The following is a 57,671-nucleotide window of genomic DNA, read 5'->3' as shown; positions in this document are numbered from 1 at the left end:
GATCCTTGGCCGAACCGAACTGCGGTGCATAGGCCAGCTCGAGGTCCATCAACCGCGAGGCCGCAATACCTCCCGCCATCGCAGTGGCCAGCACGTCGATGCGCTTGTCGACACCTTCCCCACCTACCGCCTGCGCGCCGAGTATCGCATCCGTATCCGGATCGACGAGCAGCTTCACCGACATCGCGCGCGCATCCGGGTAGTACCCGGCGTGGGCGAGCGGATGGGAATGCAGCACACGGAACGAGCGGTCGGCGGCTCGCAGTCGCTTCTCACTCCATCCGGTCATCGCCACGGTCAGGTCGAAGACGCCGACGATCGCGGTGCCCTGGGCGGGCGGATCCGTGACCGGCAGTCCGGCGATCGCATCCGCGACCAGCCGCCCCTGCCGATTCGCGGCATTGGCCAGCGGAACGAGCGCCGACTGCCCGGTGACCGCGTCCCGTTTCTCCACCACATCACCGACCGCGTGGATATGCGGTGCCGATGTACGCATGCGATCGTCGACCACGATGCCGCCACCCGGGCCGACCGCCAATCCGGCCGCGCGGGCCAGCGCGCTCTCCGGGCGCACCCCGATCGCCATGACCACCAGCTCGGCCGCGACCACCCGCCCATCCGAAAGCGTCACCGTATCGCCGTCTACGCGGATCAACTCCGTACCCAACTCCAATCGGATTCCGTGATCGCGCATTTCGACGGCGACCGGCGCGGCCATCTCGATGTCCAGTGGTGCGAGCACTTGCGGAGCACGCTCGACCACCGTAGTCGAAATACCGCGCCGCACAAGATTTTCGGCCATCTCCACACCGATGAACCCGGCCCCTACCACCACCGCGGACCGCACCCCGGCCACCGCTTCCACCAGGCGGTCCACATCGGCGACATCACGCAGTACCAGTGCGCGCTCGACACCGGGCAGCGGCGGCACAATCGCCGCGGCACCGGTGCTCAGCACCAATTCGTCGAAGGCTTCGACATATTCACGGCCCGAGTCCAGCGCACGCACCGTGACCGTGCGCCCCTCCGGGTCGATGGCCACCACTTCGTGCCGGACTCGCACGTCCAGTCGGAACCTCGCCGCTAGCGACTCGGGCGTCTGCAACAGCAGAGATTCGCGCTTCGGGATCACCCCGCCGACGTAATAGGGCAGACCGCAATTCGCGAACGACACATGATCGCCGCGCTCCAGTACGACGATTTCCGCCGATTCGTACAGTCGCCGCAGACGGGTGGCGGCCGACATACCACCGGCCACTCCACCGACGATCACAACCTTCATCTCGCTCCTCCCAGCAGGCCATGGCACTGCCCGTGCCGTATGCCACTCTTCACAATCAAATACCCCTGGGGGTATATTTTCCTTCGAGGCCAATATACCCGTGGGGGTATGGAAGGAGAATTGTGATGACCGACTCGTTGGCGGTTTCCCCAGCTCGCGACACCTCGCCACCGCACCGATCCAGCGGCGCGCTGAGCCGACTCGGGGCAGCGATGGCCGGTCGCGCCCGGATCGTGTTCGGTATCTGGTTAGTGGTGCTGATCGCGCTCGGCGCCGCCGCTCCGAGCGTCTTCACCGCATTGGCCGGGGCGGGCTGGCAGGCCAACGGCTCGGAATCGGTGCGTGTGCGTGAGCTTGCACAGCAACATTTCGGCGGAAACTCCTCTGCAGCGGTGCAGGTGGTCGTCCATTCGGACACCGCGACAATCGAGAGCCCACAGGTGGCCCAACTGCTCAGCGAGATCACCGGCGTTTTCAGTGGCGATGGCCGCTTCGGCGAAGTGATCGCGCCGCAGCCGGGCATGTCGATCAGTCCGGACGGGCACACCGGCATCCTCATCGCGGGCGCGAATGCCACCACCGACGAGATGGTCAAGGCCGTCGATGAGCACAAGGCAGCGCTGACCGCCTTGTCCGGCAACGGCATCGAGGTCTACCCCACCGGCGCTTCGGCGCTGTGGAGCGACTTCAACGAGGCCAATCACAACGCCATGATCAAGGCCGAAATGTTCTCCTGGCCGCTCACCTTGGCGATCATGGTGCTGGCCTTCGGATCGCTGGTCGCCGCCGGACTGCCGCTCCTGCTCACCTTGGCCGGGCTGGTGACCTCGGCCGGTGGCCTGGTGCTGCTCAACCATTTCACGCCGATCTCGGTGTGGGCCATGAACTTCGCGATGATGTTCGCCCTCGCACTGGGTATCGACTACGCGCTGTTCATCGTCGCCCGCTTTCGCGACGCGCTCACCACCACGTCGAATACCAGGGTCGCGGTCGCCGAAACAATGAACACCGCCGGCAAAGCCGTTGTGCTGTCCGGACTTACGGTTCTGGTCAGCCTGTCGGCCGTACTGATCGTGCCCGCACCCGCCGTGCGGACCATGGCGGTCGGAATCATGTTCGCGGTGGCCTTCGTACTCGCGGCGACCATAACCCTGCTACCGGCGGCGTTGGGCGCATTGGGCGACAAGGTCAATGCCGGTGCACTGCCGCACGCCAAACGACAACAGCACCATTCTCCGCGGTTCGCCGCTTGGGGCCGGCTGCTCCACGATAAGCCGTGGCCGTTCGCGATCGGCGCGGGCATCCTGCTGATCGCCTTATCGACTCCGGTATTCGGCCTGCAGGTGGCCATGCCGTCCATCCAGGTCGTGCCATCGGACGCACCCGTACGTCAGGGCTACGAACTGGTGCAGGCCCAGATGGGCAAGGGGACTCCGGGCATGCTGCAGATCATCGCCCCTGCCGACGAGTCCGCGCAGGTCGCGGCGTCCGCGAAGGCGGTCGATGGGATCAGCATGGTTACCCCGGCCCAACCCGCCCGCGACGACAGCGGCCTGGTGATGATGCAGGCCATCCCCGACGTCGATCCGTCCGACGAGCACATGGGCGAAATCCTCGACCGGTTGCGCGACGAATTGCCTTCGGCCGCATTGGTCGGCGGCGCACCCGCAGAGAACTTGGACCTGCAGCAGGCGCTCAATGACTATCTGCCGATCATCGTCGGGATCATCCTGACACTGGGATTCGCGCTGCTACTGATCGCACTGCAGGCACCGTTGATCGCGGCCCTCGGCACCATGGTCAGCCTGCTGTCCACGGCCGCAGCCTTCGGCGTCGCGAAACTGATCTTCCAGGACGGACACGGCGCCAGCCTGCTCGGGTTCACCCCGCAGGGCTTCCTGGACGGCTGGGGACCGGTGTTCTTCTTCGCGATGATCTTCGCCATCGCCATGGACTACACCGTGTTCCTGTTGGCCACCGCCAAGGAGCACTACGAGCATTCCGGCGACCCTAAGGCCGCACAGGTCGACGGCCTGTCGCATTCCGGACGAGTGATCTTCGCCGCTGCGGCGGTCATGGTCGCAGTGTTCTTCACCTTCGCGCTCGCGGACCCGCTGCCGCCGAAGGAAATGGGCATCATCCTCGGGGTTGCGGTACTGCTGGACGCGTTCGCGGTGCGCCTGGTGCTGCTGCCGGTGCTGCTGCGCCTCACCGGACACGCCGCCTGGTGGTCCCCGGCCTGGCTGCGCAGGCTACTGCCCTCGATCAGCTTCGCCCACCACTGAAATCATCGCCAGGGGCTCGGCACACAACGGGATTCCTTGATACCCCCAGGGGTATGATTGGTGGTCTACTCGATGAAAGGAATATCCCATGGTCGGCAACGAAGAGACCATCGCCCTGGTGCTCAACCGGCTGCGCCGTGCGCACGGCCAGCTCGCCGGGGTGATCTCCATGATCGAGCAGGGCCGCGACTGCAAGGATGTGGTCACCCAACTTGCCGCCGTCTCCCGCGCACTGGACCGCGCTGGCTTCAAGATCGTCGCGACCGGACTGCGCGAATGCCTCGCTGGAGACACCGCCGACGGTTCCGAACCGATGACCGAAGCCGAACTCGAGAAGCTCTTCCTCGCCCTGGCCTGACCGCGGAAAGCACAGGAACGCAACAGATCTCGGTCACCGAACCGCACACCACCCGCGACTCGCGAGGAGGATCCTATTGTCGGGCCCCCTTCGCGAGGCGGGGAAACAGCTCGAGAGCGTTTCCTCGGTTGATCGCGGCGCGGCCGGTTTCATCGAGACCGGGATAGGCATCGAACTGGCCGGTAAAGTACGCGACGCCGAGTTCGGGCGCGAACGGCCAGTCGCTGCCGAAGAACACATGGCCGGGGCGGGCGAAGGCGAGCAGACTCGGCAGCGCCGCCGGGCTGCCCGACAGCGCGGTATCGAAGTAGAAGCCGCTGAGCTCTTCCAGGATTTCGAGGGCGTTGCGGCCGGTTTCGGCCGTGATCGCGGCAGCGATGCGATGCGATGCATAGGGTACGAACCCGCCCGCATGCGACAGGATGAACCGAATGTTCGGATAGCGCCGCAGCACGCCGCGCAGCACCAAATTCGTTGCGGCGCGCGAGGTGTCGAGCAGGAAGTCGGCCGCGAACGGCGGAATCCCCGCCACCGCCGGACCCGGCAGTTCCGAGGGGTGCACCAGAACCACGGCGGCCCGCCGATCCAGCTCGGCCATGACCGGATCGAATGCCTCGTCACCGAGGTAGCGGCCATGTGCGTTTGCCAGCAGCACGACACCATCGGCGTTCAGTTCGTCATATGCGTGCGCGATCTCCTCGACCGACCCCGCCACATCGGGCAGCGGCACGGTGGCGAACAGCCCGAACCGATCGGGGTGAGCGCGCACCAGATCCGCGCCGGTCTCATTGACCCGGCGCGCCCACCCCCGCGCCTCGGCAGCATCGCCGAGATGAGTGCCGGGCGTGGACAGCGACAGGATCGCCGTGGCGATCGAATACCGATCCATCAGCGCGAGCGCGCTGTCCGGACTCCAGTCGGGCAGCTCGCGGCCACCGGCAGCGACGACGCCTTTCGCGCGCAGCCAGTCGGCATAGTCACGCGGAACGAGGTGCTGGTGCACATCGATGCGGGCGGCGGTCATCGGACTTCTCCTCCGGCTCGGGCTGCACAAACCACACCATCAAGGTGAGACTATTCGCGCTACTGATGTAATCATCAGTTATCTAGAGCCGGTCGGTCAAGGGGTGCCGACCAGGGTAACCGGGCAAACCTACCGGCAGCACTCCGGATCGAGCACGAAACACAAGGCGGACAACGCATCTCGACGTGCGGCATGCTGGACGGTCATGCCCCGACGCACCGATTCCACCAGCCCGGCGGCGCGCAGCTGGCCCAGGTGATGACTGACCGTCGATTCCGCGAGCACTACCGCCGCGGCCAGATCACGGGTGTTGACCGTGCCGCCGGGCTCGGCGAGCAGCAATGACATCAATCTGACCCGCACCGGATCCGCAAGCGCCTTCAACCGCAATGCCACCTCGAGGGCGACCCGGTCATCGACCGGCGCCGCCGCCACTGGCATACAACGGATCGGCGCGGAAACATCGATCACGGGCAGCGCCTTAGGCATATCCCATCTTGGCATATACCGAAAGTCTTGCCCCGAGGAACCGAAATCACCACTGCCTCAACTACATCCACCCGAACGACACCCGCGACCGCCGCGTACGGCGACCGCCGCGGGCGATCGAAGACCTCAGGCCTTGGCGAGCTTCTTCGCATCCCGGCGGACACCGAACGCCGTAATGATCTCGATGATCCCCAGGATGATCAGCCACCAGCCCGCGACCAATGCCAGCGTCGCCACCGACCGGACCGGCCACGCGATCAGCACCACACCACCGATCGCGGTGATGACACCGAAGATGCCCTCCCAAACCCGGCCGGGCATCGCTGGCTCGGAGATCGCCGCCACCAGCACCGCGATACCGCGGAACAGCCAGCCGATACCGATCCACAGACCGAGCAACAGAATCGAGGCCAACTCGTCACGGAAACAGAAGACACCGATGATGATCGACAACACGCCACTGATGAACGCCAGCACCCGAATTCCGGTACTGGCAAATGTGCCGAACGCGGCCATCAACTGCAGAAAGCCGCTCACGACCAGATAGATACCGAAGATGATGCCCGCGGCCGCCAGCGTCACATCCGGCCACACCAGGATCATCACACCGAGGATCACCGCCAGGATGCCGGTGACCAGAACCGTCTGCCACGCACTGCGCGCAAGCGACTGCAGAGGACCCTCTAGCACGCTGTTTGTCGTCATAACGAAATGCTATGCCTTGCGTCAGCGGTTTTCTGCGCATTTGCTAGACAACGCGGTGAGCGGCCGACGCTAGGCTGGGACGCTGATGTTGACCATCCACGCGATACCGAATCGGTCCATGCACATCCCGAACTCGTCACCCCACATCTGCTTCTCCAATGGCACGGTTATGGTGCCACCGGCAGTGAGCTCGTCCCAGTAGCCGCGCAGCTCATCGGCGTCGTCACCGCTGAGACTGATCGAAATGCTGCTGCCAGGTTTGTATTCCATGCCGGGTGGGGTATCCGAAGCCATCAGTGTGAAACCGCTCGGCGTCTCCAGCATGCCGTGCATGACCAGATCCGCACCGGGCGCGTCCTTATCCCCCATATCCCCGAAGGTTTGAATGGACAGCGTGCCGTCGAACACGTCTCGATAGAACTCGAGCGCGGCGCGCGCCGTGTCTCCGAAACTGATGTACGGGTTGAGCCTGGAGGCCATCTGGAACGCTCCTCGGTGTAGGTGCCGCCGTCGCCGAGGTTAGTCCTCCGGCCCGGACAGCGGACTCGGTAACGGGCTACTCACTCACGTTTATCGCCGATCAGGCTCGGGTAGTCATCCCTAAGTGGCTCTCGTCGTGTGCACCCATGCGGTGAAGCGGGTGGGTCGGGTTCGCGATCTCAGGTGGCTAGGAGAAGAGGGTGGCCGTTGTTCTCGTCCTGCAGGCACGTGGCCTCGGTGATCTACTCACCGCGGTTCCCGCGTTGCGCGCGTTGCGACGGGCGAAGCCGCATGATCAGATCGTTCTGGCGGCCCCGCACCGCTTGAAACCGATCGTCGATCTCATCGCTTCCGTCGACACCATGGTGCCGACGGCAGAACTCAGTGACCTGCGCTGGGGTGCCACCCCACCCGCACTCGCGGTAAATCTGCACGGTGCGAGCGCCGAGAGCATCGTCGCGCTCACCAAGACCGATCCCGGCCGCATCCTCTCCTACCGCAATCTGGCCTTTCCCGAATTGGAAGGCCCGGAGTGGCACACGGATATGCATCACGTCGAGCGCTGGTGTCATCTGCTCGAATCCGACGGCATCGTCGCCGACCGGCGCAATCTCGGACTGGTCCCGCCGGTCGCCACCACCAGCCATCGCGATTGCGTCGTCGTACATGTCGGCGCGGGCGCGCCGGCGCGCCGCTGGCCGCCCGACCGGTTCGCCGCCGTCGTGCGCCATCTGCTCGTGCTCGGTCGCGAGGTGGTACTCACCGGTGACGAATACGAGCGCGATATCGCACTGAATGTCGCCGCGCGCGCGGGCCTACCGATGGGCCGGGTGCTGGCGGGCGAGCAGAACCTCATCGAGCTCGCAGCCACGGTCGCCGAGGCCGCACTGGTCATCTCCGGTGATACCGGCGTCGCGCATCTGGCTACCGCCTTCGGGACCCGCACCGTATTGCTATTCGGTCCGACGACGCCGCGCTGGGGTGGGCCACCGCCACATCTGCTCGGCAGGCATGCGGTGCTGTGGGCCGGTCAGATCGGCGACCCGATGGCCGATACGCCCGATCCTGGACTGCTGCGGATCGGCGTTACCGAGGTGGTCACCGCCGTCGACAAGCAACTCGCCAAGCGCGCGTGGCCCGGCAGCGGAAGCAATCGCGGGCGAACGGCGTATCGCCGCGTGGGCTGATCGCCGACTCCGCGCCAGGGGCGCAAGGAACGCGGTTCCGGACAGGGGCGCGCCAGGCGATTCCGGAGGCAGGTGCCGCAGTTGGCGGGGCAGACCTGCCGCTGTAGACAGTCAGCCGCTGGGGCCTCGAGCATTCGTTTCGGGCGCAGTCTCGGCGCGAGCGCTGCTCAGCGCGGCGGCATAGGCCGCGAGCGCGCTGGGCCAGAACTGCTCCAGGTAGTCACGCGCATCGCCGAGTCCGCGTGGGTCGAGGAAATACAGGTGCCGGTTGCCGTCCGGGCGCATCATGACCAGCCTGGCCTCGCGCAGCACACGCAGATGCTGGGAGACCGCGGAGCTGGTCACCCCGACGAGCTTCGCCAGGTCGCCGACGGCCAGCGGCGCGGTCGGCAATGCCTCGAAGATGGCCCTGCGGGTGGGGTCGGCCAGTGCCTCGAGCGCGCGAACTCCTTTAGTCGGCACTGAAATAGTGTGATCGACCGGCATCCTTCTGGTCAATTCTGCGCACTACGGACTTTCACCAGGTAGACATAACTTCCACGCAGTGCCGTTACACAGCTGTTACATATCAACAGGGTTTTTGTTGACCTGTGATGGTTGCCACACGATTGCGGTCCTCGAATGGCAGTCCCGTACGTTCAAGCCATGTTCGTGACCGTACCGTTATCTTTCCGTCGCGGCGCGACCCGTTCACGCCGCAACCGCACCACCACCCGGGCGGTCGCCGTTGCCGCGGTCGTCAGCGCCTCGCTCGGCGTGCTGGCCGCCGCGGACCCCAACGCAGCGCCCGGCGTCAGCACCGGAAAGACCGACCAGTCGACCACCGATTCGGCCAGCGCCGCCGTCGCCTTCACCGCCTTCACCCTGCCTGATGTGCAGATGCCGCAGACCGTCCCCGATGCCGTCGTCTGGGAGCCGAACCGCCTGGCCGCCGAGGCCCGGCCACGCACCGTTCGCCCCATCGCGGGCGTGCTGACATCCAATTTCGGGATGCGGTGGGGCGCACTGCATGCGGGCCTCGACTTCGCCGACCCCATCGGCACCCCGATCGCCGCGGTCACCGACGGCACCGTGATCGAGGCGGGCCCGGCCTCGGGCTTCGGCCTGTGGGTGCGGGTGCAGCAGGACGATGGCACCATCGGCATCTACGGCCACGTCAACGACATCATCGCCACCGTCGGCCAGCAGGTGCGCGCGGGCGACGTCATCGCGACCGTGGGCAACCGCGGCTTCTCCACCGGCCCACACCTGCACTACGAGGTTCACCAGGGCGACGGCGCGCCGATCGATCCGATGCCCTGGCTCGGCTCGCGCGGTATCGCCGTCGGTATCGCCACGGAGTAGGCGGACTCTCCGGCCGGCAACACATGCCCACCGATTCGAGGTCCCGCCTCGGATTCGGGCGGGATCGGACTCGGCCATCGCGGTATTCACGATTCGATGAGGGGATCGCGGATATCGCGATGGCCGATTTCTAGTACCCCGGTACTACCCGCGAATGGCGCCGCAGCGGGACGTGGTCGCGTGCCATCGGTTCCTACCGTCGGATCATGCCGACGATCGATACCCTTTCTGCCCCTGGTCATTCCACGCTGCCTCGGCACCGTCGCCGCACCGCACTCGATCTGCCACGCGGAGGTCGCCTGCATCGCCCGCTGCTGTGGATGGTGGCCGTGATGGGCACCCTCGTGCTGTTCTGCGTGGGCGGCATGGCATTCGACGATCGGATGCTGCTCGGTGAATCCGTCTGGCTCAAACCGTTCAAGTTCGGGCTCGCGTTCGTACTCTACGGATTCACGCTGGCCTGGTTGCTGTCGTTGCCGCACAAGGGAAGTCGGGTCAGCTGGTGGATGGGGACGGTGTTCGCGATCACCGGATTCATCGACGTCGGATTCATTGTGGTGCAGGCCGCACGCGGCACCTACAGCCATTTCAATCATGAAACCGATGCGGTGAATTCGATCGGGCAGCTGGTGTTCGCCGCCGGTGTGCCCGGGCTGTTCTTCGCGAATCTGATTATCGTGCTGATCCTTTCGTGGCAGCGGCTGGTGGACCGGCCTACCGCGCGGGCCATTCACGCCGGACTCGGACTCGCCGTCGTCGGAATGGCACTCGGCTATCTGATGGGGTTCACCGGCAAGCAGTTGGTGCGGAACGCCGACGGCAATGTGGTGGAGTTGGTTGCGGGACATACGGTGCTGAACAATCCGTCTCTGGACGCACGCGACGGAGTCGGCGGTATGCCGATCACACACTGGAGCACCATCGGCGGCGACCTGCGGATCCCGCATTTCCTGGGGCTGCACGCCATCCAGGTGCTGCTGCTCGCGGTAGTGGCGCTGGCCTGGTTGGCGCCGCGCTATCCATGGTTGCGCGCCGAACGTACCCGCGCCGGGCTGATCGGGGTGCTCGCTCTCGGCTATGCCGGGCTGCTCGCGATCGTGTTCTGGCAGGCGATGCGGGCGCAGTCACTGGTGCATCCGGATGGCAACACGCTGCTGGCGTTCGGTGGGTTGCTGTGGGTGGTCGGCCTGCTGACCTTCGCCGTGTACTGGCGGGCCCGGGCCGCAGTGCACAACACCTCGAGCGCCGCGCGGTTGTCCACGGCGGGCGCCCGGCCCCGCGGGTGATCCGATGGGGCTCGCCGCAGGGTACGCGCGCCGGGGTCGTTTAAGCTCCTGCTCCTATGGCCCTCAGCGCAACACTGCACAACTTCACCGTCCATCTGGCCGACGTCGACCGCGGTGTCTATCAGGAGTTGGAGTTGCGGGTGGCGCGCCACCCATCCGAAACGGCCGAGTTCATGCTGACGCGGCTACTCGCCTACTGCCTCGAATACGAGGAGGGCATCACCTTCAGCGACGGCGGAGTATCCGCCACCGACGAACCCGCGGTGTTGGTGCGCGATCTCACCGGACGCCTCACCGCCTGGATCGAAGTCGGCGCCCCCGACGCCGAGCGCGTGCACCGCGGCAGCAAAATGGCTGAGCGCGTTGCCATCTACACCCATCGCGATCCGGTCAAGGTGCTGGCGCAGCTCACCGGCAAGCGGATCCATCGCGCAGAAGCGATTCGGCTCTACAGCTTCGATCGGGGCTTCATCGATGCGGGCGTCGCCGCGATCGAACGCCGCAACACCATCACCGTATCCATCACCGAACGACTGCTGTACCTGGATCTCAACGGTACGGACCTGAGCACACCGGTCGCAGAGCACCGGTTGGCCTAGCCTGCGACTCGGTCTGCGCTCACCGCAAGCGTTCGGCCTCGCGGGTCAGTGTCAGCAACGTGGCGCTCAATGCCCTCAGCTCTTCGGTGTCCGCACCCTCGCCGATGGCGGTGGCGACGTCCTCGGCAGCGCATCGGGCGGCGAACCAGCGGTCGGCCAGATCGGCCGCCTCCTGTGCGCTCAGTACCACCGAATCATCGGGAATCCCGGTTCCCTTCAAGCTGTTGCGGTGTTCGTAGGCGCGTTGGCGGCAGGACTGACGGCAGTACCGGCGACGGCGACCGGCCTCCGATTCGACGATCTCCCGCCCACACCACAGGCAGCAGGACAGCAAGCGGCGCGACATGACGCAGAACATTAACGGTTCCGGCCGCCGGATGGGGCTCGTGGCCCCGGATTGCCGCCGCGGCGCGGTCGTGGCGGATCGCATCCGTGTCACGCACTACAATGGAACAGTTCACGGCCGCTAGGGACGGCGCGCGGCGCACTCGAAAGGGTCAGCGGGCGTCGGGAACTATTGGCGCAGGCACGGTCGTTACACCTAAGGTCCAGCGAGCGTCAGGCGCTCGTCCGGCTGAGTCCGCCGAACGGACGCGGCCGCAGCGCAACAAGACTCGAGCACACAGGGAGAGGCACACCATGGCAGATCGCGTACTCCGGGGCAGTCGGCTCGGAGCGGTGAGCTACGAAACCGATCGCGACCACGACCTGGCCCCGCGACGGATCGCTCGGTACCGGACCGATAACGGCGAGGAATTCGACGTCCCGTTCGCCGACGATGCCGAAATCCCCCCGACCTGGCTCTGCCGCAACGGCCAGGAGGGCACCCTCATGGAGGGCACCACTCAGGAGACCAAGAAGGTCAAGCCGCCCCGCACCCACTGGGACATGCTGCTCGAGCGTCGCAGCAAGGAGGAGCTGGAGGAGCTGCTGAAGGAGCGCCTCGATCTGCTCAAGACGCGGCGCCGGGTCTAGGTTTCTTCTCGGGTGTAGGGCTTCGAGCCGGACAATGTTCGAACCAGCGGCCCTGCGCACGGAAGCCTTTCGAGACAAAAGGAAGGCCGCTTGCGTCAAGCGATGCAAGCGGCCTTTCTCGTGCCCATGAACGCTGGCTGAGTGCCGAACCGTCGACAGCGACCGGGTCAGCGCCGTCCCGCCGATCCGGACGCGCTCAGCGTCGCCTCGGCAGCGGGTGGGCGGTACTACTTGCTGGCGACCTTGCGGTAGCGGATCAGGGCCAGGGGTACGACCACGATGAGGATGGCGAGAGAGCAGGCTACGGCGTATGCGATGCAGTGCTCGGCGGGCCAACCGGTGGGCGTGCCGAAGCTGGGGGGTGCGCCATTGTCGAACAGTTTGCGGCCCGCGGCGGATACCGCGGTGATGGGGTTCCATTCGGCAACCGCGCGCATGGGCCCGGGGAGGGACTCGGCGGAAACGAAGGCCGAGGAGATGAACGTCAGCGGGAACAACCAGATCAGGCCCGCGCTCTGAGCCACTTCGACGGTGGGCGAGAGCAGGCCGGTGAGCGCGCCGACCCAGGACATGGCGAAGGCGAACAGCAGGATCACCGCGAACGCCAATAAGGCGTCGGCGATGCCGCCATTGATCCGCCAGCCGACCACATAGCCGCAGCCGACCATGACGGCCAGACTCAGGATGTTCACCACCAGATCCGACAGCGTGCGCCCCATCAGCACCGCCAGCCGCGACATGGGCAGGGTGCGCATGCGGTCGATAATCCCCTTCTCCAGATCGCCCGCCAGACCGACGGTAGTGAATGCGGCATTGAAAGCAACTGTCTGGGTGAAGATTCCGGCCAGCAGGAATTCCCGATATTGGCCGCCGCCGAGTGAGGCGCCGAAGATGTAGGCGAACAGGAATACGAACATCAACGGCTGAATCGTCGCGGTCACCAGCAGGGTCGGGACGCGCAGGATGGTCAGCAGATTGCGGTAGGCGACGATCGCGCTGTCCCGGATGATCCGGGCGTGCGGCGGCGGAATCTCCTGGGGGGATTCGGTTTTCACGGTCGGTTCTGCTTCGGCGCGCGCGACTGCGGTGCTTATCAAGACAAGATCTCCTCTTGTACATCGTCGGTTTCCGGCTCGGGTTCGCGCGCGGCGGTGCCGGTGAGGGACAGGAATACGTCGTCGAGACTGGGCCGACGCACGCTGGCGTCGACCACACACACCCCGGCGTCGTCGAGCCTGCGCAGCGCCTCGACCATGGTGCGCGAGCCATCGCCGACCATGATGGAGGCTTCGTCCGCGCCTGGATCGTGGGTCGGCTCACCGATGCCGACCTGCGCCAGGATTGTCAACGCTGGCTTCACCTCTTGACCCGCGGCCAAGGTGACGGTGAGCCGGTCGCCGCCGATGGAGGTTTTCAGCTCGTCGGCCGACCCCTTGGCGATGACGCGGCCGCGATCGATGACCGTGATGCGGTCGGCCAGCAGATCGGCCTCTTCCAGGTACTGGGTGGTGAGCAGCACCGTGGTGCCGTCGTCGACGAGATCACCGATGACGCGCCACATATCCAGTCGCCCACGCGGATCCAGTCCGGTGGTCGGCTCGTCCAGCACCACGACCGCGGGCCGGGCGACCAATGCCCCGGCCAGGTCGAGGCGCCGCGCCATCCCGCCGGAGTAGGTGCCAGCGCGGCGATGCGCCGCGTGGTCCAGACCGAAGGCGCTCAACAATTCCGACGCGCGCGAGGTGGCCTGCCGCTGCGACATTCCGTACAGCCGCGCCACCATGCGCAGATTCTCATATCCGGTCAGATTGGCGTCGACCGCCGCGTACTGACCGGACAATCCGATCCGCCGCCGCGCCGCTGCCGGATCACGCAAGACGTCGACCCCCGCGACCCGCACCGAACCGGCACACGGCCGCAGCAGGGTGGTCACGATGCGCACCGTCGTCGTCTTGCCAGCACCGTTGGGACCCAGCAGACCCATTACCGTCCCCGCCGGTATCTGCAGGTCGATCTCGTCCAGCACCCGCACCCGACCGTAATTCTTGACCAGGCCCAGCACCTCGACCGCAAGGCTCACGACTCCGCCTCGCTCGCGCTCGGCTCCGTCGTAGGCCATGGCGCGCTGTGCTCACGATTCACTCGCTGTCGCTCGCTCATGCCTCTCCCTCGATGTTCGACACCGGCATCTCCACCAGCGCCGCCCTGACCGTGGGCTGCTCGCCACGGCCTATGGATTGCTCACCTCGCTCACTCACAGCTGTCTCCTTCTCCGACCCCGGGCGCCGGTGTCGAAGGCCGCACGTTGCTGGCGATATCTCGCACGAATCTGCCTCGGTAACACCGGGTTCCGTCCGAGCATCCGGACGCTCGGAGGATCGATTTTGTTCGAAACCCGCCGCACACGGCCACAGCCTCTGACGCGCGACGCCGCCATGACCGGCGCTGCCGTACGTGCCGACGCCGGTCCCGGTGCGCGGGACCGACTCGCGTCTTTTCCCGACGCCACCGAACCCGCACCCGGTACCACCCGGTACCGAGCGGGCTGTTGCGCGCTCGACAGTCACTGTCGCGCCTCACGCGCTCGTGCCGCCGCGGCTTCGAGGTGTTCGTTGAGCACCGGCCCGATGACGGCAAGTGATTCCGGTGTCGTCATGGCCGAATGCTTGCAGCGCAGGTCGTGATTCTGGATGGTGCCGGTGATGAAGGGCTGCCAGGCAGCGGCGCGCCGGGTGGGATCGGTGCGGTTGATTTCATCATCGCCCGCGGTGAAGAACAGGAGGTCGCCGTTGAAGGTGCGGGGGCGGAAGCCGTGGGCGAGAACGGTGCCATTGGCGTAGCCCGCATAGAGGCGCTCCAGGTGTTCGACGGTCAGCGCGGCGAACGGGCCGGGGCGAGAACGCAGCAGTTCCGCGGCGTCGCGCAGGCTCATACTCTGGTCGAACTCGACGTCGTCGCCCAATGCGTCGCTGCCGAATTCGCCGATGATCTCGGCGACGGTCGGGATCGCATGTTCGAGCCATTCATCGCTGAGCTGGTAGCTGTCCATCATCGACAGCAGCGCGACCTCGTCACCGGCCTGCTGCAACTGGATCGCGACCTCGTGCGCGATCAGGCCGCCCAGCGACCAGCCGAGCAGGTGGTAGGGCCCCTGCGGCTGGATCGACTTGATATGCGCCACATAGCTTTCCGCGGCCTCGCCGATCGAATCGAACCCTTCCGCACCCGCGACATGCGGCGCCTGTAGTCCGTACACCGGACGGTTCGGTGCGAGGTGCGCCAGCAGACCCGAGTAGCACCAGGCCAGCCCGATCGCGGGATGGATGCAGAACAGCGGAGCCCGGCTAGCAGCGGTGCGGGCACGGATGGGCAGTATCGGCTCGAGTGTCGCGGCAATCGCCGCACCCGTGGTGCCGGTTCCATCCAGCCGGGCCGCGATGGCGGCCGGAGTGGAGTCGCCGAACATCAGCTGCACCGGGAGATCGATCCCGTTGGCGCGCAGCTGTGCCACGACCTTCGTGGCCAGCAGTGAGTTGCCGCCGAGTTCGAAGAACCCATCGTCGACACCCACCGTTTCGACACCGAGCACCGTCGCGAAGGCGGCACACAGCTGCGCTTCGGTCGGGGTGGTCGGTGCCCGATAGCCCTGTGTCGCGCTGAAGACCGGTTCCGGCAATGCGTTTCGGTCGAGTTTGCCGACCGGACTGAGCGGGATCTCGTCGATCAGCATGATCGATTGCGGCACCATGTAATTCGGCACCCGGGCGGCGACATGCTGTGTGAGCTCTGCGGTACTCGGCGTGATTCCGTTGCGCGCCTTCACATACGACACCAACGCCGTTGCACCGGCGGGCGTCCGGTACCCGATCGTGGTCGAGAACTCCACCGCGTGATGCTGGGCGAGCGCGGCGTCGATCTCGCCGAGTTCGATGCGGAAGCCGCGGATCTTCACCTGATGGTCGGTCCGGCCGACGTATTCGATCTCGCGGACCCCGTCGGGGCTGCGGCCGAACCAGCGCGCGAGATCACCGGTGCGGTACATCCGCTCACCCGGTTTGCCGTACGGATTCGCGATGAAGCGCTGCGCCGTCAGGCCGGGCCGGTTCAGGTAGCCCCGTGCCAGGGCGCTACCCGCCAGATGCAATTCACCGGTCACCCCGACCGGCGCCGGATGCAGACGCGCGTCGAGAATGGTCGCGTTGACACCGCGGATCGGGCCACCAATGGTTATCGGCCCGCCCGGCGTCATGGGCTGCGAGATCACCGTGACGATGGTGGTCTCGGTCGGCCCGTACACGTTGTACAGGTTGCGCCCTGGCGCCCAGCGACTGACCAGCTCGGGCGGCAACGCCTCGCCGCCGACCAGCACGTGCGAAAACTCGGTGACCCCGGTCGGATCGACCGTGCCCAGCGCCGAGGTGGTGATGAACGCGTGTGTGATCCCCTCGTCGATGAGCACCTTGCCCAGTTCGGCCCCGCCGACCACACCGGGTGGCGTGATCACCAGCGTCGCCGCGCCACCCAGTGCGAGCAGCAGGTCGAGCATGGCGGCATCGAAGCTCGGCGTGGCGAAATGCAGGACCCGGCAACCGGGGTGGACGTCGAAGCGCTGCGCGGTCTCCGCGGCGAAGTTCGACAACCCACCGTGAGTGACCACCACACCCTTGGGTGTGCCGGTCGAACCGGAGGTGTAGATGACGTACGCCGGATTGTCCAACCGCAGCAGGGCGGTCCGCTCTCCCGACCCGACACGCTCATCGGATGCGTCCAGTACCCGGCGGCGGAATTCGACGTCGTCGAGCACGAGCCACTCGGCGTCGCCGGGCATCCGATCGCGGTGCTCGGACAGCGTGATTCCCAGCGCCGCACCGGAATCGGTGAGCATATGACTGATCCGCTGTGCGGGGTACATCGGATCGACCGGTACGAACGCCGCACCCGCCTTGGCCACCGCGAGCATGGTCGCGACCGATTCGACCGAACGCGGAATCCCCAGCGCCACCAGCGTTTCCGGACCGACGCCACGTTCGATGAGCACCCGCGCCAGCCGGTTGGTCCACCGGTCGAGCGCGTCGTAGCTCACCTGGGTGTCGTCCGAGCGCAACGCGATGGCCTTGCGGTCGACATTCACCGCGACCTCGAACAGCTCCGGGAAGGTGACCGGCCGGTCCGCCCGCGCCCCACGTACCGGCGCGAGCCCGGACCATTCGGCGGGATCGAGCAGTTCCAGATCCCCCACCGCGGTGGTCGGATTCGCGGCGATGGCGGCGAGCAGGCGGACCAGTCGGGTGCCGAGCCACTCGGCGGTCTGCTCGTCGAACAGATCGCTCGCGTAATTGACCGCCAGCGTGATCCCGGCCGGTTCCCTTGTGTCGGTGTGGGATTCGGTCAGGGTGAACTGCAGATCGAACTTCGCGATACCAGTATCGACATCCTCCGCCTCGATCCACAGCCCGGGCAGATCTACCACCCGCACCGGATGATTCTGCACCGACAGCATCACCTGGAACATCGGGTGATGCGCCTGCGAGCGAACCGGATTCAGCACCTCGACGAGGCGTTCGAACGGCAGGTCGGCGTGCGCGAACGCGTCCAGATCGGTATCGCGCACGGTGTGCAGCAGATCGGTGAAGCTGGCGTCGGGATCTATCCGGGTGCGCAGCACCAGCGTGTTCACGAACATGCCGACCATCCGATCCAGCGCGGGATGGCCGCGCCCGGCGATCGGGGTGCCGACGACGATGTCATCGGTCGCGGTCATCCGGTGTAGCAGCACCGCGAGCGCGGCGTGCAGCACCATGAACATGCTGACGTTATTGCCGATGGCGATCTTGTGCAGTTCGCGATGGGCGAACGGATCGATGGCACATTCGACCGTGCCGCCGCGGTAGGTCGGTGCGGGCGGACGCGACCGGTCCGCGGGCAGGCTCAGCAGCTCCGGAATCCCGTCGAGGGTGCGCCGCCAGTAGTCGAGCTGGCGGTTCACCACCGAATCCGGCTCGTCCTCGCTGCCGAGCGTGTCCTGGTGCCACAGTGCGTAATCCGCGTACTGGACCTCGGATTCCGGCCAGTCGGGGGTCTTTTCCTCGCATGCCGCTCGGTATGCGACGGCCACGTCGGCGGCCAGGGGTTCCAGCGACCAGCCGTCGATGGCGATGTGGTGCACGACCAGTACCAGGATGTGCTCGGCCGACGCCGCTGGCGGCGCGTCGATGGCGCCGGCCGTATCGACCGTGATCAACGCGGCGCGGATCGGCACGGTCGTCGCCAGGTCGAATCCCGGCGTCGCGAAATCCTGTACAGCGCTGGGAACTTCCGCGGGCGGCATGGTCACGGCGAACACCGCGACCTCGGCGTCGGCGGGATCGAGCACTTGCTGTACGGGCGCCCCATCGATCTCGGGGAACACTGTGCGCAACGTTTCGTGCCGCCGTTGCACCGCGTGCAGCGCCCGCACCAGCGCATCGACATCGAGTTCGCCGTGCAGGCGCAGCACGACCGGAACGTTGTACGCACCAGCGGTAGTGCCCGCATCGGCGCCGATCTCGTTGAACCGGTTCAGGAACCACAGCCGGTACTGGGCAGCCGACAACGGAATCCGCTCCGGCCGCTCGCGGCGCGCCAGCTCCAGCCCGGTGTCCGCACCGGCTCCGGAGTCGAGCAGCGCCGCGAGTTCGGCGACCGTCGGCGCCGTGAAGACGGTCCGCACCTCGAGCCGAGTACTCGTCGCCGCGGCCAGGCGGGTCACGAGTTGCGTTGCCAGCAGCGAATTTCCGCCGATATCGAAGAAGCTGTCGTCGGCGCTCACGGTTTCGAGGCCGAGCAATTCGCCCATCACCTCGGCGACCATTCGCTCGGCGGCGGTCTCGGGTGCGCGCAGCGCGGCGCGCACCGTCAACTGTGGTTCCGGCAGTGCGGCGATATCCAACTTGCCGGTCGGGGTCAGCGGAATCCCTTCCAACACAGTGATACTGGCCGGAACCATATGCGCGGGCAGTTTTTCGGCAACATGGGCACGCACCGCGTCGATATCCAGCGTGCGCGTTTCGTCGGTGGGCTGAATGAACGAGACGATCCGGTCCGCACCCGCGATGTGGCGCACCTCGGTGTGCGCGAACCGCACATCTCGATGGTCGACGAGCACATTGGTGATCTCGCCGAGTTCGATGCGGAAGCCGCGCACCTTCACCTGATGGTCACTACGTCCGAGGTAGACGATTTCGCCCGCGGCATTCCAGCGCACCACGTCACCGCTGCGGTACATCCGCGAACCCGCGGGACCGTAGGGGTCGGCGACGAACCGTGTCGCGGTGAGCTCGAACCGGTCGAGATACCCACGCGTGACACCGAATCCGCCGAGGTACAGGTCGCCGGGCACACCGACCGGAACCGGGCGCATCCGCTCGTCGAGTACCAGCGCCCGCGCACCGCGCACCGGGGTGCCGATGGTGTTCGGCCCACCGACCGCCAGCGGATCCGAGATCGTGATGACGATGGTGGTTTCGGTCGGCCCATATACGTTGTGCATCTGCCGTCCCGGCGCCCAGCGGGCCACCAACTCGGCACCGACGGCCTCACCACCCACCAGCAGTGCACGCAGGTTCGGCAATGACCACCGCTGCCGATCAATAGTGGCCAGCGCGGCCGGGGTGATGAACGCGTGGGTGACGCATTCGCGCTCCAGCAGCGCGGCCAGTTCGTCGCCACCATAGATATCGGTTGGGCAGATCACCATGGTCGCGCCGGATCCGATCGCGAGCAGCAAGTCCAAGATGGCCGCGTCGAAACTCGGTGAGGAGAAGTGCAGCGTGTGCGAATCCTGGTCGATTCGCATGCGGTCGCGGACCTCGTCGCCGAAATTCGACAGGCCGCTGTGGGTGACGGCCACGCCCTTGGGTTTTCCGGTCGAGCCCGAGGTGTAGATCACATACGCCAGATCGGCGATGTCGATGGTGCCCAGGCGGTCGTGGTCCTCGACCAGGCTGTCATCGAGTTCGGCCAGCTCATCGGCGAATTCGGGATCATCAATCAGCAACCAGTCGGTGACCGGTCCGTCCGCCGGGCACAGCCGATCAGCATGCACGGACATGGTAATGCCGACCTGGCAGCCGGAGTCCACCAGCATGTGCCGCACCCGGTCGACCGGGTAGTTCGGATCGACCGGCACGAACGCCGCACCGGATTTGGCGACGGCGAGCATCGTGACCACCGATTCGATCGAGCGGGTCAGGCCGAGCGCTACCCGGTCCCCCGCACCGAAACCGCGTTCGATCAGCGCCCGCGCCAAGCGATTCGAGCGCCGGTCGACCTCGGCGTAGGTCAGCGAGATGCTGCCCGCTCGAACGGCCGTGCGGTGCAGATTCCGATGCGCGGTCGCGGTGAAGTACTCGGCCAGCGTGCACTGCGGCGTGGACGGCGCGCCGATGGCCGGGGTGAGCACACGTCGCTCGAATTCGGTGCGCGCGTCGATATCTCGAACCAGCGCCCGTGGCGTACCGCTAATGGCCGCCAGCACCGCCAGGAGCCGATCGGCCAGCGTCTTGATCGTCGCGGCGTCGAAAAGCTCTGCGGCGTAGATGAATTCGAACGCGCGCCAAGACTCGCCCGAACCGGTGTCGCGGGACACCGTCGCCACCCGCAACTCCAGGTCGAATTTCGCCAGCGCGATATCCAGTTCCTCGGCGCGCAGTGCCAGGCCGGGCAGTTCGAGCGACGGCATCGGCCCGTCCTGCACCGTCAGCGCCACCTGGAACAGCGGATGGCGACTGCCACTATGGGCGCCGCGGCCCAGTTCCTTGACGATGCGCTCGAACGGAATATCGCCGTGCGCCATGGCGGCCAGCTCGGTATCCCGATCCGCGCGCAACAGCGTCGCGAACGAAATGTCCGGGTCGACGTCCGAACGCAATACCAGCGTATTGACGAACATGCCGACCAACTCGTCGAGCTTGGTGTCGTTGCGGCCCGCGACCGGCGTGCCGATCACGATATCGCGACCGCCGGTAACGAAACGCAGCAATACCGCGAGCGCCGAACGCAGCACCATGAACGTACTGACGCCTTGTTTGCGCGCAAGTTCGGCGAGGGCATGCTGCACCGGCTCGGGCACACTGAAGCGCACGGTGCCCGCCTGCTGTGTCGGCTGGGCGGGACGCGGCCGATCGTAGGGCAACGGCAGTTCCTCGGGCAGGTCCGCCAGCGCGGTGCGCCAGTACGCGAGCTGTTCGCTCGCGAGGCTCTGCGGATCGGCCTCATCGCCGAGGTAGGCCCGCTGCCACAGCCCGAAGTCCGCGTACTGCACCGGAAGTGGCGTCCAGGCGGGTACACCGCCCTCGTGCCTGGCCATGTAGGCGGCCGCCAGATCTTTGGTCAATGGCCCGAGCGACCAGCCGTCGGCGGCGATGTGGTGCAGCACGATGCCGAGCAGGTGCCGCCGAGTTTCGGTGCGTAGCAAGGTGATCCGCAGCGGAATGTCCCTGGTGAGATCGAATCCGGTACGCGCGAATGCCCGCAACGTCTGTTCGGCGGCGCCCTCGTCGGTCGGCACCACATCGAGTACCGGCACGGCCCGGACGGTGGGCAGTACCGATTGCTGTGCGCCCGCACCGTCCTCGGGGAAGACGGTGCGCAACACCTCATGTCGGTCCACCAGGTCGGTCAGTGCCGCGCGCAGAGCGGGTATATCCAGATCGCCGTCGATTCGAATGACGAATGCGATGTTGTACGCACTCGATTCGGGTGAAAATCGATTGAGGAACCACAGTCGCTGCTGGGGCAGCGACAATGGAATGCGTCCCGGACGTGGGATATGCACAGCCAGCGCCATCCGTTGCGTCCGGGGCGCTTCCGTTATGCGTGCCGCGATCCCGGCCACCGTCGGTGTCTCGAAGATCAGCCGCACCGGCAGGTCGACACCGAACTGCTCGTACAGCGCGGTCGCGAGCCGGGTGGCGAGCAGCGAATTGCCGCCCACGTCGAAGAAGCTGTCCTCGGCGCCGGTCACCGGGTGGCCGAGAATATCGCCGAACACTGTGGCGACCTGCCGCTCCAGTTCGGTGCGCGGTGCGCGCGAGGTACCGGCTGCCGCGAAAACCGGTGCGGGCAAGGCCTTTCGGTCGAGTTTGCCGGACGGGGTCACCGGCATCTCGTCGAGTACGGTGATCGCGGCGGGCACCATGTAGCCGGGCAGCCGCTGCCGCGCGGTCTCGGTGATATCGGCGGCATCGATCGCCTCGTCCGCGGTCACGTAGGCGATCAGGCGGGTCTCGCCCTCATCGTCGGTGTGGACGACCGTGAGCGCGCGCGCCACTCCCGGGTGCGCGCGAAGTACATGGTCGATCTCGCGCAGTTCGATACGGAAGCCGCGGATCTTGATCTGGTCGTCGGCGCGGCCGAGGAAGCGCAGCTGTCCGATCGGATCGGAGACCACGAGATCGCCGGTGCGGTACATCCGCTCCCCGCGCCTACCGAGCGGGTTGGCCGGGAAGCTCTGTGCGGTAAGGCTGTAGCGGCCGAGATAGCCGCGCGCCAGACCGGGACCGGACAGGTAGAGCTCTCCCGGCGTGCCCGGCGGGACCGGATGCAGTCGGCCATCGAGTACGAACAGCCGCATGCCGCGCACCGGCATGCCGAGCGGTACGGCACGGCCCGCGTGCATCGGACCACTGGCGGTAGCGGCGACGGTCGCCTCCGATGGTCCGTACATGTTGTGCATGCGGTGCCCGCGCGTCCAGCGCTCGACCAGTTCCTCCGAGCACGCCTCACCGCCGACGATGACGGCCTCGAGTTCGTCGAGTCCCTCGTTCGGCACGGTGGCCAGCGCGGCCGGGGTGATGAAGGCATGCGTGACACGCTCCGTGCGCAGCAATTCGGCAAGTTCGGCACCGCCGTACATGCCAGCGGGTGCGACGACGATGGTCGCGCCCGCCGCGAAGCCGAGCAGCATCTCCAGCACCGACGCATCGAAACTGGGCGAGGAGAAGTGCAATGTCCGTGCCGAATCCGTCACGCCGAACAGATGCATCTGCTCATTCGCCAGCGAGGCGATACCGGCGTGGGCGACGATTACCGCCTTCGGCTTTCCGGTGGAGCCGGAAGTGTAGATCAGGTAGGCCGGATGTCCGGTGCGCAGCGGGTAATGCCGATCCGCGTCGGTGACGGGATCGGTACCGTGTCGGGCGGATTCGGTGGCCAGCTCGTCGGATCCGAGCACCAGCCAGTCGACGTAATGCTTGCGGTGTTTGCCGCGCGCGGCGGGCCAGGCGGGCATGGCAACCAGGCAATCCGGCACGGTGAGTCCGAGCATGGCGCCGGAATCGGCGATCATATGCCCGATCCGCTCGGCCGGGTAGCTCGGATCGATCGGCACATATGCCGCACCGGTCTTCGCGACCGCCCAGATGGCCGCGATCGAGTCGAGACTGCGCGGCAGCGCGATCGCCACCACGACCTCGGGTCCGGCGCCGTGTTCGATCAGGGTGCGCGCCAGGCGATTCGACATCTCATCGAGTTCGCGGTAGCTGGTATCGGTGTCGTTATAACGCACGGCGATGGCATCGGGTACCCGCTCGGCGGTGTCGGTGAGCAACCGCGCCAGTGTGATCGACGGTTCGCCGGGTGCGCCCGCGATCGGCACCAGCTTCGCGGTCTCGCGCGTATCCAGGATGTCCAGATCACCGACCGGCATATTCGGCGCGGCGACAACGGCACCGAGTACGGCGATGAAGCGGTGGGCGAACGATTCGATCGTGCGCTGGTCGAAAACATCAGTGGCATAGCCGAATTCGGCGTGCAGCGGGCCATCGGACAGGCCGTCGTGCACCTCCAGCTGCAGATCGAATTTAGCGATATCGGCGGCGATCGGCAGCACCCGCGACTGCACACCGGGCAGATTGATGCTCAGATCGGGTGCGTGATCGTAGGACAACATCACCTGGAACAGCGGGTGCCTGGCGGCGGAGCGCTCCGGGTTGACGAGCTCGACCAGCCGCTCGAACGGCACATCAGCGTTGGCGAAGGCGTTGAGATCGGTTTCGCGGACAACGTCGAGCATCTGGTCGAATCCGGCTGTCGGATCGACCTCGGTCCGCAGTACCAGAGTATTGACGAACATGCCTACGAGGTCATCGAGCGCCGGATCGGAGCGACCGGCGATCGGGGTGCCGATGGTGACATCGGTGCTCGCGCACAGCCGGGCGAGCAGGGTGGCCAGTGTCGCGTGCAGCACCATGAACATGCTGACGCCCCGGCTGGCCGCGAGTTCGCCCGCGGCGCGGCGGATCTCGGGGGCGATGGTGAACTCGACTCGGCCGCCGGTGGTCGAGCGGCGCAGTGCACGCGGACGATCCAGCGGCAGGTCGAGCTGGTCGGGCAGACCGCGCAGGGCCGAGCGCCAGTAGGCGAGCTGACGGCTCAGTGCACTGGCCGGGTCGGCTTCGTCACCCAGCAGTTCCCGTTGCCACAGTGCGAAATCGGCGTACTGCACCGGCAGCGGCTTCCAGTGCGGTGTGGTGCCCTCCGCGCGCGCGGTGACGGCGGTCATCAGGTCCCTGGCCATTGGCGCCACCGACCAGCCGTCACCGCAGATGTGGTGCAGCACAATGAGGAAAACGTGCCGATCCGGTGCGGTGGTCCACAGTGCGACCCGAATCGGGGCCTGGCTGCGCAGGTCGAAGCCGTAGCCGGCGAACTCTTCGGCGAGTTCGCGTATATCGGCGCCGATGGCGTCGATCGGATCCAGGGTCAGCGGGATCTCGGTAGCAGGATGTATCAGCTGGCAGGGTCCGTCCGCCCCGTCCGGAAAAGTGGTGCGCAGGGATTCGTGGCGTTCGATCACATCGACGAGACCGGCTCGCAGCGCCACGAGATCGATCGGCCCGTCGATTTCGACGGCCAGCGGCATGTTGTATGCGGCGGCGTGTTCGGCGAAACGGTTGAGGATCCACAGCCGCTGCTGGGCCAGCGACAGCGGAATCCGTCGCGGCCGTTCGGCCGGGACCAGTTTCGGGGAGGACGCGTCCGGGTTGTGTGTGGCGAAACGCTCACTGAGCGCGGCGATGGTCGACGCCTCGAACAGGTCACGGATGGTCAGCCCGGCGCCGAGCGTGGCGTTTATCCGCGCCACCGCGCGTGCGGCGATGAGCGAATTGCCGCCCAGGTCGAAAAAGCCGTCCCCGACACCGATTTCGTCGATGCACAGGACTTCGCTGAAGATGCCGGCGAGTACCCGCTCCACCTCACTGCGCGGTTCGGCGGTGACCGGCCCGACCGGGCGGGCGATGACGGGTTCGGGCAGGGCCTTGCGGTCGATCTTGCCGTTGGCACTGAGCGGTAGTTCATCGAGAACCATCAGCGAGGCGGGCACCATGTAGTTGGGCAGGGTACGGCGCAACGCATTCTGCAGTGTGGTGGTGTCCAGGTCCGCCGTAAATGCCGGGGCGGCAACGACATAGGCGGCGAGCTCGTCGCCGGTTCGGCTGGTGTGGGCCACGCACACCGCGCGCGCGACCCGCTCGTCGGCCAGCAATGCCGCCTCGATCTCACCGAGTTCCATACGCAGGCCACGAATCTTGACCTGGAAATCGCTGCGGCCCAGGTATTCCAGCACGCCGCGATCCGAATCGTCCTCGTGCCGACCGAGATCCGGATCGCCCTGCCAGCGGGCCAAGTCGCCGGTGCGGTACATCCGAGCGCCGGGAGTGAACGGGTTGGCCACAAAACGGTCCGCGGTGAGCTGGGATTGGCCGAGATACCCGCGCGCCAGCTGGACGCCCGCAAGATACAGCTCCCCCGCTGCCCCCGGCGGCACCGGCCGCAGGAGCGAGTCGAGGACGTAGGTCTGGGTGTTCCACACCGGAGATCCGATGGGCACGGTGGCCGGTTCGGCCGAGCACGGCCAGTAGGTGACGTCGACGGCGGCTTCGGTCGGTCCGTACAGATTGTGCAGTTCCGGCCCGTGCAGGGCGGCGCGGAAATCGCGAACGGTGGCCGCGGGCAATGCTTCACCGCTGCAGAACACTCGGCGCAGACCGGCGCAATCGCGCACATCGGTGTCGGTGACGAACACCGACAGCATGGATGGCACGAAATGCGCCGTGGTGATGGACTTTTCGCTGATGATCCGAGCCAGGTAGGCGGGATCACGGTGCCCGTCGGGTTCGGCGATGACCAATCGCGCGCCGATCTGCAAGGGCCAGAAGAATTCCCAGACCGAGACGTCGAAGGTGGCCGGGGTCTTCTGCAGGACGGCGTCGGTGCCGTCGAGGGGGTATTCGTGCTGCATCCAGCGCAGCCGGTTGACGATCGCGGTGTGGGTTACACCGACGCCCTTGGGTTTTCCGGTCGAGCCGGAGGTGAAGATGACGTAGGCGAGATGGTCGGCGCGGAGCGGAGTGCGGCGGTCGCTGTCGGTGATCGGAGCGGCGTCGATATTCGACATGTCGACGGTGTCGATGGCCAGCACGGCCGCGCGCTCCGGGAGCGTGAGTTCGTCGCGGGCCGCGATCAATACGCACACGGGTTCGGCCTGCTCCAGGATCTGATCGATCCGCTCGGCGGGGTTCTCCGTATCAAGGGGCAGGTAGGCCGCACCCGCCTTGATGACCGCGTACATGCCGACGACGAGTTCGATGCTGCGCCGCAGGCACAAGGCGACCACCGTCTCCGGGCCCGCGCCGCGGGCGATCAGCAGGCGGGCCAGGCGGTTGGCCCGCTCGTCGAGTTCGCGGTAAGTCAGTGTCTCGTCGGCGAATTCGAGCGCGACCGCATCCGGGCAGATCATCGCGCGATCGGCGAACAGACCGGACAGGGTGCCCGGACGCAGTGCCGTCCCGGTGGCGTTCCAGGTGCGTAGCACGCGCTCGCGCTCGTCGTCGGTGATCGCGGCGAGGCTTTCGGCGTGGGTGTCGAGGTCGGCGGCGAGGAATCGGGTCAGGAAGTCCAGGAACCGGGCGTGGTGCGCCGTGACCTCGGTATCGGTGTAGAGCCCCGGGTTGGCCTCGAAGTCGATGTGGATGCGGCCGCCCTCGCCGTTGTACACATTGATGGAAAGGTCCTCGACCGGGCCGGTGGCGAGCACGTGCAGCGAGCCGAGCAGACTGCCGAACTTCAGCTCGTCATGGAACAGCATGATGTTGACCATCGGGCCGAAGAAGCCACGCGCGTCGCGGGAGTAGCCGCAGTCGCGGCGGATGTCGTCGTGTCGGTAGAGCTGATGCCGCAGCGCGCCGGTGATCTGCAATTCCGCGCCGCGCACCACGTCGCGGACGGTGGTGTCGGCGTCGAAGTGCAGCCGGATCGGCACCACATTGGAGACCACACCCGCGGAACGGCGCAGCGCGACCGTGGTCCGCGCGGAAACCGGCAGGCTCAGCACCACATCCGGATTGCCGGTCACCGAACGCACATAGCAGGCCAGTGCCGCGACGAACATGGTCGAGCTGTGGGTCTCGAATGCGGCCGTCGCCGCGTTCATGGCCGTCTCGGCGCGTTCGTCGAGGACCGCGCAAGCACGCCGCCGCCCCGCGTCGGGGGCGGCGGTCAGGCCGATCACATTGGACAGCGTCATCGGTCCACCAGCGCCCGCCAATTGCTCGAGCCAGTAGTCGCGGTCGGTGCGGAACCGGCCGGAATCCCGGTAGGTGGATTCGTCCGCATAGATTTTCGCCAGCGGCGTCGCGCGCGAGACGGCCGGTTCGGTGTGGTTTTCCAGCGCCGTATAGATCTCCGCGGTGCGGGTGAGCGCGTTCATCGCACCGTAGCCGTCGATCACGATGTGATGGCCGCGTGCGTACCAGATGTAGTCGGATTCGCCGGTTCGCAGCATTACGTTCGTGGTCAGCGGATCGCTCTCGAAATCGATCGGCGAGCTGGCGTGCTCGTTCATCCAGCGCAGCGCGGCAGCGTGTGGATCAGGCTCGTCGCGCAGATCGATCCGGTCCCAGCCCGGGCGGAAGGTGTGGTCGATCACCTGATGCGGGACGCCGTCGATCTCTACCAGGCGTACATGTCCAACCTGTGTTTCGGCGCCGAAGCGTTCGATCGAGTAGAGCAGGCGGCCGACATCCAGGTCGCCGTGGATCTCGACATACTGGGCGATGGTGAGCGGAACGTCGGGGCGAATCCGTTGGGCGTACCACAAGGCTGTTTGCGCAGGCGACAGTGCGAATGGTTGTGCCGAGAATTCACCAGAAGAGCATTGGTCGACGCGATCCGTGGCCAATGAACTCATCAATCACTCCTTCTGCCGCTGTTGATGCGCATCTCCCCGAGCACCGCCACCGCAGGCGCGCATGCGCCAGCCGTAGGACGTGATCCACGCCCATTGATTCGGAGCACCGGATGTAGCGGATGGCCAGCGTTGCTGATTTGTTTCACTTCCAACGCCGTCGGCGGCAGCACACTTTCGTGGGCTATCTTTCCGCAAATGTGACATTTTGCTGGGCCTATGCCGTAAAACGAGGAAGGGAAGGCGTGATGACCACACGCCGCGGCCTTGGTTACGGCTCAGCAAACGGCAGGCTAGCGCCCAGGGCTTGCCGACCGTCGGTAACACCAGCCCCGGAACAAACCGATTGTTCGGTTAGAGGGAATACTCGCTCGCTGTGTTCAGCAGATCCGATGCGCTCAACCGACCGACTGGTCCGTGGTGGCTTCTCGGTCGGTTGAGTTACTGCCACGCGCATTTAGCTGACGAATAGCTGTCACCACTACAGCAGCAGCGGTCATAATAACCGACAGCAGTTCCGGCGCGGCGCCGAATCGGGTCGCGAGTGTTGTGGTGCTGCGCAGCGGCAGCTCGGCGACCAGTGCGGCTGGGACGAATTTCGGGGTCTGCTGCTGGACCGCGCCGTCCGCGGTGATGATGGCGCTGACGCCCGAGGTGGCGGCGACCACCAGGGCACGGCCGTGTTCGACGGCGCGGACCCGGGACATGGCCAGCTGCTGGTAGGTCATCTCGCTGTCGCCGAAGGTGGCGTTATTGGTGGGTACGGTCAGCAATTGCGCGCCCGCATGCATGGAATCACGGAAGGCGCGGTCGAAGGCGACCTCGTAGCAGGTTGCGACGCCGATATCGATGCCGTCCGCGTGGACCGTGCCGTCGCCGTGGCCCGGCACGAAGTATCCTGCGCGGTCGGCGTATTCGGAGAACAGCCGGAAGAAGCCGCGCATGGGCAGGTATTCGCCGAACGGCTGGATGATCTTCTTGTCGTGGCGCTCCCCCGGCCCGGCCGCACCGTTCCAGACGATCACCGAGTTCGACGTCGTGCGATCGCTGTTCACCAGTACCGCGCCGACGAGTATGGGCGCGCCGATCTGCTCGGCGGCCTCGGTGATCTCGGCGGCCGCGTCGGCATTGCGCAGCGGATCGATATCGGAGGAGTTCTCCGGCCAGATCACCACATCGGGCTTGCGCACCCGGCCCTGCGCGACGTCGCGAGCCAATTCCTCGGTGCGCCGGACATGGTTGTCCAGCACGGCGCGCCGCTGCGCATTGAAATCCAAACCCAGCCGGGGCACGCTGCCCTGGATAGCGGCGACGGTGATCGTGCGGTCGCCCTCCTCCGGGCCGGGCAGCGCCGCCCGGAGGATCAGTGCGGTCATCGGGACAACAACCAGGGTCGCCGCCGCGGCGACAACTCCGAGGCGTGTCGCGGCGGCGAGGCGGGTGAGTTTTCCACCTGTCGTCGACGCGGTCGTCATTCGAGCCCACAGGCGTACGAGCAGAGCCGCCGCTGTAGTTCCGGTGAGCGCCACCGCGAATCCGATGAGCGGCGCACCGCCCACCATGGCGAGCGACAGGTACCACCCGTCGGCCTGCCCGAATGCCAGTCGCCCCCACGGGAATCCGCCGAACGGAAAACTCGACCGCAGCCACTCGGTCGCCGTCCAGGCCAACGCCACCCACAGCGGCCACCCGGGTAGTGCAGACAGCAACCGAGCCGTGAGCCCGAAAAGTCCTATATATAAGGAACACACCGTCGACAGTGCGAGCCACGGCACCGGCCCCACATAGATCCCGGTCCACGGCAACAGCGGCACGAAGAATCCGAGCCCCGCCAGCATGCCGTATCCGAACCCACTCCGCAGCCGCCCGGCACCACGCACGGTCAGCGTCAATACCGCGATTCCGATCGGCGCCAGGAACCACAGCGGACGCGGCGGAAAGCTCCCGAAGATCAGCAACCCGGCGATCACCGCCGCCACGGCACGACTCAGCACCGGATACCGATCGAGCGCCGCGGCTATCCGGGTAAGCACCGTCGTGATAGATCCGTCACTCATCGGCGCTCCCCACCGCACGGCCGAGTATGGCCATTTTCGGCGCTTTCGTCGCGAATTCGGCTTTGCAGCACCAGGATTGCGGGTGTGGGCCGGGAATCCGGGGTGTTTCAGGCCTCATGGATGGTTACTCCGCGGTGCACGGTGCGCAGGCAGGTGGGCAGCTTCGCCTCGGGGTCGAGCGACGGCAGGCCGGGTACCCGGGAGCGGGGGTCGGTCGACCAGCGTTGGACGGTGTCGGCGGCCGCGGCGACGACGAGGTCGCCGGCGTCCCAGATCGCGTAGCAGGCGGGGGCTCCCGGAACCAGCGTGCCAGCCAGGCCGTCGCGGATACCACCCGCGCGCCAGGCGCCTCGGGTGGCGGCAGCGAAGGCGGCGCGGGGTGAGAGGCCGTGGCCGGGGGTGCGGTGGTTGACCGCGGCGCGGATCGCGGACCAGGGGTCGAGGGCGGTAACGGGGGCATCCGAGCCGATGGCCAGGGCAATACCCGCGGCGGCCATGGCCGCGAAGGGATTCAGGGCGGCGGCGCGCTCGGAGCCCAAGCGGGTGGCGTACATACCGTCCGGACCGCCCCAGCTCGCGTCGAAACCCGGTTGGACACTGGCTATTACACCCCAGGCACCGAGTTGGGCGATCTGGTCGGCGTCGATCATCTCCGCATGTTCGACGCGGTGGCCGCGCGCCGCGACGCCCGGGCCGCCGAGTGCGTCGACAACCTGTCCGAAACCGGCGATGACCTGGTCCATCGCGGCATCGCCGATGACGTGGAAGCCGGCCTGGATGCCAGCCTCGGTGCAGGCGCGCACATGCGCGGCGATCGTATCGGCATCGAGATAGCCCAGGCCGGTTCCAGCGTGGTCGGCGTAGGGCGCGCGCAGCCGCGCGCTGCGCGAGCCGATCGACCCGTCGACGAACAGATCGCCACCCAACGCGTGCACCCCGAGTTCGGCGACCAGCGCCCGCGCCTCGTCGGCGGTGCGCACCGCCTCACCCCAATAGGCCCGCACCTCGACGCCGTGCTCGAACTCGAGCAGTTCGCGAATATCGGTGCGGCCGGCGATCTCCGGTCCGCCGCATTCGTGCACCGCGACGACGCCGCGTGCGGCCGCGGCGTCCAGTGCCGCCTTGCGGGCCCGATCCCGTTGTACGCGATCCAATCCCGCCAGAACTTCGCCGCGCACGAGATGGTGTGCCGCGGCACGCAGCGGCTCACCACGGGTGAACCCGTCCACAGCAGTGACCGCGGCGTTCAGCAGTGCCGAAGACACCACCGCCGAATGCGCGTCCACCCGTGACAGGTACACCTGCCGACCCGGCAGCACCGCCGCATCGATCTCCTCGACCGTCGGCGGCCGCCCCTCCGGCCAACCGGTCTCATCCCAGCCGTCGCCGAGGATCGCGCCATCGGGATGGGCCACCGCGAACGCGTGCAACAGCTCCAGGCAGTGCTCGAGCGACCGTGCCGCCGACAGATCGAGTCCCGTCAGCTTCAGCCCCAGCGCGGTCACATGCACGTGCGGATCGACGAATGCGGGCGCGACGAAAGCCCCGGCCAGATCGATGATCTCTGCATCCGGATGCAGCGCGCGTCCCGGTTGTTCGGCACCCAGCCAGACCACCGTGCCGTCGGTCACGGCCATTGCCGTCGCGTCGGGTGAACTCGAACTGTAGAAACGACCGCCGATCAGCAACTGGGTACTCACGAGAGACCAGTCTGCCGTATGGGCGTTTCAGTCCTTCGAGTCGGACAGCCGCGTTATCGGGGATACGTCCGCCGGTTGCGCCAGCACCGCCATGACCTGCGCATATCTCGGCGGTGCTGCGTAGCGATCGGGTGCGGCCCGCATGCCTGCCTCCACCGCGATCAGTTCCAGCCGCAGCGCTGCTGCCGTGAATCCGGAAATCGACTGTCCCGCAGCGGCTGCGGCCTGCCTGACCGCCGCCGCCAGCTCCTCACTCACCGTGACGGTGAGCTCTTCGGTCGCCATCCGGCCACCCTAGTCCTTTGCGGCGTCCTTCGAAATGGCCGTGGCCGTGAAAATTCGCACGGTTTATCGCGCGAAGGTCCGATCGGCGGGCGAGCGGTTACGGCAGGGCGGGGCGGGTCGACGGGCGCGGGTCGTCGTACCACTCGGTGACCACAACGCCGTCGACCACATCGTCACCGTCGATGATCACGCCGCGATACGGCATCGCCGCGGCCAGACGGCTGAACCGGCGCGCCGCGAACGCGGCGACCAGCGGACGGACCAGGAAGCGGGTCGGCGGCAGCAGCAGAAGCAGTCCGAAGAACGAGGTGACCAGACCCGGGATGAACATCAGGAATCCGCCAGCGGCGACGAGCGCGCCGTCCGCGACCGCGGTACCCGGATTGATTTCCCCGCGCCCGGCACGGCGGAACTGTTCGAAGACGCGACGGCCCTGTGAGCCGATGAGCAGCATGCCCGCGGCGGATCCGGCGATCAGCAGCAGGATGGTCGGCATCACACCGATGAGCTGGCCGACAGCGATCAGCGCGGCGATCTCGACGATGACGTAGAGCACGAACAGTACGGCGGGCATGGCGATCCTTTCGGACGATCTACCCGGTTCAACGTCGCGCGGTCCGATTTTTCTCCCGAACCAGCCTGATAGCTCGCTGAGATCTCACCCGCCGGGTCGAACCAGCCCGGTCTCGTACGCCAGCACCACCGCTTGAACCCGGTCGCGCAGACCGAGTTTCGTCAGCACCCGCCCGACGTGCGTCTTGACGGTCGCCTCGGACAGGTACAACTGCTCCGCGATCTCGGCATTGGACCGGCCCGCCGCGATCTGCTCGAGCACCTCGCGCTCGCGCGCGGTCAGTACCTCGAGCACCACTGGATCCCGCATACCGCCGGGATCATCGGCGATGAGCCGGTCCAGCAGTCGCTTGGTCACCTTGGGCGACACCACCGCATCACCACCGGCCACGCTCCGGATCGCCGAGACCAGATCCTCGGGCGGAGTGTCCTTCAGCAGGAATCCGCTCGCCCCCGCCCGCAGCGCGCCGAGCGCATGCTCGTCGAGGTCGAAGGTCGTCATCACCAGGACCTTGCAGCCGTCGCCCGCCTCGACGATGCGCTGTGTCGCGGCGACACCGTCGACCACCGGCATCCGCACATCCATCAGCACCACATCCGGGCGCAACTCCTTGGCCCGCGTTATGGCGATGGCCCCGTTCTCGGCCTCCCCGATCACCTCGATATCCGGATGCGCACCGAGCACCATCTTCAATCCCATGCGCATGAGTTCCTGGTCGTCGACAACGAGAACGGTAATCGGCACGTCCCTAATCTATCGGCACCGTCCAGCGCGTTTTCGATACCGTGCGCGCAGCGTCGAAAGAATGCCTCCGCTAACAGCTTTCGTTGCCGCGCTGCAGTGGGATGGTCGCGTACACCCGCCATGCGCCGTCGGATGTGCGGCCCGCCTCCAGCGTGCCGCCGAGGACGGCGATGCGCTCGCGCATGCCGACCAATCCCATACCGCCGCCCTCGATCGGGCTCGCGGCCTGCTCCCGCACCGGAACCCCGCCGGTGTCGGTGACCTCGATGACGACATCGGTCGCGCGGCGCTGCACGCGCACCCACGCCTTCGGGTGCGAGCCCGCGTGCCGGAGCGTATTGGTCAGCGATTCCTGGACGATGCGGTGCATGCCGAGACTTACCTCGGGGGTGATGTCGTCGAGTTCGCCGGTCATTTCGAGTTCCACGGCCAGGCCGGTGTCGTGCATCATCTCGACCACCTTGGCCAAACCTGCGGTTCCGTGCTGCGGCAGCTGATCGGGGGCGTGTTCGATACGCAGCAGGGCGACGGTCCTGCGCAGTTCGCGCAGTGCCTCCCGGCCGGTGCCCGCGATGGTGGCCAACGCCCGTTCGGCGGCATCCGGATCGCGGCGCAGCGCGTACTTCGCACCGTCGGCCTGGACGATGATCACGCTGACCGCGTGTGCGACGACATCGTGCAGTTCGCGGGCGATGCGGGTGCGCTCGGCGGCCACGGCATCGTGTGCGCGGCGTTCCCGATCGTAATCGGCGACCGCGAGCCGTGCTGCCACCTCTTGGTCGTAGGCGTGGCGCGCACCGATGAACTCGGCCAGTGTCCAGCACAGTGCGTAGAACATCACGGTGAAGATCAGGTCCGAACCGGATGGCTTGTGCAGCAGCAGAAATGAGATGGCGCTGTCGGCGACCAACCCGAGCGCATACCACAGCGCTTCCTTGCGGCCGACGTAGGCGACCAGGGTGTACAGCATGATGCCGAGTCCGAGCAGCGCGATGTGGTCGGCCTTGTCCTCGGACGCGTAGCTCACGAGTGCCGAGGCGATCGAGAGCCCGAGCATCGCCGCGGCCATCGCGCGCGGGTACAGCCGCCGAAATGCCACCGGACCCGGCAGCAGTACACCGATTCCCAGATAGGCCAGCTTGTTATCGGAGTTGCTGACCCCGAGCACCTCGAACAACATGAGCGCGGCGGCCAGGATCGAATCCGCGATGAGGGGCTTGCCGCGAAGCCACAGACTGAACCGACGCACGAATATCAGCCTAGGTGTGACCGGAACCGGCAGCGGCCGCACCCGCCGACGGCGCAGAACCCAACCATCTGGTTGGCTGACCGGGTGGATTTCGCAGATTGGGCGGCCTTATTGACGGCCGCGACCGCGGCAGGCTGGGTGGACGCGGTGGTCGGCGGCGGCGGATTGATCATCCTGCCGACACTGTTCCTCGTGGCGCCGGGCATCGCCCCGCAGACGGCGCTGGGCACCAATAAACTCGCCGCGGTGGCCGGTACCACCGCATCGGTCATGACGTTCGCGCGGAAGGTTCCGATGCAATGGCGAACGCTGCTGCCCGCGGCGGCAATCGCGGCGGGCACCGCTGCGACCGGTGCGGCTGCGGTATCGCTCATCGATCGCGACCTGTTCATCCCGATTGTGATGGTGGTGCTGGTCGGGGTTGCCGTCTTCGTCACACTGCGACCGTCGATCGGCGTCACCATGGCAACGCATCCGCCGACGCGACGCAAGGTCGTACTCGTGATCGCCATGGCCGCCGGACTGATCGGCTTCTACGACGGACTGCTCGGCCCCGGCACCGGCACCTTCCTGATCATCACCTTCGCCACCATGCTCGGCACCGAATTCGTGCGCGCGGCCGCGATGGCGAAGGTGATCAACTGCGGATCCAATTTCGGCGCACTGGTCTTCTTCGGCGTCACCGGTCACATCATGTTCGCGCTCGGCGCGGCCATGGCGGTCGGCAATGTGGCGGGCGCGATTCTGGGCTCGCACATGGCATTACGCAATGGCGCGCAGTTCGTGCGGGTCGTGCTGCTGGTGGTGGTCGTCGGGATGGTGATCCGTTTGGGATGGCAGCAATTCGGCTGACCGGTCAGTGCATGGGTCCGACGTGCATCTTGGTACTCGACGCGAGCCAGGGCTGCAGCACCCGCGAGGTGGTTTCGTGGATCTTGCGATGCAGTCGCTCACCGTCCACTCGGGCCACCGGACTCTGGAACAGCACCGTCAGCGCACCGGATACCGCGCCGACCACGGCACCGACCAGTGCGGCCGCGCCGACCTCGTCCAGTTCCGCCGGGAACGCCATATGCAACTGGCGCGCGATCTCGCGCTGGGCGACCAGCTGCGCATGCGCGGCGCGTCCGCTCACCGCGGGCACGGTGCGCGAAACCTGTGCGCGCAGTGCGGCTAGCCGCGCGTTCAGATCGTCGACCAGGTGTTCGCCCGGATTGTCACCGGCCGCCCGCAGTGCCCGCAGTAGCACCTCCACCGGCCGCTCACCGGGCCGACGGCTGGCGATCGCCGCCACCGCGGCGCGCACCCGTTCGTCCTGCTCCGGAAACAGCAACTCTTCCTTGCTGGCGAAGTAGTTGAAGAACGTTCGGGTACCCACCTCCGCGGCGGCGGCGATATCGGCCACCGTGGTCTCCTCATAACCTCTGCCCTCGAAAAGTTCGACGGCTGCTTCGAGGAGGGCGCGGCGGGTACGTTCCCGTTTACGGTCACGGAGGGCGGATGGCGGCACGCGGGCACAGTACGGCATAACGCGACTTAGGTACGGTAAGCCCGACTTTCGCGCGCGCCGTGCGACCGAACCGTGATCAAATTCGGCTCGCGTCGGGCTGGTCTGCGGCGATATCGTGGCGCGCCGCGTCGATCACCGAGTCCAGTAGGCCGGGAAAGCGGGCGTCGAGATCGTCGCGACGCAACGACTGCAGCGTCTCGCGACCGGACGGTCGCTGCCAGATGATCCCGGCGTCGCGCAGTACCCGGTAATGATGGGTCAGATTCGACTTGGGCACACCGTCCACGATCGAGCCGCAGGTGTGCTCGCCCCCGTCGGCGAGTACCCGAACGATCTGCAGCCGCAACGGGTTCCCCAGGGCGGCAAAGACATTCGCCAACTGGATCCGATCCCGCTCGGGATGTGCCGTCATCACACGATCAGGATAGCTCGATTGTTGACATACAGTCGAACTGTACGTAAGTATTTGAACAATCCAACTGTATGAGAGGTCGTGTCATGCCGAGCAGTTCCCGATTCGACAACAAGGTCGCGCTGATCACCGGCGGTACCAGCGGTATGGGCCTGGCCACCGCGCGCAGGTTGCTCGACGAGGGCGCGCGGGTGGTCATCACCGGGCGCGATAAGATCCGGCTCGATGCCGCCGTCGAGGAGTTGAACAGCGGTGACCGCGTCCTCGCGGTGCCGGGCGACGCCGCGGATCTGGCCGATCTCGACGCGCTGACCGCCGCCATCCAGGACCGATTCGGACGGCTGGACGTGGTTTTCGCCAATGCGGGCATCGGTGCGTTCCAGCCGCTGACCGAGGTCACCGAGACCGAGTTCTACCGCGTGGTCGATATCAACTTCAAAGCCGCGTATTTCACCATCCAGAAGTCCCTCCCGCTGCTGGCCGACGGTGCTGCGATCGTGATCAACGCATCGTTCGCACTGCATCGCGGCGGGCCCGGCGCGGCCCTCTACTCGGCGACCAAGGCGGCCGTGCACAATCTGGCGCGCACGCTGGCGGCCGAACTGGCGCCACGGGGCATTCGGGTCAATTCCGTGAGCCCGGGCTATACCGCGACGCCGGCGTTCTACGCCGAGGCTTCGGCCGAGGTCCAGGCCGCCGCGGTGGCCTCGGTGGCCGCGGGCCGCATCGGTACCTCCGATGACGTCGCCGCCGCGGTGGCCTTCCTCGCCTCCCAAGAGGCGTCCTACATCAATGGACAGGACCTGCTCGTCGACGGCGGACTCGTCGCCGCCACACCCGCGGCCATGGTGTAAGCCTCGGCGCCGCCGGGCATTTCGTGCGGCGTGGCAGCGATATGGTGTGCGTCAGCGCCCGGGGAGCGGCGCTCGCCCGCCGGACCGACTAGGTTTGGTCGGGTGAGCATCGCGACTTCCAAAGATGTGGACGCCGAGTTCCTTGCGCTACCGCTGCACGCGCTGGCCGACGCCGCCCTGTCCGCGGCGCGCGCGGCGGGTGCCCAGCATGCGGATCTGCGCGTGCATCGGCTGGTCACCCAGTCGATCCGCTTGCGCGACGGCCGGGTCGAGGCGATCAGCAATGCCACCGACCTCGGTTTCGCCGTGCGCGTGATCGTCGACGGCACCTGGGGTTTCGCCTCGCATGCCGCACTCACCCCGGATACCGCCGCCGAGGTGGCGCGCCGGGCGGTCACCGTGGCGACGACCTTGCGCGCCCTCAACCGCGAGCGTGTCGAACTCGCCGACGAACCGCGCTACGACAATGTGCACTGGGTCTCGGCCTACGAGGTGGATCCGTTCGCGGTGCCGACCGCCGACAAGGTCGCACTGCTGCAGGACTATTCGGGCCGCCTGTCCGCCGCCGACGGCGTCGACCATGTGACCGCCTCGGTGCTGCAGGTCAAGGAACAGACCTTCTACTCCGACACCGCCGGCTCCGTGATCACCCAGCAGCGAGTGCGCCTGCACCCGCAGCTCGAGGCGATCACCGTGGATTCCACGGCGGGCGGTTTCGAGACCATGCGCACCCTGGCCGCCCCGGCCGGACGCGGGTGGGAGTACGTCACCGGTGCGGACGGAATCTGGGACTGGAACGAAGAGCTCGCGCAGATCCCCGGGTGGCTCGCGGAGAAGGTGAAGGCACCGAGCGTCGAGGCGGGCCCCACCGATCTGGTGATCGACCCGACCAACCTGTGGCTGACCATCCACGAATCCATCGGCCACGCCACCGAATACGACCGGGCCATCGGCTACGAATCCGCCTATGCGGGTACCTCGTTCGCGACACCGGACAAGCTCGGCACACTCCGGTACGGGACGCCGATCATGCACGTCACCGGTGATCGCACCGAGGTGCACGGTCTGGCCTCGGTCGGCTATGACGACGACGGCGTCGCCGGACAGCGCTGGGATCTGGTGCGCGACGGCGTGCTGGTCGGCTACCAACTCGACCGTGTCTTCGCTCCGCGCTTGGGCCTGACACGCTCCAACGGCTGCTCCTACGCGGACTCCCCGCACCATGTGCCGATCCAGCGCATGGCCAATGTCTCATTGCAGCCGGACCCCGAAAACGACACCAGCACCGCCGAACTCATCTCCCGGGTCGACAATGGCATCTACATCGTCGGCGACAAGTCGTGGTCGATCGATATGCAGCGCTACAACTTCCAGTTCACCGGCCAGCGGTTCTTCCGGATTCGGAACGGCGAACTCGACGGCCAGCTGCGCGATGTCGCCTACCAGGCGACCACCACCGACTTCTGGGGCGCCATGGAGGCGGTCGGTGGCCCGTCCACCTGGCGCCTCGGCGGCGCATTCAACTGCGGTAAGGCCCAACCCGGCCAGGTCGCGGCGGTCAGCCACGGCTGCCCGTCGGTCCTGGTGCGCGGTATCAACATTCTCAACACCCGGACGGAGGCAGGTCAGTGACGGAGCGCATGATGCCCGCGGGCGCGGTGGTCGAGCAGGCGCTGGCGCTCTCACACGCGGACGAGGCGATGGTGATCGTCACCGACGCGCACGAGGCGTCGCTGCGCTGGGCGGGCAACTCGATGACCACCAACGGTTCCTCGATTTCGCGGGAATGGTCGGTCATCTCGATATTCCGGGACGGCCCGAATGCCGCGCGCGTCGGCAGTGTCAGCTCCACCAGCGTCGACCCCGACGATATCGAGGCCGTCGTGCACGCCAGCGAAGCAGCAGCCCGCACCGCCGAACCCGCCAAGGACGCGATGCCGCTATTGACACCGGATGCCGATCACCTGTCGGGCGGCGACGATACCGCCGATTGGGCCTCCGCGCCGGGCAGTACGGGCATCGAGGTGTTCACCGAGGTGGCGCGCGATCTGGCGGGCGGATTCGACGGCGCCGACCGGCTCTATGGATTCGCCCACCACCAGATGCACACCACCTGGCTCGGCACCTCGACCGGCATTCGCCGCCGGTTCGTCCAGCCCACCGGTTCGGTGGAGATCAATGGAAAGCGCGGCGAGGGTGCGGATCTGGCGAGTGCGTGGGTTGGTGTCGGAACCTCCACCTTCACCGATGTCGATATTCCCGGCCTGCTGAGCGAGCTGTCGCGGCGACTGGACTGGTCCAAGCGGCGGGTCGAGTTGCCCGCCGGACGTTACGAAACCCTACTGCCGCCCTCGGCGGTCGCGGATCTGATGATCTACATGGCCTGGACCATGGAGGGCCGTGGCGCGCACGAGGGGCACAGCGCCTTCGCCAAGGCCGGTGGCACCCGAATCGGCGAGCGGCTCAGTGAGATTCCGTTGACACTCTATTCCGATCCCGCCGCCAGCGGACTCGAGTACCGTCCGTTCGTCGCGACGTCATCGTCCTCGGAATCACTGTCGGTCTTCGACAATGGCCTGACCGCCCAGCGCGTGGACTGGCTGCGCGATGGCGTCATCGAATCCCTGGTCTACCCGCGCGCCACCGCCGCCGAATTCGGCGCCCCCACTACGGTTCCCGGTGGGAATCTGCTGCTGACCGGCGGCTCCGGCGCGACGCTCGACACCATGATCGGCAATACCGAACGCGGCCTGCTGCTCACCACGCTCTGGTACATCCGCGAGGTCGATCCGGCCACCCTGCTGCTCACCGGCCTCACCCGCGACGGCGTCTACCTCGTGGAGAACGGCGAGGTCACCGCCGCCGTCAATAACTTCCGCTTCAACGAGAGTCCGATCGACATACTGCGCCGCACCACCGAGGCGGGGGCCACCGAAACCACCCTGCCCCGCGAATGGAAGGACTGGTTCACCCGAACTGCTATGCCGCCCTTGCGAATTCCGGACTTCCACATGTCCTCGGTGAGCCAGGCGACCTGATCCGGCCGGTGCCGGGCTCGCTGGGCGGGCCCGGCGCTCATGATCAAGCGGCGGGGCGATTACGCGCTGGGGGTGATCTCGAGGCCGATGGTGCCGGATTTGCCGCGGCGAATAATGCTCGCGTTCACCAGGATCGGGCCGAGCAGCCAGTACTTCCGCTTGATCAGCTTGCGGACGCGCTGGGTTTCTTCGGCATCGAGCACTCGACCGGTGCCTTCGATGACCTCACCACGCGGCTTGCCCGACGGATTGCACGGCTGCAGGGTGACGGCCGGATTGTTGCGCAGCCGCTTGACCTTCCAGCTATTGGTCTCGGTCCACACGTACAGCTTTCCGTTGTCTTCGGCCGCCCAGACGGCGGTGCCGACCGGCGTGCCGTCCTTGCGGAAGGTCGTCAACAACACGTAATCGGCTTTGCCGACCGCATCCAGCGTGTTCGTCATATGGGCAGCCTATCCGGGATCGAGCCAGCGGGCTCGGCACGCTCGAGCACGGACCGCACTGCGCCCGTCAGTCCGACATTCGGTATTCGCCCGCTTCCAGGCGTTCGAGCACACCGCCGGTCCAGTGCGACAGATTGTCGAATACCCCACTCCACAGCTCGAGCAGATCGGTCGCGTGGGGTGGTTCGTAGCGGCCGGGGAACTTCAGGACCATGGCGAGCAGGTCGTCGCGGACCGCGGCGGCATTGCGGCGTTGTTCACGCAGTTTCTCGATGACGTGCGCACGCGGCAGGGCATCCATGAACGCGATACCCGCGCCGAGTTCCTCCATATCGACGCTGACCAGCGCCTCGTCCATAAGTCTGCGGAACTCGGCTTCCCCCGCCTCGGTCAGTTGGAACAGGGTGCGGCCGGGCCCCTCGGTGCTGCCCTCGGTGCCGAACGCACTCAATTTGCCTTCCTGCGTCAACTGCTTGAGCGCGTGGTAGATCGATCCAGGTTTCACATTCGTCCAGGTTTCGGCACGCCAGGACAGCAGTTCGCGGCGCACGGCGTAGCCGTAGGTGGGCTGATGCAACCGCATCACGCCGAGGACGAGCAGACGCACCGCCGACATTCTGGACTCCCTTTCTCACGGAACCGCCATACTACTCAAATTTGACTTCCGCCGGTTCACCGCCCTAACCTCTGGTAGTCAAAATTGATTACTGCGATCGGGGTGCGCATTGATGACCGATACGGCAGTTCCGGTGCTCCGGAGCGGCGATCTGACCGAAACCCTCGACTTCTACCGAACCCTCGGATACAAGGTCACCCATGAACAAACCCGGCCCTACGCCTACGGCGCAGTGGAGGCCAACGGCTGCGCGGTCCATTTCGCCGCCGCGCCCGCTGGCACCGAACTCCCCGCCGAACAGGTCGGCTGCCTGATCATGCTCGACGATGTCGCCGAGCGGCATCGCACATTCACCGCCGCACTGCGCAAGCGCTACGGGAAGATCCCCGCGAAAGGCTGCCCGCGCATCACCAGATTCCGTGCGGGCCAAAGCCGATTCAGTGTGGTCGACCCGATCGGCAATACCATCATCTACATCCAGCGCGACGAACCCGAGGAACTCGAATACGGCGGCTCTCGCGCACTCGAGGGGCTGGCACGGGTTGTGGACAATGCGCGCATCCTGCGCGATTTCAAGAACGATGACGCGACCGCGATCCGAGTGCTCGAGGTCGGCCTCGGCCGGTTCGGCGCGCAGGCATCGACCCTCGACAAGGCTCGAGCGCTGGCGACACTCGCCGAATTGGCCATTGCCACCGGCGATGCCGAGCGGGCCGCGACGGCACGAGCCGAACTCAACGCAATAGCGCTGTCGGATACCGAGCGCGCCGTCGTCGCGGCAGACCTGAGCGCCGCGACCGACCTGACCGATTGGCTGGCCGAAACCGATTGATCAGCAGCCGGTTTCAGCCTGGTTCGCACCTTCCGGCGGTCGATCTCACTCGGCCGCGGTAAGCACTTGCGGTCCATCCTCGGTGATCGCGACCGTATGTTCGGAGTGCGCGGTCCGCGAACCGTCGGCTGAGCGAATGGTCCAGCCATCCGGATCTGTATAGATTCGGTCGGTCGTGCGGGCGAACCAGGGCTCGATGGCGATGGTCAAACCGGGTCGCAGCGGGAATCCGCGACCGGCGCGGCCCACATTGGACACATGCGGATCCTCATGCATCGTCCGCCCGAGCCCGTGCCCGCCGAATTCGGTGTTCACCGGATAGCCGTTCGCCCGCGCGACCTCCGCGATGGCGGCGGAGATATCGCCCATCCGGTTGCCGGGCAATGCCACCGTGATGGCGGCGGCCAGCGCATCCTCGGTCGCCTTGATCAGTCGCAGATCCTCCGCGTCGGCGGTGCCGACGACCATGCTGGTGGCCGAGTCGGCGACCCATCCGTCGATACCGAGTGCCAGGTCCATGGTCAGCAAATCCCCGTCGCGCAGCGCGTAATCGAACGGAAGTCCGTGCAGGACAGCGTCGTTCACCGAAAGGCAGATGGTGTTGCGGAACGGCCCGCGCCCGAAGGACGGCGCGTAGTCCCAGTAGCACGACACCGCACCGCGTTCGCGAATCCGTTCCCGCACATGGGCTTCCAGCTCCAGCAGGTTCACCCCGACTCGGGCCCGCTCGCGCACTTCCGCCAGGATCTGGGCGACGAAGCGCCCCGCCACCCGCATGCGTTCGATCTCTGCCGCCGACTTCAACTCCACCATGACCAACCTCCATCTCGGTATTTTTATACCGAGCATAGCGGCACTCGGTATAAAAATACCATTCACCCGCGTGACCAGGCGATGTGTTATGTTCGCGAACGCGAATGAGCACTGGTTTTTCGTTGTTCGCGGCCCATCCGCGGCATGTGTTCCACCGATCGACTGCCCGACAGCGAGCGTAGAGGAGCCACCCATGAGCGAGCACAGCGAGCGAACCAACAGCACCACCGCGCGTCGCAAGGCTCTAGCCCTCGCCATCGCACTGGCCCTCGTCCTCGTAGCCCCCGCTTGCCGCAGCGATTCCTCGACGACCCAGAACCAGTCGGGCGCCGCATCCGGGCCGGCCCGCAATCCCTACCTGGCCGCTGCTACCTACGGACTCACCCATATAGATCCCGGCCAGTCCGACACCTTCCCCTACCAAACGCCACAGGGCGAGTTCCATGTCGACCCGAAACAACAGGCGCGGGTCACCTCGGGACCGGTCAACATCATGACGCTCGCCGCCACCGAACCGGACTACATGTGGATCTCCTCCACCCAGGGCGTGGTCTACGTCCAGGTGGGCAATGGCATGTTCCGCGAGATCGCCCGCGCCGATGTGCCCGGTGTTAAGCCGATCGCACCGCAAGCCCTCGACCAGGTACTCAACCAGAACTTCACCGATATCGGCCAGGTGGAGACCGCCGTACACAACGACTGGGGCATCGACTGGACGCGACTCACCAATGGCGTCTACAGCCTGGTGGACAAGGACAATCGGGTCTATTACGTCACGCAGAACGCGGAGATCGTCGTCTTCGGCCTGACCAATGCGAACAATCCCCAAGCGGGCGTACGCATTCTGCGCACCCTCGACTTCAAACCGTGGCTCGGTACCGGCGCGGGACTCGGCGGCCTGCCCGAGTCCATCGTCGGACTGAATATGACCTACGACGGCAAGCTTGCGGTGCTCAGTACCCGCGGCCTGTCGATCATCGACCGGAGCCTGCAGGGTGAACCGCAGCAGGTCCACTTCGGCGTCGACGAGGTGGTCTCCAATGCGATGGCGGTGGACGAGAACGGCGGCATCTACGCCGCCTCCGACAAGATCATGCGCAAGGTCGTGTGGACCGGATCCAAACTGTCGGCCGACGCCACCGACGGCGCGTGGGCGGCGCCCTACGATTTCGGACGCCAGCCACCCGCGGTGAAATTCGGCATCGGCACCGGCTCCACCCCCACGCTCATGGGCTACGGCAAGGGCGACCGGCTCGTTGTCATTACCGACGGGGCCGATCGGATGAAGTTGGTCGCGTTCTGGCGCGACGCCATTCCCGAAGGATTCCAACCGAAGCCGGGCACCAAATCCAACCGGATCGCCGATCAGATCCAGGTCACGGCGGGGCTGAATCCGGAGCCCGAATTCATCCAGAGCGAGCAATCGGTCGTCGTGGACGGTTACGGCGCGTTCATGGTCAACAATGCCCGGCCCGAGGGTGCGCCGGACCGCCTCGTCGATGTGCTCGCCGGCGGGCCGGTCTTCGCGCCCCCATCGGGTATCGAACGGTTCGGATGGGATCCGGCCGACCACCACTGGACCTCGGTGTGGTCGCGCGGCGATGTGGTCGCCACCAGCATGGTGCCAACTGCGAGCACAAAATCCGGCGTCGTGTTCGTCAACGGCTACACCAAGGCCGACGGCTGGGAGGTGACCGGGCTGGACTGGCAGTCAGGAAAGACGGTGCACCGCACCATCTTCGGGCAGAGCAACCTCGGCAACGGCGCGTACGCGTTGGTCCAGTTCTTCCCGAACGGGGATCTGCTGTTCAACAGTGTCGGCGGGCCGTTCCGGGTGAAGTTCAACAGCTGAGCTTGCGTCAGGCGAGGCGGTCCGGGATGGGAGCGAGGGAGAAGTTGCTCCAGATGTAGGTGTCCATCTGGTGTTGGTCACCGCTGAGGTTGAACACCCGGTCGACCTTGCCGTCGATGTTGAAATGCCAGACCAGCGCCCACATGGTGTCGACTTTGCCGACACCCTCGGTGGACCAGCCACGGTGGATGTCGACCACGTATTCGTCGTTGGACTCGAGGAACAGCGGCTCGGCTTGGAACCCAGCCTTGGCCAGTTGAGTGAAGAAAGCGGCGACTTCCTCGACTCCGCGTTTGGTACCGGACAGCGGATGATGCCCGGGAATGGTCCACTCGATGTCGTCGGTGAGCACCTCCCGCATTCCATCGAGGTCGTAGGCGGCGTAGGCCGCGAAAAACTTGGTGATCGCCGCGACTTTATCTGCGCCGGTTGTCATGGTGACTCCTGTTGAGCTGCAATGGTTTACGCACCCAGAACATCGGGATACTGCCCGAGAACCGAAACCGGTCCGGGTGATATCCATGCCCGTGGTTCCGAGAGGGCAGGCTGTTGGCCATTGTTGTGTATATCAGTGCAAGAGCCAGGTGCCAAAGCTGCGGGCCAAGACGGCATGACGATCCACACCGTGGCCGCGACCGCGACGCTCAGCAAGATGACAGAGACAGGAACCCGGCCCGTCACCTGCACGGTTTCCAGACGTTCGACAAGGTCTGCGCGGCGCTTACACCCAGCCTCCGACGATGATCGGGATCCTATGCGCCCTGGCAGTGGTCACCGGTGGAGTGCCGTGACGACGTCGGCGCGCATTCGCGATTCGATGTGGCGAATCAATTTGGTCAGGTCGGCGCAATACACCGAGGGATTTCGGAAGCCGTCGCCCTCACGGTATCGCGAGACATAGTGACCACCGCCGCACACGGTGTGTATCGAGCAGGTGCGGCAGGTGTCGCTGAGCGCATCCACGCCGATCTGGCGCGCCACGATCTCGGGTTCCAGCATTGCCTGGTCGAGCGGATTGCGTTGGCCGGCAGGCAGTTTGGTCGCACCCGAGAACGTCGCCTTCAAGTCGTCGATCTGCGCTACACTGCCGTCGGTTTCGATCACCGCTATTCGGGTGGGACCGAGGCCCCATACCTCCGACTCCACGGTCCCGCCCAGCAGCAGGTCCATGATGTTCTCGAACATTCGGATCCGCGTGTCGAGTTGCGGCGCGCCGTACCAGCGGTCGAAGATCGTGATCAGCCAGTCCGCATACGGAGTGACTCCGGGATCGGCGGAAAACCCGGGGGGCGGCGTCGTCCAATTGCCCAGTGGAATCTCGAAATTGACTGCCGGGGGCTGAAACGCGAGCAATCCTTCATAGGCCTGCAAGGGGTCGTTTGCGAGGTCGATGACGCAGAGCAGACCGTTGAGCAGATGCCGCCGATCGCCGGCCGTCAATTTCTCGAGGGCGGCAGCGACCCGAGAGTAGCTCCCGGCGCCGCGGCGGTCCCGGCGGTGGCGGTCGTGACTGTGCTCATCACCGTCGAGACTGACGGTGATGCTGATGTCCCAGTCGTCGCAGATCCTCAGGAACTCGTCGTCGAGCAGCACGCCGTTGGTCTGCAGAGTGAGGGTGACAGCGGTAATCGGCTCCAGCGCCGCCCGCGCGTGCGATGCGAAATACTCGAGATTGGCATGACCCGCCATGAGCGGCTCGCCGCCGAAGAAGACGAGACTCACCGCGGGAGGGCCGAACCTGCGAACGTGATCGGTGATTGTTCGGAGGGCGTCGTCGAAAACCTCCCGGCGCATCGCCTTCGGCTGCTCCCGCCAACTCTGATCGGCCATTTCGTAGATGTAGCAGTAATCGCACGCCAGATTGCATCGGCTGTGAATCTTGAGGAGAAATTCCGTAAAGGGAAGGGGCTCGAATCCGTTGCGCTGCAATGCGGCCACGTCGAGTCCTGTTTCGGGCCATGACTTCCGCACTGCGGGCAGCCCAAGTGCCACCGATGTCGGTTCCATTGTGTGCTCTCGATTCCTGGTTTCAGATATCAGTGCGTGGGCGGTCGGACAACCACCGCACCAGCTCGACCACGTCGGTCTCGGTGCCGTCGGACAGCAGCCGCTGGTACAGGCGCGCCGCCACCTCGGCCCGATCGTTGAGAACGCCGAAGTCGTTGTCGGGGAACAGTTCCGGCAGGCTCAAGGCCAGACCGGCCCAGAGCTGCGGGAGCAGCGGGTCGACACGCAGCTCCAAGGCGTACAACTCGACGGCCTCGGCTGGCTCGCCGGCCAGGTATGCTCGAGTGCCGCGGGGCAGATCAGCGGGCGCGACGCTCGAAGCGGCGGTCGGATCGTGCATTCTCAGCCGCACCGGAATATGCAGATCGCGGTGGCGATCCGGGATCGTCTCCTGATCCACGTACCGTACGGACGGCAGTATCGCGGGAGGTGCCGCTCGCGCGACCCACAGCTCTGCCAGCTCGGCCAGCTCGGCGTCGTTGGATGTACGATTGCGCACCTGCCAAGAAGTGCGATGTGCTACCAGAATCTCGGCCACCGCGTCGCGCGCCTCCGCCGGCACGTCCTCGTCGGCCCACGGCCGGACGCCTGCGGTCAGCGCGCTCATGAACTCCTCGCCACGCTCGGTCAGCAGGCCCGAACCCGATGCCTCCACCATCGCGGTCGCCAGTTGTGTACGCCAGCGCTCGAATTCGATGTGCGCCCGCATCGATCGGTGGCAGTCGGCGTGCCGGTGTACCCGCCAGAAGTCGGTGACCCCGAAGAAGGCGTAGATCCCGTGCATCAGACCGAGGATCGGCCGTGGATCATCGCGCCACGGCGCGTAGAAGCGACACGTCGGGTCGGGATCCACTATCAGCACCTGATCGGCGAGCATGGCGAGTTTGCTGTGCTGGATCTCGTGGATCAGCGAGACCGCCATTTCACAAGAGTCCTTCGGGGCTGTGGTGTACACACAGCCGGTCCCGCTGAAGGCGGTGTGGCCGATGGTCGCCGCCACCGGTCGCGCGGTGAGCGGCGTCAGGAGCCGCAGGCAGGCACGCATCGGCGCCAGATAGCCGGGGAAGTCTCGTCGCAGCAGGTGCCAGGCCTGCGTGAAATCCTTTCGCCAAGTGCCGAATTCGTCGGTCGTGAGCCGCGGTGCCGTACCCGAGGGCAGGTCGCGGAACGGATCGAGATCATCGAGGACGACCTCCGGTTCGCCGTTCCCGCCGTGCAGCCGCCGCAGCGGCAGCCACGCCGGGTCGGACTCGTCCGCCGGCGACACCACCGAGATCGGAGCGCTGCCGTCAGCGACGATGTGTATCGAGCCATCCACCCAGGTCAGCTTGCAGTGGCCGTAGTCTCCCGCGGATCCAACCCGCGCCATCCCGATCCCGGGCAGCATAACTTCGCCATTGCGTACGACGACCCGCATCGATCCGCTGGGCAGATTCGTGACCACGGCGGCCGCCGCTAACCAGCCGAGGTAGCCGCAGTCGACCCACAACGGAGTTGGTTCCCGATCGTCCGAGGCGTTGCGCAGGCGCTGGAGCACGCGGCCGAGCCAAACCCCGGTGTGCGGGTAGACCAGCAGTGCCTCGACCGCGGCCGGATGTGACTCCTCCAGCTCGGTCAGGACCCGATAGGCATCGGAAAGGCCGGCGTCGTCGTCGATTTCCGGTTGGCGAGCGGTGACTTCGGTGATGAGCGCGCGTAGTAGTACGAGTCGTACGGTCAGCATGTCCGAAGTCATCCGGACGAGGGCTGACTCCGTGCCGTAACCAGTGAACAGCTCGGCCGCTGCATCGTCGATACCGATGGTCGGGGCGGACATGGTTGCACTCCTGTCGTCAGTGATCGGCGGCGGTGGCGAGGTCGGTGCGGACCCGTGCTCCGATGTGGTGGATCAGCTTGGTCAGGTCGGCGCAATACACGGAGGGATTGCGGAAGCCGTTATCGGCGCGATACCGGTGCACGTAATGCCCGCCGCCGCAGACGCTATGGACAGAGCATTCCCGACAGGTTTCACTCAGGGCGTCCGCGCCGATCTGACGAGCGACGATCGCGGGTTCCAGCAGTGCGAGGTCGAGCGGATTGCCTACGTTCGCGGTGCGCAACTTGGTGGCCCCCGCGAAGGCCGACTTCAACTCGTCGACCTGCTCCAGCGTGCCGTCGGTTTCGATCACGGCCAGCTGAATGGGGGCCAGCCCAAGTAATTCCGATGTCACGGAGCCGCCCAGCAGCAGGTCGATGATGTCATCGAAGATCCTGACCCGGGTCTCCAGCTCCGGCGCCCGGAACCAGCGATCGAACACCGGGATCAGCCAGTCGGCGTAGGGGGTAGCGGTTTGGTCGGCGGTCGACGCCGGTGGTGGCGTCATCCAATTGCCGTGCGGAAGTAGAAAATCGACCGCCGGGGGTCGAAAGGCCAGCAGCGCTTCGTAGGTCCGCACCGGGTCGTTGGCCACATCGATGGTGCAGAGCAGGCCGGCGAACAGGTGCCGGTTCTCGTCCGCCGTCAGTTGCGTGATCCCGGCCGCGACGCGCGTGTAGCTCCCGGCGCCCCGCCGATCCCGGCGATGCCTGTCGTTACCGCTCTCGTCGCCGTCGAGGCTGACTCCGACGCGAACATTCCAGCGCGCGCAGATGCGCAAGAACTCCGGGTCGAGCAGCGTGCCATTGGTCTGCACGCCCAGTTGCACCTCGGTGATCGGCTCCAGCGATTCGCGCGCCGACCGGGCGAAGTATTCGAGATCGCGATGTCCGACCAGCAGCGGTTCGCCACCGTGGAACACAAGATCCACCGCGGGCAGCTGGAAGCGGCGAGCATGATCGGCGATCATCCGGAGGGCCTCGTCGAAAACCCTGCGGCTCATGGTCTTCGGCTGATCGCGCCAGCTTTGATCGGCCATCTCGTAGACGTAGCAGTAGTCGCAAGCCAGGTTGCAACGGCTGTGGATCTTGACAACGAATTCCGTGAACGGCAGCGGCTCCCAGCCGCTGCGGCGCAGCCCGTCGACATCCAATCCATGTGCGGGCCAAGACGTTTGCACCACGGGAACGCCCAATGGCACCGGGCCGGACTCCATATTCGCTCCCTCGAGCTGCGGGAACAGCCACGGGCGAGCTGCTACCGAGTCGCCCGTGGCCGCGTGATCACTTGGTGGGGTTGATGAACGACTTGAACCCGCCGGGGGCCCTGTCCTGCGAACCCTTGGCGTAGCGCTCGAGGGCGGCTCGCATGGCCGGAGTGCAGTGCGTGGCCAACTCTTCCGTATTGAGTGCGGCGAGTTCATCGAGTCTTCCCATTTACGGGACCTCCTTTTCTGTATTCCCGTACCGGCACGGCAAATTGCCAGGCGTTGCAAGAATTGATCCGCTCGACAATGCCGACAAGCGAAACGGGATATCTACCAATGGGTGACCGGTTGTCCTCCCGAGAGGGATCTTAATCACATGAAACGTCGATCGCTCACATCTGTTCCCGTTACTGGGAAGGGCATCTCGCACTTCTACAACAGCTACATCGCAACCTTGACCGTCACGATCACACCCGCCGCGATGTCCAGTGCCTTCGCCACAAACCCGGCACGCCCGGTCCGTATCCGCCATATGCGTGGCACCCATCCTCGCCCATGCCGCGACCAACTGTTCATACGAAATACCCGAGTAAATCCCACCCACATCCTTGATTGCACCGGTCGCCGACCCATACCTCTCCCCCGCACCCGTCGCAACGCCCCGCACCTGCCCGAGCCAGTTCACGCACATGGTCTTCGTTGATATCCGGATGCGGCACGCCACAAATATTGAGGAAGAACGCAGCCTCACCCGGAATTTCTATTGCCGCAGCCGGATCCCCTCCCGTGGATCAGGACACCCGCTGCGGCGCCCGCGTTCGCCGATGCTCTCTCGAGAACTCCCAATTCCCAACCATGGGAGTTGGGAGTGCCAGGAATCCCGTTGTCTTGCAATAGACTTCAGCCAGCCGGGTCGACGACGTCGGCCGGCGAGGCGATCTCCCATGACTGTAGCCGGAATTGCCGGTCGATTACTCGACTGCGCGATCGGCAATTTCACTATCCGTCAATGTGAGTGAAAGAAGGAGGTATCTCATGGGAAATCTTGTCGAACTCGCCGGACAGGTGCGGCGCAGTTGCTGACCAACTCCGGCCCCGCTCTACGCGCCGCGGTCGAGCGTCATCTCATCCATGCCGATCAAGGCCACGGTGAATTCGATTCGTTCATCAACCCCGATAAGTAGTCCGGCGATATAGAAATTTGCCACGGGTGGCTTGGTGCAGCGCTACCCGTGGTCGTTCACACCGGTAGAGGGAGCAAGAGATAGCGCCGTTGCCTGTATCGATAAGACATTTCCGGGAGCAACCCTCTTGGCCCGCGGCGGGATTGGATGTCGACGAATTATGTCGCGGCGACTGGAAGCCGCTGCCCTTCGTCGAGTTCGTCGTCAAGATTCACAGTAGGTGCAATTCGGCTTGTGACTACTGCTATATCTACGAGATGGCCGACCAGAGTTGGCGTACGCAACCGAAGACGATGAGCCATCAGGTTTTCGACGACGCCCGCCGGATGATCGGCGAGCACGCGCGCCGATTCGCGCATCGGTATGAAGAAGTTGATCTACCACATCGAATCTCGTGTCCGTGCGGACATCGACTCTGCCATCAACCTAGCGACGGGACACCCACATGCCAACGACAGTCACCGGGATCGACGATGTCACGGCCAGTTTGAGTTCCGGCCACGGAACCGAGGCGGCCATCGCGACGCTGACCGAAGGCGCGCTACTGATGCGGCTGATCCTGCTGCGCAGGCTCATCGCCGAAACCGCGTCGCGCCCCGAAATCGCCGACGCCGCAGGGCTTTCCCTTGCCTACCAGACGCTGGCCGAACTGCAACGATCCCATCCGGCCGAGGTCGTGACGTTGTTGTCGTACCCACACGTCGGCCCGTGGCTCGCCCAGGTCCTGCAGCGCCTTCATGCCGAGCCCGACGACGCGCCGACCCCACTGTGGGCCGACTGTGGCTACCTGGGCTGGCTCGCCGCGGCAGGCGCCATCGCCTGTCTACCCGAAGGTTCCATCAACGTCGTAGTGCGGAACGGCGTGGTGATGTTGCCCGGGATCGGCAGGGCCGAGCTCGGCCCTGCCGCGGACAACGGGCACTGCGAACTGCACTGGACACGGGACGGCGCACTGCGCTTCACCCGGGGCACCAGCACAGTTCTCGTCCCGTCCCGGGATGACGAGTCCGATCCCGCCTGGCTGCCGCTGCGGCGATTGCGGGGGGCGGATGCGGAACGGGAGGTGTTCCTCGACGACCTGGACCCGTTCCGATACTTGCTGGACGGTCAGCAGCCACCCCGGCTCACGACCGCCCAAACCAGCACGTGGCAACAGGATTTCGCGGCGGCGTGGGAACTACTGCGCCGCGACTTCGACCGGTACCTCGTGCCGATGCGCAGTTGCCTGCAGTCTTTGGCGCCGTTGAGCGCACAACCACTCGCGGCGAGCACGAGCCACACCGCATTCAACGGAGTCGGCTGCGTCTACACCACGGCCCCCGCGGACCCATGCCAGCTGGCGCTCACGCTGATCCATGAGGTCCAGCACACGAAGTTCACGCTGCTGACCGATCAGATCGTGCTGTTCGATCCCGATCCGGTGTGCCGCTTCTACGCGCCGTGGCGCGACGACCCGCGTCCGATCATGGGCCTGCTGCACGGGATCTACGCGTTCTTCGGAGTCACCGACTTCTGGCGAATACATCGTCACGCCGACTGCCACCGATCGATGCAGGCGAACGTCGATTTCGAATTGTGGCGTCTGCAGGTGGAAGGTGCCGTGGCGCAGGTATCGACCTCGAGCCTGCTCACCGAGGCGGGTTCGCATTTCCTGAACGCGCTCAGTGCTGAAATGCGCCCCTGGGGCGAGGAGGACGTACCCACGGCGGTCAGGGTCGCTGCGTCCGAGGTGGCGATAGCGCATCGGACGTTCTGGCAGGTGCGGAACCTGAAACCGGACATCGGCGGCATCGCCGAGCTGGCCGCGTGCTGGATCGCGCAGGCGCCACGGCCCGACGGCCTGCCGCCCGCGGATCAGGTGGACCAGAGGGCCGTGCCGAACGACCATCGCCGCCTGCACCTTCCAGCGCAGCTGAAGCTGCTGGACCACGCCGCGGCCGAAGCTCTATCGATCCCCGAGCAGCCGCGCGGTGACCGGGCCTATCTGGCGGGTGACCTGGCTGCGGCGGTCGCACTGTACACCGAGGAGCTGCACATCGACCCGCTCCGGCCACAGTTGTGGGCGGGCTTGGCGCTGGCGTTGCCGAAGCTCCACCCGGACGATGACTTCAGTGTTCTCGATGACAGGGCCGAGGTCGCCGCCCACCTGTGCCAGGTACTGCTGGCGGATGCCGAAGGTGTCGAGATCGTGGATCTGGTGCGGTGGTTGTCGAGGAATCCGCGCACTCATGGGTAGATCGGGAATCCACACCAACCGGAACTTCCTGCTGCTGTGGTCCGGAAACGCGACATCGCTGGTGGGATTCCACGGCGTCCGAATCGCCTACCCGATGCTGGTTCTCGCGGTGACCGGCTCGCCCGCCGCGGCGGGATGGGTCGGTTTCGCGTTGAGCCTACCGAGTCTGATCTTCCAGATCGCGGCCGGCATCGTCGCGGACTATTCCAACCGGATTCGGACCCTGGTGATATGCCAGATCATCGGGTTGATCGCGGCCTGCGTGGCTGCCGGAGCGGTCGCTGCCCAGCTCCCGAGCCTCGCGCTGATAGTCGGTGTCACAGCGTTCATCGAGGGCAGTGTCTACGTCTTCGTCGGCCTCAGCGAGCTCGGCGCGATCCGCGACGTGGTGTCGCACGCACAGCGACCCGCCGCGTTCTCGTTCCTCGAGGCCGAGCAACCGATCGCCATCCTGGTCGGACGAGCAGCAGGTGCGGCGGTCTACGGCGTGGCCCGTTGGCTGCCGTTCATTGCCGACGCCGTGTCGTATCTTTACTGCCTCGTCGCACTGTTGCTGATCCGTCCGGACTCGCCAGCACCGCCGAAAGCCGCCGAGTCCGAGCGTCATTCGGTCCGGCGCACCATCACCGACGGCTTCCGTGTCGTATGGACCGAACCTTTCCTACGGATATCGACGGCAATGATCGGACTGTCGAATATCGTCATTCAGCTCGTCATGCTGCTGATACTGGTGGAACTGAGGAACGGCGACGGTCCCACGTGGACCGTCGGCGTGGTGCTCGGCGCCGCGGGCGTCGGCGGAGTACTCGGCGCCGCCGCGGCATCACGGCTCACCACTCGCTACTCTCCCCGGAATGTCTATCGGGGCGCGCTGTGGGCATGGACGGCGCTGCTCGTTCCAATGGCGTTCAGCGCCAATCCCTTTGTACTGGCCGTGTGTTGGTGTGGCGTCGGCGGCGTGGGGGTCGTCAGCAACGTCGCGTTGACGATATCCCGGCTCGATGTGATCCCCGAACAGACGTTAGGTCGCGCGGTCGCGACGATGGCACTGTTCTGCGACGGCGCGGTCGCGCTCGGCGCGCTCGGGGCGGGCTATCTGCTGTCCACAGTGGGCGCCGTCGCCACGCGATGGTTAGCACTCACGGCCATGTTCACACTCGCCGCATACGCAAGTACTCGCACTACCCGCTCTCGCGATCTACCGCTTGTGCTGACATCACCCGATTCCTGAAGCGAGAGCCTGCTCGTCCCAGCGGCGCAACCTCGGCAACGGCGCTACGCGTTGGTCCAGTTCTTCCCGAACGGGGATCTGCTGTTCAACAGTGTCGGCGGGCCGTTCCGGGTGAAGTTCAACAGCTGAGCTTGCGGTATTTAAATACCATCCATATTCTGGTCGGATGGTCCGACTTCCGCTGACACCCGCCCAGGTCGAGGCCGGTCGCCGCCTCGGCACCCGACTGCGGGCCGCGCGCGCCGATCGCGACCCGGCCCAGATCGCCCGGGCGGCGGGCATCTCGCCGGAGACACTGCGCAAGATCGAAACCGGACGGCTGCCGACACCCGCATTCGGCACGATCGTGTCGCTGGCCGCAGCCCTGGAGATTCCCTTGCAGGAACTCGCCGATACCTGGCGTTCGGCCGGACTCGCGGAATCGGCCTGATCTACTCGGGGGTGATCGCGATCCCGACGGAGCCGTCCGCACCCTTGAGCAGCTTGTGCAGCCGGATCAGCACGGTGCCGATGATCCCGTACTTGCGCGACACCAGATCGCGCACTCGCTGAGTGCCGGCCGCATCCAGGACCTCGGCCTTGCCCGCGAACTTCTCCTCGCTCTTCGGGCGGCCACGGCCATTGCATACCTGCACGGCCACCTCCGGATTGCGACGAATCCGCTTGACCTTCCAGGTCTTCGGGTTGGTCCACACCACGATCCGGTCGCCGTCCGGCGCCACCCACACCGGTGTGCCGACCGGTGTGCCGTCCTTTTTGTAGGTGGTCAGTAGGGCGAAAGTGCTCGTACTCAGCTCGTTCCAGGTCATACCGAAAACGGTAGGCCGCGGCGGTAGCTGCGACATCCGTCTGCGGGCAGAACGCGCCCGTACGCGTGCTGACGTACCACGACACAGGCGATGGGCGAGCCGCCGCCCGCCTTTTCACCCCTGCTAAGCCCCGATAGGCCCGGAAGAAGGTCCGCACGTCATCGAGCAACCTCTTGGATGCCACTCGTGAATCCGACCGCGATCACGCTGACGCCGAAAAATGCGCTCGCGCAACGATGCTCACACTGAGGTGGAAGCGGCATAATCAGCGGCTTTGCAGGACAGACCCCATCACGATAGGAAGATCGGTCGGTCGACCTCGGGGATCCAGCAGTCGGTCGCGATATCTCTGTTGTAACTACCGCGGAAGTGGGCGATGAGGGGTCCGAGGGCGGGGTGCATGTTGGTGGTTTCCCACAGTAGGGCGTGGGGGTAAGCGGGGGTGGGGGCGGCGATAGGGAGTCGGCGGATGTTCGGGTTCCAGGGGGTGAGGAAGCCGTCTCCGCTGAATGTCGCCAAAGTGGCGGAGCTGGCGATGCGGTCCAGCACGGATTCGAAGCCGGACGGGCTGTTGCCGTTGGCGCTGGGTTTCGCGTCGGGGTCCGGGTCGAGGTCCGTGATGATGGCAATCCCACTGAACTCGCTCAACTCTCGGTAGAAGTCGGCCCACTCAGAGGGCACCGAAGCGCCGGGCACCCAGACCGGATAGGGCACGATGTCGGCGAGTGTCACCGCCGAATGGCCGACCAGCGGATGGTCCTTGCCGACCAGTATGTGCAAAGGCTCTACATATGCCGGGAGGACACCGATGCCGGGCGGCAAGGGCTGCGGCCCACCGTTCGGCCGAGCGAACGCCCCGTCAGCGCGCCCACACACCAGGGCGTCCCGCGAGGTATTGAACGCATTGGACACCACGATCTCGACATTCGATTCGGGGTGGCGATCTAGGTAGTACTGGATCGACCGCGAGGTCACCTGCCGCTCACCGAGGATCGCGACACGCAACGGCCGCTGCTCCGACCGCAACGAGGCAATCGTCTCGTCCGCGGCCACCAGCAGCGACCTGGCAAACGGCAACATGGTCAACCCCGCAGCGGTCACCTTGCCCGACCGGCCTCGGTCGAACAGCCGCACCCCGAGCTGGCTCTCCAGCTTGGCGATTCGCTTGGACACCGCCTGCTGGGTGATCCCGAGCATCGTCGCCGCATGACTGAACTGCCCCTCGTCGGCGGCGGTGACAAACGTCCGCACGGCCGCCAGATCGAGATCCGCCACGACACCTCCATCTACACCGATCGGTTGCGTATCGTAGCGTTTCAATTGTCCGGCCACCAAGCGATCACCTGGTGATCTGCCCGCCAAATCCCTTGCGGTCATGCCGTTTTGCACAACCGCATGGCAGGTGAACCCCGGACGGAGTCAGTAGACGCCCTCGATCACCGCTTCGCCACCGAAGGTCTCGACCGGCGCGGGCGAGGACACCGAATCGCCGATCTGGCCCGCCAGTCCACGTACGCGGATCACCGTGTCACGCTCGAGGTTGTTGGGCAGGAACATGCCCTTGCTGACATGGTTCATGACGATCTGCCCGCGTTCGCCGTACTCGACCGGCAGGCCCGTCGCCGGATCGATCACGCGGAAGGTCACCACGGGGCTGCGCGGGTCGTAGACGAGATCTTCGTCGGGGCTCAGTCCGGGACGTTCCGCCGCGCTTTCCAGAATCATCAGGCTGCCGTACCTGCTGATCATCCGAACGTCCGGAAAGAACTTGTGGCGCAGGATGAAACGCTCGTCCACGGTCATGTGCGCGCCGCCCCAGAAGATCAAGTCGACGTTGGTGTTGATGAGTTCGGTCAGTCGTGGGCGGCGAAGACGACATGCGCTCCGGTACGCGCGGACCAGTAGATCGCGCCACCGGGGAACA

At 66.0% G+C, this 57,671-nt stretch carries 45 protein-coding genes and 1 pseudogene (1 of these 46 running past the window's edge); 16 read left to right on the top strand and 30 right to left on the bottom strand.

What is annotated here, in order from left to right; all coding sequences use genetic code 11:
* Positions 1-1,282, bottom strand: the 5' portion of a protein-coding gene (locus ABZW16_RS19105; protein WP_354957242.1) for an FAD-dependent oxidoreductase. Its footprint begins 347 nt before the window's first position; only the first 1,282 of its 1,629 coding nucleotides appear in the window; its start codon is at positions 1,280-1,282; its stop codon lies off the left edge, out of view.
* A 125-nt stretch (positions 1,283-1,407) separates the two neighbouring features.
* On the opposite strand from ABZW16_RS19105, the gene ABZW16_RS19100 reads away from it, so the two are divergent.
* Positions 1,408-3,567 carry an MMPL family transporter gene (locus ABZW16_RS19100; protein WP_354957241.1) on the top strand — a complete coding sequence of 720 codons (2,160 nt, stop codon included), beginning with the start codon at positions 1,408-1,410 and terminating at the stop codon, positions 3,565-3,567.
* An 88-nt stretch (positions 3,568-3,655) separates the two neighbouring features.
* Positions 3,656-3,925, top strand: coding sequence for a metal-sensitive transcriptional regulator (locus tag ABZW16_RS19095; protein WP_354957239.1), 270 nt, complete (start codon positions 3,656-3,658; stop codon positions 3,923-3,925).
* A 73-nt stretch (positions 3,926-3,998) separates the two neighbouring features.
* Here the strand turns inward: ABZW16_RS19095 and ABZW16_RS19090 are convergent, their stop codons facing one another.
* From ABZW16_RS19090 to ABZW16_RS19075, 4 genes are all read right to left on the bottom strand, one after another.
* Positions 3,999-4,949 carry an amidohydrolase family protein gene (locus ABZW16_RS19090; RefSeq protein WP_354957238.1) on the bottom strand — a complete coding sequence of 317 codons (951 nt, stop codon included), beginning with the start codon at positions 4,947-4,949 and terminating at the stop codon, positions 3,999-4,001.
* 129 nt (positions 4,950-5,078) lie between these two features.
* Positions 5,079-5,438: an Rv2640c family ArsR-like transcriptional regulator gene (locus ABZW16_RS19085; RefSeq protein WP_354957237.1), complete on the bottom strand. Its 360-nt coding sequence runs from the start codon at positions 5,436-5,438 to the stop codon at positions 5,079-5,081.
* A gap of 126 nt (positions 5,439-5,564) precedes the next feature.
* Positions 5,565-6,143: a DUF308 domain-containing protein gene (locus ABZW16_RS19080; protein ID WP_354957236.1), complete on the bottom strand. Its 579-nt coding sequence runs from the start codon at positions 6,141-6,143 to the stop codon at positions 5,565-5,567.
* Positions 6,144-6,212: 69 nt separating this feature from the next.
* Complete coding sequence (locus ABZW16_RS19075; RefSeq protein WP_354957235.1) at positions 6,213-6,623, bottom strand: VOC family protein; 411 nt, start codon at positions 6,621-6,623, stop codon at positions 6,213-6,215.
* A 200-nt stretch (positions 6,624-6,823) separates the two neighbouring features.
* On the opposite strand from ABZW16_RS19075, the gene ABZW16_RS19070 reads away from it, so the two are divergent.
* Positions 6,824-7,810: a glycosyltransferase family 9 protein gene (locus ABZW16_RS19070; protein ID WP_354957234.1), complete on the top strand. Its 987-nt coding sequence runs from the start codon at positions 6,824-6,826 to the stop codon at positions 7,808-7,810.
* Positions 7,811-7,921: 111 nt separating this feature from the next.
* Here ABZW16_RS19070 and ABZW16_RS19065 read toward each other — a convergent pair whose 3' ends face one another.
* Positions 7,922-8,272 (bottom strand): metalloregulator ArsR/SmtB family transcription factor, encoded by a 351-nt coding sequence (locus ABZW16_RS19065; protein ID WP_354957233.1) that lies wholly within the window; start codon positions 8,270-8,272, stop codon positions 7,922-7,924.
* 183 nt (positions 8,273-8,455) lie between these two features.
* On the opposite strand from ABZW16_RS19065, the gene ABZW16_RS19060 reads away from it, so the two are divergent.
* From ABZW16_RS19060 to ABZW16_RS19050, 3 genes are all read left to right on the top strand, one after another.
* Positions 8,456-9,154: a M23 family metallopeptidase gene (locus tag ABZW16_RS19060; RefSeq protein ID WP_354957232.1), complete on the top strand. Its 699-nt coding sequence runs from the start codon at positions 8,456-8,458 to the stop codon at positions 9,152-9,154.
* A gap of 206 nt (positions 9,155-9,360) precedes the next feature.
* The gene (locus tag ABZW16_RS19055) at positions 9,361-10,440 is read left to right on the top strand and encodes a hypothetical protein (RefSeq protein WP_354957231.1); all 1,080 of its coding nucleotides are present in this window, start codon (positions 9,361-9,363) and stop codon (positions 10,438-10,440) included.
* Between the two features lie 56 nt (positions 10,441-10,496).
* Positions 10,497-11,039 carry a YaeQ family protein gene (locus ABZW16_RS19050; RefSeq protein WP_354957230.1) on the top strand — a complete coding sequence of 181 codons (543 nt, stop codon included), beginning with the start codon at positions 10,497-10,499 and terminating at the stop codon, positions 11,037-11,039.
* A gap of 19 nt (positions 11,040-11,058) precedes the next feature.
* On the opposite strand, the gene ABZW16_RS19045 is transcribed toward ABZW16_RS19050, so the two are convergent.
* Positions 11,059-11,385: a hypothetical protein gene (locus ABZW16_RS19045; RefSeq protein ID WP_354957229.1), complete on the bottom strand. Its 327-nt coding sequence runs from the start codon at positions 11,383-11,385 to the stop codon at positions 11,059-11,061.
* 293 nt (positions 11,386-11,678) lie between these two features.
* Here ABZW16_RS19045 and ABZW16_RS19040 point away from each other — a divergent pair, with 293 nt between their 5' ends.
* Positions 11,679-12,014 carry an RNA polymerase-binding protein RbpA gene (locus tag ABZW16_RS19040; RefSeq protein ID WP_040691372.1) on the top strand — a complete coding sequence of 112 codons (336 nt, stop codon included), beginning with the start codon at positions 11,679-11,681 and terminating at the stop codon, positions 12,012-12,014.
* A gap of 227 nt (positions 12,015-12,241) precedes the next feature.
* Here the strand turns inward: ABZW16_RS19040 and ABZW16_RS19035 are convergent, their stop codons facing one another.
* The 9 genes from ABZW16_RS19035 to ABZW16_RS18995 form a co-directional block, all read right to left on the bottom strand.
* Entirely contained in the window at positions 12,242-13,024 is a 783-nt protein-coding gene (locus ABZW16_RS19035) for an ABC transporter permease (protein WP_354957245.1), read from the bottom strand.
* A gap of 83 nt (positions 13,025-13,107) precedes the next feature.
* A complete protein-coding gene (locus tag ABZW16_RS19030) occupies positions 13,108-14,094 on the bottom strand; it encodes an ATP-binding cassette domain-containing protein (RefSeq protein ID WP_354957228.1) in 987 nt (328 codons plus the stop codon).
* Positions 14,095-14,577: 483 nt separating this feature from the next.
* The gene (locus tag ABZW16_RS19025) at positions 14,578-28,242 is read right to left on the bottom strand and encodes an amino acid adenylation domain-containing protein (protein WP_354957227.1); all 13,665 of its coding nucleotides are present in this window, start codon (positions 28,240-28,242) and stop codon (positions 14,578-14,580) included.
* Positions 28,243-28,637: 395 nt separating this feature from the next.
* Complete coding sequence (gene lnt, locus ABZW16_RS19020) at positions 28,638-30,296, bottom strand: apolipoprotein N-acyltransferase (RefSeq protein ID WP_354957226.1); 1,659 nt, start codon at positions 30,294-30,296, stop codon at positions 28,638-28,640.
* A 107-nt stretch (positions 30,297-30,403) separates the two neighbouring features.
* Complete coding sequence (locus ABZW16_RS19015; RefSeq protein WP_354957225.1) at positions 30,404-31,996, bottom strand: amidohydrolase family protein; 1,593 nt, start codon at positions 31,994-31,996, stop codon at positions 30,404-30,406.
* Between the two features lie 27 nt (positions 31,997-32,023).
* Positions 32,024-32,281: a hypothetical protein gene (locus ABZW16_RS19010; RefSeq protein ID WP_354957224.1), complete on the bottom strand. Its 258-nt coding sequence runs from the start codon at positions 32,279-32,281 to the stop codon at positions 32,024-32,026.
* Positions 32,282-32,378: 97 nt separating this feature from the next.
* Positions 32,379-32,855, bottom strand: coding sequence for an FxsA family protein (locus tag ABZW16_RS19005; RefSeq protein ID WP_354957223.1), 477 nt, complete (start codon positions 32,853-32,855; stop codon positions 32,379-32,381).
* An 84-nt stretch (positions 32,856-32,939) separates the two neighbouring features.
* Positions 32,940-33,599 (bottom strand): response regulator transcription factor, encoded by a 660-nt coding sequence (locus ABZW16_RS19000; protein ID WP_354957222.1) that lies wholly within the window; start codon positions 33,597-33,599, stop codon positions 32,940-32,942.
* Positions 33,600-33,669: 70 nt separating this feature from the next.
* Positions 33,670-34,848 carry a histidine kinase gene (locus ABZW16_RS18995; RefSeq protein WP_354957221.1) on the bottom strand — a complete coding sequence of 393 codons (1,179 nt, stop codon included), beginning with the start codon at positions 34,846-34,848 and terminating at the stop codon, positions 33,670-33,672.
* Between the two features lie 84 nt (positions 34,849-34,932).
* Here ABZW16_RS18995 and ABZW16_RS18990 point away from each other — a divergent pair, with 84 nt between their 5' ends.
* Positions 34,933-35,700: a TSUP family transporter gene (locus ABZW16_RS18990; RefSeq protein ID WP_354957220.1), complete on the top strand. Its 768-nt coding sequence runs from the start codon at positions 34,933-34,935 to the stop codon at positions 35,698-35,700.
* Positions 35,701-35,704: 4 nt separating this feature from the next.
* Here the strand turns inward: ABZW16_RS18990 and ABZW16_RS18985 are convergent, their stop codons facing one another.
* Both ABZW16_RS18985 and ABZW16_RS18980 read right to left on the bottom strand, forming a co-directional pair.
* The gene (locus ABZW16_RS18985; protein WP_354957219.1) at positions 35,705-36,358 is read right to left on the bottom strand and encodes a helix-turn-helix domain-containing protein; all 654 of its coding nucleotides are present in this window, start codon (positions 36,356-36,358) and stop codon (positions 35,705-35,707) included.
* Positions 36,359-36,434: 76 nt separating this feature from the next.
* On the bottom strand, positions 36,435-36,770 hold the full coding sequence (locus tag ABZW16_RS18980; protein WP_354957218.1) for a helix-turn-helix transcriptional regulator: 336 nt from the start codon (positions 36,768-36,770) through the stop codon (positions 36,435-36,437).
* 86 nt (positions 36,771-36,856) lie between these two features.
* Between ABZW16_RS18980 and ABZW16_RS18975 the strand changes: the two genes are divergently transcribed.
* The 3 genes from ABZW16_RS18975 (at position 36,857) to ABZW16_RS18965 (ending at position 40,662) form a co-directional block, all read left to right on the top strand.
* Complete coding sequence (locus ABZW16_RS18975; protein ID WP_354957217.1) at positions 36,857-37,624, top strand: glucose 1-dehydrogenase; 768 nt, start codon at positions 36,857-36,859, stop codon at positions 37,622-37,624.
* A 102-nt stretch (positions 37,625-37,726) separates the two neighbouring features.
* The gene (locus ABZW16_RS18970; RefSeq protein ID WP_354957216.1) at positions 37,727-39,256 is read left to right on the top strand and encodes a TldD/PmbA family protein; all 1,530 of its coding nucleotides are present in this window, start codon (positions 37,727-37,729) and stop codon (positions 39,254-39,256) included.
* 8 nt (positions 39,257-39,264) lie between these two features.
* Positions 39,265-40,662, top strand: a complete 1,398-nt coding sequence (locus ABZW16_RS18965) for a metallopeptidase TldD-related protein (protein ID WP_354957244.1) — start codon at positions 39,265-39,267, stop codon at positions 40,660-40,662.
* Positions 40,663-40,721: 59 nt separating this feature from the next.
* On the opposite strand, the gene ABZW16_RS18960 is transcribed toward ABZW16_RS18965, so the two are convergent.
* Together ABZW16_RS18960 and ABZW16_RS18955 are read right to left on the bottom strand one after the other, a co-directional pair.
* On the bottom strand, positions 40,722-41,105 hold the full coding sequence (locus tag ABZW16_RS18960; RefSeq protein ID WP_354957215.1) for a PPOX class F420-dependent oxidoreductase: 384 nt from the start codon (positions 41,103-41,105) through the stop codon (positions 40,722-40,724).
* Between the two features lie 67 nt (positions 41,106-41,172).
* On the bottom strand, positions 41,173-41,721 hold the full coding sequence (locus ABZW16_RS18955; RefSeq protein WP_354957214.1) for a PadR family transcriptional regulator: 549 nt from the start codon (positions 41,719-41,721) through the stop codon (positions 41,173-41,175).
* Positions 41,722-41,833: 112 nt separating this feature from the next.
* On the opposite strand from ABZW16_RS18955, the gene ABZW16_RS18950 reads away from it, so the two are divergent.
* Entirely contained in the window at positions 41,834-42,553 is a 720-nt protein-coding gene (locus ABZW16_RS18950; protein ID WP_354957213.1) for a glyoxalase, read from the top strand.
* 45 nt (positions 42,554-42,598) lie between these two features.
* On the opposite strand, the gene map is transcribed toward ABZW16_RS18950, so the two are convergent.
* A complete protein-coding gene (gene map / locus ABZW16_RS18945; protein WP_354957212.1) occupies positions 42,599-43,366 on the bottom strand; it encodes a type I methionyl aminopeptidase in 768 nt (255 codons plus the stop codon).
* A gap of 193 nt (positions 43,367-43,559) precedes the next feature.
* On the opposite strand from map, the gene ABZW16_RS18940 reads away from it, so the two are divergent.
* The gene (locus ABZW16_RS18940; protein WP_354957211.1) at positions 43,560-45,218 is read left to right on the top strand and encodes a hypothetical protein; all 1,659 of its coding nucleotides are present in this window, start codon (positions 43,560-43,562) and stop codon (positions 45,216-45,218) included.
* A 7-nt stretch (positions 45,219-45,225) separates the two neighbouring features.
* On the opposite strand, the gene ABZW16_RS18935 is transcribed toward ABZW16_RS18940, so the two are convergent.
* The 5 genes from ABZW16_RS18935 to ABZW16_RS18915 all read right to left on the bottom strand — a co-directional run bounded on the left by ABZW16_RS18935 (position 45,226) and on the right by ABZW16_RS18915 (position 50,516).
* Entirely contained in the window at positions 45,226-45,654 is a 429-nt protein-coding gene (locus ABZW16_RS18935; protein WP_354957210.1) for a nuclear transport factor 2 family protein, read from the bottom strand.
* Between the two features lie 335 nt (positions 45,655-45,989).
* The gene (locus tag ABZW16_RS18930; RefSeq protein ID WP_354957209.1) at positions 45,990-47,189 is read right to left on the bottom strand and encodes an FxsB family cyclophane-forming radical SAM/SPASM peptide maturase; all 1,200 of its coding nucleotides are present in this window, start codon (positions 47,187-47,189) and stop codon (positions 45,990-45,992) included.
* A gap of 58 nt (positions 47,190-47,247) precedes the next feature.
* On the bottom strand, positions 47,248-49,041 hold the full coding sequence (locus ABZW16_RS18925; protein WP_354957208.1) for an HEXXH motif domain-containing protein: 1,794 nt from the start codon (positions 49,039-49,041) through the stop codon (positions 47,248-47,250).
* Between the two features lie 16 nt (positions 49,042-49,057).
* Complete coding sequence (locus ABZW16_RS18920) at positions 49,058-50,296, bottom strand: FxsB family cyclophane-forming radical SAM/SPASM peptide maturase (protein WP_354957207.1); 1,239 nt, start codon at positions 50,294-50,296, stop codon at positions 49,058-49,060.
* 67 nt (positions 50,297-50,363) lie between these two features.
* Complete coding sequence (locus ABZW16_RS18915) at positions 50,364-50,516, bottom strand: hypothetical protein (protein WP_354957206.1); 153 nt, start codon at positions 50,514-50,516, stop codon at positions 50,364-50,366.
* Positions 50,517-51,916: 1,400 nt separating this feature from the next.
* Between ABZW16_RS18915 and ABZW16_RS18910 the strand changes: the two genes are divergently transcribed.
* The 3 genes from ABZW16_RS18910 to ABZW16_RS18900 all read left to right on the top strand — a co-directional run bounded on the left by ABZW16_RS18910 (position 51,917) and on the right by ABZW16_RS18900 (position 55,368).
* Complete coding sequence (locus ABZW16_RS18910; RefSeq protein WP_354957205.1) at positions 51,917-53,707, top strand: HEXXH motif domain-containing protein; 1,791 nt, start codon at positions 51,917-51,919, stop codon at positions 53,705-53,707.
* Positions 53,700-54,938 (top strand): MFS transporter, encoded by a 1,239-nt coding sequence (locus ABZW16_RS18905; protein ID WP_354957204.1) that lies wholly within the window; start codon positions 53,700-53,702, stop codon positions 54,936-54,938. Before ABZW16_RS18910 ends, ABZW16_RS18905 begins: the two co-directional genes overlap by 8 nt.
* 166 nt (positions 54,939-55,104) lie before the next feature.
* Positions 55,105-55,368, top strand: a complete 264-nt coding sequence (locus ABZW16_RS18900; RefSeq protein ID WP_354957203.1) for a helix-turn-helix transcriptional regulator — start codon at positions 55,105-55,107, stop codon at positions 55,366-55,368.
* 1 nt (position 55,369) lies between these two features.
* On the opposite strand, the gene ABZW16_RS18895 is transcribed toward ABZW16_RS18900, so the two are convergent.
* The 4 genes and pseudogenes from ABZW16_RS18895 to ABZW16_RS18880 form a co-directional block, all read right to left on the bottom strand.
* The gene (locus ABZW16_RS18895) at positions 55,370-55,747 is read right to left on the bottom strand and encodes a PPOX class F420-dependent oxidoreductase (RefSeq protein WP_354957202.1); all 378 of its coding nucleotides are present in this window, start codon (positions 55,745-55,747) and stop codon (positions 55,370-55,372) included.
* Positions 55,748-56,038: 291 nt separating this feature from the next.
* Entirely contained in the window at positions 56,039-57,022 is a 984-nt protein-coding gene (locus tag ABZW16_RS18890; RefSeq protein WP_354957201.1) for a LysR family transcriptional regulator, read from the bottom strand.
* Positions 57,023-57,166: 144 nt separating this feature from the next.
* A pseudogene (locus ABZW16_RS18885) lies at positions 57,167-57,559 on the bottom strand (phenazine antibiotic biosynthesis protein); the annotation flags it as partial.
* 41 nt (positions 57,560-57,600) lie between these two features.
* On the bottom strand, positions 57,601-57,654 hold the full coding sequence (locus tag ABZW16_RS18880; RefSeq protein WP_354957243.1) for a hypothetical protein: 54 nt from the start codon (positions 57,652-57,654) through the stop codon (positions 57,601-57,603).
* Positions 57,655-57,671: the final 17 nt, after the last annotated feature.

The sequence above is a fragment of the Nocardia sp. NPDC004604 genome (genome assembly GCF_040609795.1).
In the GTDB taxonomy this organism is placed as follows: Bacteria; Actinomycetota; Actinomycetes; order Mycobacteriales; family Mycobacteriaceae; genus Nocardia.
This window is presented reverse-complemented; position numbering and strand designations above follow the sequence as displayed.

What these genes read in the sequence shown, in the direction of transcription:
- ABZW16_RS19100 (WP_354957241.1), top strand. Translation starts at nt 1,408, where the DNA reads ATGACCGACTCGTTGGCGGTTTCCCCAGCTCGCGACACCTCGCCACCG.
- ABZW16_RS19095 (WP_354957239.1), top strand. Translation starts at nt 3,656, where the DNA reads ATGGTCGGCAACGAAGAGACCATCGCCCTGGTGCTCAACCGGCTGCGC.
- ABZW16_RS19090 (WP_354957238.1), bottom strand. Translation starts at nt 4,949, where the DNA reads ATGACCGCCGCCCGCATCGATGTGCACCAGCACCTCGTTCCGCGTGAC.
- ABZW16_RS19085 (WP_354957237.1), bottom strand. Translation starts at nt 5,438, where the DNA reads ATGCCTAAGGCGCTGCCCGTGATCGATGTTTCCGCGCCGATCCGTTGT.
- ABZW16_RS19080 (WP_354957236.1), bottom strand. Translation starts at nt 6,143, where the DNA reads ATGACGACAAACAGCGTGCTAGAGGGTCCTCTGCAGTCGCTTGCGCGC.
- ABZW16_RS19075 (WP_354957235.1), bottom strand. Translation starts at nt 6,623, where the DNA reads ATGGCCTCCAGGCTCAACCCGTACATCAGTTTCGGAGACACGGCGCGC.
- ABZW16_RS19060 (WP_354957232.1), top strand. Translation starts at nt 8,456, where the DNA reads ATGTTCGTGACCGTACCGTTATCTTTCCGTCGCGGCGCGACCCGTTCA.
- ABZW16_RS19055 (WP_354957231.1), top strand. Translation starts at nt 9,361, where the DNA reads ATGCCGACGATCGATACCCTTTCTGCCCCTGGTCATTCCACGCTGCCT.
- ABZW16_RS19050 (WP_354957230.1), top strand. Translation starts at nt 10,497, where the DNA reads ATGGCCCTCAGCGCAACACTGCACAACTTCACCGTCCATCTGGCCGAC.
- ABZW16_RS19045 (WP_354957229.1), bottom strand. Translation starts at nt 11,385, where the DNA reads ATGTCGCGCCGCTTGCTGTCCTGCTGCCTGTGGTGTGGGCGGGAGATC.
- ABZW16_RS19040 (WP_040691372.1), top strand. Translation starts at nt 11,679, where the DNA reads ATGGCAGATCGCGTACTCCGGGGCAGTCGGCTCGGAGCGGTGAGCTAC.
- ABZW16_RS19025 (WP_354957227.1), bottom strand. Translation starts at nt 28,242, where the DNA reads ATGAGTTCATTGGCCACGGATCGCGTCGACCAATGCTCTTCTGGTGAA.
- lnt (WP_354957226.1), bottom strand. Translation starts at nt 30,296, where the DNA reads ATGAGTGACGGATCTATCACGACGGTGCTTACCCGGATAGCCGCGGCG.
- ABZW16_RS19010 (WP_354957224.1), bottom strand. Translation starts at nt 32,281, where the DNA reads ATGGCGACCGAAGAGCTCACCGTCACGGTGAGTGAGGAGCTGGCGGCG.
- ABZW16_RS19005 (WP_354957223.1), bottom strand. Translation starts at nt 32,855, where the DNA reads ATGCCCGCCGTACTGTTCGTGCTCTACGTCATCGTCGAGATCGCCGCG.
- ABZW16_RS18980 (WP_354957218.1), bottom strand. Translation starts at nt 36,770, where the DNA reads ATGACGGCACATCCCGAGCGGGATCGGATCCAGTTGGCGAATGTCTTT.
- ABZW16_RS18975 (WP_354957217.1), top strand. Translation starts at nt 36,857, where the DNA reads ATGCCGAGCAGTTCCCGATTCGACAACAAGGTCGCGCTGATCACCGGC.
- ABZW16_RS18965 (WP_354957244.1), top strand. Translation starts at nt 39,265, where the DNA reads ATGATGCCCGCGGGCGCGGTGGTCGAGCAGGCGCTGGCGCTCTCACAC.
- ABZW16_RS18960 (WP_354957215.1), bottom strand. Translation starts at nt 41,105, where the DNA reads ATGACGAACACGCTGGATGCGGTCGGCAAAGCCGATTACGTGTTGTTG.
- ABZW16_RS18955 (WP_354957214.1), bottom strand. Translation starts at nt 41,721, where the DNA reads ATGTCGGCGGTGCGTCTGCTCGTCCTCGGCGTGATGCGGTTGCATCAG.
- ABZW16_RS18950 (WP_354957213.1), top strand. Translation starts at nt 41,834, where the DNA reads ATGACCGATACGGCAGTTCCGGTGCTCCGGAGCGGCGATCTGACCGAA.
- map (WP_354957212.1), bottom strand. Translation starts at nt 43,366, where the DNA reads ATGGTGGAGTTGAAGTCGGCGGCAGAGATCGAACGCATGCGGGTGGCG.
- ABZW16_RS18940 (WP_354957211.1), top strand. Translation starts at nt 43,560, where the DNA reads ATGAGCGAGCACAGCGAGCGAACCAACAGCACCACCGCGCGTCGCAAG.
- ABZW16_RS18935 (WP_354957210.1), bottom strand. Translation starts at nt 45,654, where the DNA reads ATGACAACCGGCGCAGATAAAGTCGCGGCGATCACCAAGTTTTTCGCG.
- ABZW16_RS18925 (WP_354957208.1), bottom strand. Translation starts at nt 49,041, where the DNA reads ATGTCCGCCCCGACCATCGGTATCGACGATGCAGCGGCCGAGCTGTTC.
- ABZW16_RS18920 (WP_354957207.1), bottom strand. Translation starts at nt 50,296, where the DNA reads ATGGAGTCCGGCCCGGTGCCATTGGGCGTTCCCGTGGTGCAAACGTCT.
- ABZW16_RS18915 (WP_354957206.1), bottom strand. Translation starts at nt 50,516, where the DNA reads ATGGGAAGACTCGATGAACTCGCCGCACTCAATACGGAAGAGTTGGCC.
- ABZW16_RS18910 (WP_354957205.1), top strand. Translation starts at nt 51,917, where the DNA reads ATGCCAACGACAGTCACCGGGATCGACGATGTCACGGCCAGTTTGAGT.
- ABZW16_RS18905 (WP_354957204.1), top strand. Translation starts at nt 53,700, where the DNA reads ATGGGTAGATCGGGAATCCACACCAACCGGAACTTCCTGCTGCTGTGG.
- ABZW16_RS18900 (WP_354957203.1), top strand. Translation starts at nt 55,105, where the DNA reads ATGGTCCGACTTCCGCTGACACCCGCCCAGGTCGAGGCCGGTCGCCGC.
- ABZW16_RS18895 (WP_354957202.1), bottom strand. Translation starts at nt 55,747, where the DNA reads ATGACCTGGAACGAGCTGAGTACGAGCACTTTCGCCCTACTGACCACC.